Annotated in this window: 49 protein-coding genes and 1 pseudogene; 23 read left to right on the forward strand and 27 right to left on the reverse strand. The window is 73.8% G+C overall.

Annotation, left to right across the window (positions count from 1 at the left end; all coding sequences use genetic code 11):
- The 3 genes and pseudogenes from IE170_RS32785 to IE170_RS20430 form a co-directional block, all read left to right on the forward strand.
- Positions 1-593, forward strand: a pseudogene (locus IE170_RS32785) (hypothetical protein); the annotation flags it as partial.
- A gap of 783 nt (positions 594-1,376) precedes the next feature.
- Entirely contained in the window at positions 1,377-1,934 is a 558-nt protein-coding gene (locus IE170_RS20425) for a DUF4383 domain-containing protein (protein ID WP_189810914.1), read from the forward strand.
- Positions 1,935-1,971: 37 nt separating this feature from the next.
- Positions 1,972-2,181 carry an FmdB family zinc ribbon protein gene (locus tag IE170_RS20430; protein ID WP_189810851.1) on the forward strand — a complete coding sequence of 70 codons (210 nt, stop codon included), beginning with the start codon at positions 1,972-1,974 and terminating at the stop codon, positions 2,179-2,181.
- A gap of 42 nt (positions 2,182-2,223) precedes the next feature.
- On the opposite strand, the gene IE170_RS20435 is transcribed toward IE170_RS20430, so the two are convergent.
- The 4 genes from IE170_RS20435 to IE170_RS20450 form a co-directional block, all read right to left on the reverse strand.
- The gene (locus IE170_RS20435; RefSeq protein WP_189810852.1) at positions 2,224-2,883 is read right to left on the reverse strand and encodes an O-methyltransferase; all 660 of its coding nucleotides are present in this window, start codon (positions 2,881-2,883) and stop codon (positions 2,224-2,226) included.
- Positions 2,880-3,710 carry an HAD family hydrolase gene (locus tag IE170_RS20440; RefSeq protein WP_189810853.1) on the reverse strand — a complete coding sequence of 277 codons (831 nt, stop codon included), beginning with the start codon at positions 3,708-3,710 and terminating at the stop codon, positions 2,880-2,882. Before IE170_RS20440 ends, IE170_RS20435 begins: the two co-directional genes overlap by 4 nt.
- Positions 3,707-6,268: a phosphoribosyltransferase gene (locus IE170_RS20445; RefSeq protein ID WP_189810915.1), complete on the reverse strand. Its 2,562-nt coding sequence runs from the start codon at positions 6,266-6,268 to the stop codon at positions 3,707-3,709. The genes IE170_RS20440 and IE170_RS20445 overlap by 4 nt, the downstream gene beginning before the upstream one ends.
- 106 nt (positions 6,269-6,374) lie before the next feature.
- On the reverse strand, positions 6,375-7,553 hold the full coding sequence (locus IE170_RS20450; protein ID WP_189810854.1) for an HpcH/HpaI aldolase/citrate lyase family protein: 1,179 nt from the start codon (positions 7,551-7,553) through the stop codon (positions 6,375-6,377).
- A 194-nt stretch (positions 7,554-7,747) separates the two neighbouring features.
- Between IE170_RS20450 and IE170_RS20455 the strand changes: the two genes are divergently transcribed.
- The gene (locus tag IE170_RS20455) at positions 7,748-8,542 is read left to right on the forward strand and encodes a TerD family protein (protein ID WP_189810855.1); all 795 of its coding nucleotides are present in this window, start codon (positions 7,748-7,750) and stop codon (positions 8,540-8,542) included.
- 66 nt (positions 8,543-8,608) lie between these two features.
- Here IE170_RS20455 and IE170_RS20460 read toward each other — a convergent pair whose 3' ends face one another.
- The 6 genes from IE170_RS20460 to IE170_RS20485 all read right to left on the reverse strand — a co-directional run bounded on the left by IE170_RS20460 (position 8,609) and on the right by IE170_RS20485 (position 13,163).
- Positions 8,609-9,343: a Tellurium resistance gene (locus tag IE170_RS20460; RefSeq protein WP_189810856.1), complete on the reverse strand. Its 735-nt coding sequence runs from the start codon at positions 9,341-9,343 to the stop codon at positions 8,609-8,611.
- A 165-nt stretch (positions 9,344-9,508) separates the two neighbouring features.
- Positions 9,509-10,621, reverse strand: coding sequence for a DUF475 domain-containing protein (locus IE170_RS20465; protein WP_189810857.1), 1,113 nt, complete (start codon positions 10,619-10,621; stop codon positions 9,509-9,511).
- Between the two features lie 26 nt (positions 10,622-10,647).
- Entirely contained in the window at positions 10,648-11,223 is a 576-nt protein-coding gene (locus IE170_RS20470; RefSeq protein WP_189810858.1) for a TerD family protein, read from the reverse strand.
- A 154-nt stretch (positions 11,224-11,377) separates the two neighbouring features.
- Positions 11,378-11,953, reverse strand: a complete 576-nt coding sequence (locus IE170_RS20475; RefSeq protein ID WP_125543789.1) for a TerD family protein — start codon at positions 11,951-11,953, stop codon at positions 11,378-11,380.
- A 171-nt stretch (positions 11,954-12,124) separates the two neighbouring features.
- On the reverse strand, positions 12,125-12,583 hold the full coding sequence (locus IE170_RS20480; protein ID WP_189810859.1) for a peroxiredoxin: 459 nt from the start codon (positions 12,581-12,583) through the stop codon (positions 12,125-12,127).
- Between the two features lie 151 nt (positions 12,584-12,734).
- The gene (locus tag IE170_RS20485; protein ID WP_189810860.1) at positions 12,735-13,163 is read right to left on the reverse strand and encodes a DUF3052 domain-containing protein; all 429 of its coding nucleotides are present in this window, start codon (positions 13,161-13,163) and stop codon (positions 12,735-12,737) included.
- 438 nt (positions 13,164-13,601) lie between these two features.
- Between IE170_RS20485 and aceE the strand changes: the two genes are divergently transcribed.
- A complete protein-coding gene (aceE, locus tag IE170_RS20490) occupies positions 13,602-16,334 on the forward strand; it encodes a pyruvate dehydrogenase (acetyl-transferring), homodimeric type (RefSeq protein ID WP_189810861.1) in 2,733 nt (910 codons plus the stop codon).
- A gap of 138 nt (positions 16,335-16,472) precedes the next feature.
- The gene (locus IE170_RS20495; protein ID WP_189810862.1) at positions 16,473-17,285 is read left to right on the forward strand and encodes a potassium channel family protein; all 813 of its coding nucleotides are present in this window, start codon (positions 16,473-16,475) and stop codon (positions 17,283-17,285) included.
- Here IE170_RS20495 and IE170_RS20500 read toward each other — a convergent pair.
- Together IE170_RS20500 and IE170_RS20505 are read right to left on the reverse strand one after the other, a co-directional pair.
- On the reverse strand, positions 17,266-17,745 hold the full coding sequence (locus IE170_RS20500) for a peptidase inhibitor family I36 protein (protein WP_189810863.1): 480 nt from the start codon (positions 17,743-17,745) through the stop codon (positions 17,266-17,268). The genes IE170_RS20495 and IE170_RS20500 overlap by 20 nt on opposite strands.
- Positions 17,746-17,934: 189 nt before the next feature.
- Complete coding sequence (locus IE170_RS20505; protein WP_229885003.1) at positions 17,935-19,422, reverse strand: MFS transporter; 1,488 nt, start codon at positions 19,420-19,422, stop codon at positions 17,935-17,937.
- Between the two features lie 286 nt (positions 19,423-19,708).
- Here IE170_RS20505 and IE170_RS20510 point away from each other — a divergent pair, with 286 nt between their 5' ends.
- The 3 genes from IE170_RS20510 to IE170_RS20520 all read left to right on the forward strand — a co-directional run bounded on the left by IE170_RS20510 (position 19,709) and on the right by IE170_RS20520 (position 22,660).
- Positions 19,709-20,353 (forward strand): TetR/AcrR family transcriptional regulator, encoded by a 645-nt coding sequence (locus IE170_RS20510; protein WP_189810865.1) that lies wholly within the window; start codon positions 19,709-19,711, stop codon positions 20,351-20,353.
- 132 nt (positions 20,354-20,485) lie between these two features.
- Positions 20,486-21,724, forward strand: a complete 1,239-nt coding sequence (locus IE170_RS20515; RefSeq protein WP_189810866.1) for an alpha/beta hydrolase — start codon at positions 20,486-20,488, stop codon at positions 21,722-21,724.
- Between the two features lie 75 nt (positions 21,725-21,799).
- A complete protein-coding gene (locus IE170_RS20520) occupies positions 21,800-22,660 on the forward strand; it encodes a DUF4429 domain-containing protein (RefSeq protein ID WP_189810867.1) in 861 nt (286 codons plus the stop codon).
- Between the two features lie 107 nt (positions 22,661-22,767).
- Here the strand turns inward: IE170_RS20520 and IE170_RS20525 are convergent, their stop codons facing one another.
- Positions 22,768-23,784 carry an aldo/keto reductase gene (locus IE170_RS20525; protein ID WP_189810868.1) on the reverse strand — a complete coding sequence of 339 codons (1,017 nt, stop codon included), beginning with the start codon at positions 23,782-23,784 and terminating at the stop codon, positions 22,768-22,770.
- Positions 23,781-24,179, reverse strand: a complete 399-nt coding sequence (locus IE170_RS20530) for a MerR family transcriptional regulator (RefSeq protein WP_223856043.1) — start codon at positions 24,177-24,179, stop codon at positions 23,781-23,783. The genes IE170_RS20525 and IE170_RS20530 overlap by 4 nt, the downstream gene beginning before the upstream one ends.
- Before the next feature lie 70 nt (positions 24,180-24,249).
- Between IE170_RS20530 and IE170_RS20535 the strand changes: the two genes are divergently transcribed.
- Positions 24,250-25,077 (forward strand): serine hydrolase domain-containing protein, encoded by an 828-nt coding sequence (locus IE170_RS20535; RefSeq protein WP_189810917.1) that lies wholly within the window; start codon positions 24,250-24,252, stop codon positions 25,075-25,077.
- Between the two features lie 12 nt (positions 25,078-25,089).
- Here the strand turns inward: IE170_RS20535 and IE170_RS20540 are convergent, their stop codons facing one another.
- Complete coding sequence (locus IE170_RS20540; protein WP_189810869.1) at positions 25,090-25,746, reverse strand: pirin family protein; 657 nt, start codon at positions 25,744-25,746, stop codon at positions 25,090-25,092.
- Between the two features lie 70 nt (positions 25,747-25,816).
- On the opposite strand from IE170_RS20540, the gene IE170_RS20545 reads away from it, so the two are divergent.
- The 5 genes from IE170_RS20545 to fabF all read left to right on the forward strand — a co-directional run bounded on the left by IE170_RS20545 (position 25,817) and on the right by fabF (position 30,702).
- Positions 25,817-27,022, forward strand: coding sequence for a PucR family transcriptional regulator (locus tag IE170_RS20545; RefSeq protein WP_189810870.1), 1,206 nt, complete (start codon positions 25,817-25,819; stop codon positions 27,020-27,022).
- Positions 27,023-27,111: 89 nt separating this feature from the next.
- Entirely contained in the window at positions 27,112-28,029 is a 918-nt protein-coding gene (locus IE170_RS20550) for an ACP S-malonyltransferase (RefSeq protein ID WP_189810871.1), read from the forward strand.
- A gap of 19 nt (positions 28,030-28,048) precedes the next feature.
- Positions 28,049-29,053, forward strand: coding sequence for a ketoacyl-ACP synthase III (locus tag IE170_RS20555; RefSeq protein ID WP_189810872.1), 1,005 nt, complete (start codon positions 28,049-28,051; stop codon positions 29,051-29,053).
- Between the two features lie 55 nt (positions 29,054-29,108).
- Positions 29,109-29,357 (forward strand): acyl carrier protein, encoded by a 249-nt coding sequence (locus tag IE170_RS20560; RefSeq protein ID WP_114057440.1) that lies wholly within the window; start codon positions 29,109-29,111, stop codon positions 29,355-29,357.
- 79 nt (positions 29,358-29,436) lie between these two features.
- Entirely contained in the window at positions 29,437-30,702 is a 1,266-nt protein-coding gene (gene fabF, locus IE170_RS20565) for a beta-ketoacyl-ACP synthase II (RefSeq protein WP_189810873.1), read from the forward strand.
- A gap of 69 nt (positions 30,703-30,771) precedes the next feature.
- On the opposite strand, the gene IE170_RS20570 is transcribed toward fabF, so the two are convergent.
- Positions 30,772-31,266 carry a DUF3145 domain-containing protein gene (locus IE170_RS20570; RefSeq protein ID WP_189810874.1) on the reverse strand — a complete coding sequence of 165 codons (495 nt, stop codon included), beginning with the start codon at positions 31,264-31,266 and terminating at the stop codon, positions 30,772-30,774.
- Between the two features lie 251 nt (positions 31,267-31,517).
- On the opposite strand from IE170_RS20570, the gene IE170_RS20575 reads away from it, so the two are divergent.
- The gene (locus IE170_RS20575) at positions 31,518-32,417 is read left to right on the forward strand and encodes an SGNH/GDSL hydrolase family protein (RefSeq protein ID WP_189810875.1); all 900 of its coding nucleotides are present in this window, start codon (positions 31,518-31,520) and stop codon (positions 32,415-32,417) included.
- A gap of 61 nt (positions 32,418-32,478) precedes the next feature.
- Here the strand turns inward: IE170_RS20575 and IE170_RS20580 are convergent, their stop codons facing one another.
- On the reverse strand, positions 32,479-33,129 hold the full coding sequence (locus IE170_RS20580) for a hypothetical protein (RefSeq protein WP_189810876.1): 651 nt from the start codon (positions 33,127-33,129) through the stop codon (positions 32,479-32,481).
- Positions 33,130-33,267: 138 nt separating this feature from the next.
- Here IE170_RS20580 and IE170_RS20585 point away from each other — a divergent pair, with 138 nt between their 5' ends.
- Positions 33,268-33,981 (forward strand): carbon-nitrogen hydrolase family protein, encoded by a 714-nt coding sequence (locus IE170_RS20585; protein WP_189810877.1) that lies wholly within the window; start codon positions 33,268-33,270, stop codon positions 33,979-33,981.
- Positions 33,982-33,992: 11 nt separating this feature from the next.
- Here IE170_RS20585 and IE170_RS20590 read toward each other — a convergent pair whose 3' ends face one another.
- From IE170_RS20590 to IE170_RS20600, 3 genes are all read right to left on the reverse strand, one after another.
- On the reverse strand, positions 33,993-35,585 hold the full coding sequence (locus IE170_RS20590; RefSeq protein WP_189810878.1) for a DUF2142 domain-containing protein: 1,593 nt from the start codon (positions 35,583-35,585) through the stop codon (positions 33,993-33,995).
- Positions 35,586-35,598: 13 nt separating this feature from the next.
- Positions 35,599-37,302: a hypothetical protein gene (locus IE170_RS20595; RefSeq protein WP_189810879.1), complete on the reverse strand. Its 1,704-nt coding sequence runs from the start codon at positions 37,300-37,302 to the stop codon at positions 35,599-35,601.
- Between the two features lie 278 nt (positions 37,303-37,580).
- The gene (locus tag IE170_RS20600; RefSeq protein ID WP_308428421.1) at positions 37,581-38,183 is read right to left on the reverse strand and encodes a DUF1707 and DUF4190 domain-containing protein; all 603 of its coding nucleotides are present in this window, start codon (positions 38,181-38,183) and stop codon (positions 37,581-37,583) included.
- 131 nt (positions 38,184-38,314) lie between these two features.
- Here IE170_RS20600 and IE170_RS20605 point away from each other — a divergent pair, with 131 nt between their 5' ends.
- A complete protein-coding gene (locus IE170_RS20605; RefSeq protein WP_189810880.1) occupies positions 38,315-39,034 on the forward strand; it encodes a PaaI family thioesterase in 720 nt (239 codons plus the stop codon).
- A gap of 89 nt (positions 39,035-39,123) precedes the next feature.
- Here IE170_RS20605 and IE170_RS20610 read toward each other — a convergent pair whose 3' ends face one another.
- Entirely contained in the window at positions 39,124-39,471 is a 348-nt protein-coding gene (locus IE170_RS20610; RefSeq protein WP_189810881.1) for a winged helix-turn-helix transcriptional regulator, read from the reverse strand.
- 95 nt (positions 39,472-39,566) lie between these two features.
- Between IE170_RS20610 and IE170_RS20615 the strand changes: the two genes are divergently transcribed.
- Complete coding sequence (locus IE170_RS20615; RefSeq protein ID WP_189810882.1) at positions 39,567-40,451, forward strand: NAD(P)-dependent oxidoreductase; 885 nt, start codon at positions 39,567-39,569, stop codon at positions 40,449-40,451.
- A gap of 3 nt (positions 40,452-40,454) precedes the next feature.
- Here the strand turns inward: IE170_RS20615 and IE170_RS20620 are convergent, their stop codons facing one another.
- From IE170_RS20620 to IE170_RS20630, 3 genes are all read right to left on the reverse strand, one after another.
- Positions 40,455-41,423 carry an EI24 domain-containing protein gene (locus IE170_RS20620; RefSeq protein WP_189810883.1) on the reverse strand — a complete coding sequence of 323 codons (969 nt, stop codon included), beginning with the start codon at positions 41,421-41,423 and terminating at the stop codon, positions 40,455-40,457.
- A gap of 68 nt (positions 41,424-41,491) precedes the next feature.
- Positions 41,492-41,914, reverse strand: a complete 423-nt coding sequence (locus IE170_RS20625; RefSeq protein ID WP_189810884.1) for an organic hydroperoxide resistance protein — start codon at positions 41,912-41,914, stop codon at positions 41,492-41,494.
- 64 nt (positions 41,915-41,978) lie between these two features.
- On the reverse strand, positions 41,979-42,998 hold the full coding sequence (locus tag IE170_RS20630) for an NADP-dependent oxidoreductase (RefSeq protein WP_189810885.1): 1,020 nt from the start codon (positions 42,996-42,998) through the stop codon (positions 41,979-41,981).
- Positions 42,999-43,092: 94 nt separating this feature from the next.
- On the opposite strand from IE170_RS20630, the gene IE170_RS20635 reads away from it, so the two are divergent.
- On the forward strand, positions 43,093-43,515 hold the full coding sequence (locus IE170_RS20635; RefSeq protein WP_189810886.1) for a MarR family winged helix-turn-helix transcriptional regulator: 423 nt from the start codon (positions 43,093-43,095) through the stop codon (positions 43,513-43,515).
- Between the two features lie 41 nt (positions 43,516-43,556).
- Here the strand turns inward: IE170_RS20635 and IE170_RS20640 are convergent, their stop codons facing one another.
- Positions 43,557-44,324 carry an SCO2400 family protein gene (locus tag IE170_RS20640; RefSeq protein ID WP_189810887.1) on the reverse strand — a complete coding sequence of 256 codons (768 nt, stop codon included), beginning with the start codon at positions 44,322-44,324 and terminating at the stop codon, positions 43,557-43,559.
- Positions 44,325-44,402: 78 nt separating this feature from the next.
- On the opposite strand from IE170_RS20640, the gene IE170_RS20645 reads away from it, so the two are divergent.
- Positions 44,403-45,011 (forward strand): hypothetical protein, encoded by a 609-nt coding sequence (locus tag IE170_RS20645; protein ID WP_189810888.1) that lies wholly within the window; start codon positions 44,403-44,405, stop codon positions 45,009-45,011.
- Positions 45,012-45,030: 19 nt separating this feature from the next.
- Here the strand turns inward: IE170_RS20645 and IE170_RS20650 are convergent, their stop codons facing one another.
- Positions 45,031-45,720: an esterase/lipase family protein gene (locus IE170_RS20650; RefSeq protein ID WP_189810889.1), complete on the reverse strand. Its 690-nt coding sequence runs from the start codon at positions 45,718-45,720 to the stop codon at positions 45,031-45,033.
- Positions 45,721-45,941: 221 nt separating this feature from the next.
- On the opposite strand from IE170_RS20650, the gene IE170_RS20655 reads away from it, so the two are divergent.
- On the forward strand, positions 45,942-46,979 hold the full coding sequence (locus IE170_RS20655) for a rod shape-determining protein (RefSeq protein ID WP_189810890.1): 1,038 nt from the start codon (positions 45,942-45,944) through the stop codon (positions 46,977-46,979).
- 117 nt (positions 46,980-47,096) lie between these two features.
- On the opposite strand, the gene IE170_RS20660 is transcribed toward IE170_RS20655, so the two are convergent.
- The gene (locus IE170_RS20660) at positions 47,097-47,537 is read right to left on the reverse strand and encodes an Lrp/AsnC family transcriptional regulator (RefSeq protein ID WP_189810891.1); all 441 of its coding nucleotides are present in this window, start codon (positions 47,535-47,537) and stop codon (positions 47,097-47,099) included.
- A 70-nt stretch (positions 47,538-47,607) separates the two neighbouring features.
- Here IE170_RS20660 and IE170_RS20665 point away from each other — a divergent pair, with 70 nt between their 5' ends.
- Positions 47,608-48,573, forward strand: coding sequence for a LysE family transporter (locus tag IE170_RS20665; protein ID WP_189810892.1), 966 nt, complete (start codon positions 47,608-47,610; stop codon positions 48,571-48,573).
- Positions 48,574-48,862: the final 289 nt, after the last annotated feature.

Consider the following 48,862-nt stretch of genomic DNA (forward strand, 5'->3'; position numbering starts at 1 on the left):
AGCGGGCGGCGGAGATCGACCGGCGGCTGGTCAGCCTGCGGACGCGGGCCCAGGCGCTGCGCAACCGGGCGGACCGGGTCGACCCGGTGCTGAGTGAGCTGCGCCGGAGGTTTTCGGCGGCGTGCTGGCAGGACCTGCAGCAGGTGCCGGAGCAGGCGGTGCAGGACGTGGGGCGGGCCGAGCAGGAGCTGGCCAAGGCGGCGCTGGCCCGCGAGGAGCAGCGGTGGGGTGATGTCGCCGCGCTGATCGAGGCGGTACGGGCCGCCCTGGACTCGACCGACGAGGCCGTGTCTGCTGCGCAGGACCGGCTCAGCCGGCTGGAGGCGGTGGCCCGGGATCCGCAGGCGGAGGTGCAGCGGACGCGGTTCGCGATCCGGGACGCGCAGCGACTGGCGATGGAGGGCCGCAGCGTGCCGGATCCCCGGCATGCGGGTCCGCTGGACCAGTCGGTGGCCCGGGTCGACCGTGCGGTGGCGTCCCTGGAGGGCCGGCACCCCGACTACTGGCACTTCCTGCAGGAGATGGAGGAGGTCCGAGCGGCGGTCGGCCGCGTGGTCGCCGACATGCGGGGCCGCCGCGGCGCCGACGGATGAACGGGCTCGGCTGCTGAGCGCAGGGGCAGGCGCTCCCGGGCCCGCCCGGGTGCAGGCCGTTGCCAAGCCCGCGGCAGTCGGCTGCCGGGCGCAGCGGGCGGGCCCTCATGGGTCCGGGGCCGCCACCAAATGCCGATCAGTGCCGCCGATCCGGAGGACGGGCCGCTTCCGGATCTCGGCCGCAGGTCCCCGCAGAGCCCGCGGGCCGTCGGCTGCTGTGCGCAGGGCCGTCGGCGGGTCGGTCGGGCGGTGAGGCGGGCCGCGGTCCGGGCGGCGGCGTGCCCGGCGGCCGCAGTCCGGGCGGCGGCGTGCCCGGCGGCCGCGGTCCGGGCGGCGGCGTGCCCGGCGGCCGCAGTCCGGGCGGCGGCGTGCGGCGGCGTGCCGGGCGTGGCTGGGTGGCGGTACGGGGGGGGCATGCATGTGGCGGTTCGGGGGTGGGTGCCTCCGCGGCGGGTGTCGGGGGCATCCGGGGGTGTCCTGACCCGGGGCCCTGTTCGGGTGGGGTTGTCCGTGTGGGGGTCGCGGCGGATGCTGGAGGTGCTGGTCGGAGCAGAGGAGGGCGCCATGGCTGCCCATGCGTTTCGCAAGCCCCGCGAGGAGCATGCCGTGCGCGAGCGCCGGCGCGGACGTCGTGTGCACCGGACGGCGCCCCCGCCTCCCCCTGTGCCGCACGAGGTCTATGCCCCGCACGCGGCGTACGGGTGTCATGAGGCGCACGAGAACTACGCGCCCTACACGCCCCACGAGGACGCCGGCCGGCGGGCGCACAGGGTCGGGCACAGGCTGCTGCACCGGCTGACGCACCCGGTCGAGGCGCAGCTCGATGCGCATCTGCCCGCCGACCACAAGCTCATCACCGTGTACCGGGTCGGTGCCGGGCTGACCGGGCTGTTGCTGGTGGTGTTCGGGGTGCTGGGGTTGATCGACCGCATCGGCTTCTTCGACACCGGTGGCGACACCGTCCTCTCCCTCAACACCAACGGCGCGCTCAGCGTCCTGTCGATCTGTGTCGGGCTGCTGCTGTTCGCCGGGATGGTGATCGGCGGGAACTTCGCGTCGACGCTGAACATCACGCTCGGGCTGGCGTTCATCGCGAGCGGGTTCGTGAACCTGGCGCTGCTGGACACCGAGCTGAACTTCCTCGCCTTCAAGATCCAGAACGTGCTCTTCAGCTTCGTCGTCGGCGTGATGCTGATGTGGTTCGGGATGTACGGGCGGGTGGGCAGCGCCCTGCCCCACGACAATCCGTACTGGCGGGCCCGCCACCCCGAACAGGCCGCCCGGGAGGATCGGGCCCGGGAGCGGGCGCGGGCCCGGCTCCAGGCCCGCCACGGGCTGTAGCCTCCCGCCGGCTGCGCCGCCTCGGTAGCCTTGGCGCATGCCCCGTTACGAATTCCGCTGCCGGACCTGCGACGACACCTTCCTGGTGAGCCGTCCCATGGCCGAGTCGTCCGCTCCCGCCGACTGCCCCGCCGGCCACTCCGACACCGTCAAGCTGCTCTCCGCCGTCGCCGTGGGCGGGACCGGCAGCGCCCCCGCGCCGTCGGGCGGTGGCGGGGGCTGCTGCGGCGGCGGGGGTTGCTGCTGACCCGGCCCGGGCCACCCGGGACCGGCCCGGCCCCCGCGTCGGTCAGCGCTTGCGCGACAGCGTCAGGCCGTCGGAGATCGCCAGCAGGACGGACTCCATGCGCGGGTCGGCGGCGACGTGGTCGTTGAAGGCGCGCACGGCCGCCGCCGCGCCCGTCGCCGCCTCGTCCACGACCCTTCCGTGGAAGAGGGTGTTGTCGGTGACGACGAGCCCGCCCGTCCGCATCCGCGGGACGAGTTCCTCCCAGTACGCGATCTGGCTCTCCTTGTCGGCGTCGACGTACGCGAGGTCGATGTGCGGCTCCTGCGGCATCGCCCGGAGCGTCTCGAGCGCGGGGGCGATCCGCAGGTGGATGCGGTCGGCGACGCCGGCCTCCGCCCAGGCCTCGCGCCCGTACGCCGTCCACTCCTCGGAGACGTCGCAGGCGATGATCGCGCCGTCCTCCGGGAGGGCCTGCGCCATGGCGAGGGTGGAGAAGCCGGTGAAGGTGCCGATCTCCACCACGTGCCGGGCGCCGGTCAGCCGGACCAGGAACGCCAGCAGCGGCCCCTGCTCCTCCGCGGACTGCATGCCGGCGACGTCGGGGAACTCGGCGTAGGTCCGCTCCACCAGCTTCGCGGCGACGGGGTCGAGCGGCGGGTTGTGGTCGAGCATGTACCGGTACAGCTCGTCCGTGATCTTGGTGCTGTTTCCCTTGGTCATGGGGCCAGTGTTGCGGCTCCGGCCGCCTTCCGCGTGAACGCCCGCACGATTTCCTCGCCGGCCGCGACTCCGCGCTCCGCCAGCGCCGTCACCGTCGGAGCGGTCCAGCCGCAGTCGGCCAGTTCCCCGTGGCCGGGCCGCCAGGCGGCGTCCGCCGCGAGCAGCAGGTCGGCGTCCAGCAGGGAGTCCCCCGCGGCGAGGGTGGTGGTCGCGCCGGTGCGGCGGGCCACTTCGCGCATCGCGGCGCTCTTCGTCAGCGGCCGCGGCACCGCGTACACCTTGCGGCCCTGGAGGGAGACGGTCCAGCCGCGGTCCTCGGCCCAATCGGCCAGGGACTTGATCCATTCGTCGGGGACCCGTTCGCGCTCGACGACGAGGTACGCGAAGAGGTCCTCCGCGACGCGGGCCTTGCGCAGCCAGGCCGGGTCGGCGGCCGCCAGCAGGTGCCCGTGCACCTCCTCCAGCGGCGCGCACTCCTCGGCGAGGCGGGCCGCGACCTGACGCCGCCAGTCCCGGTCCGGTACGCCGTCCACCAGCAGCTGGCCGCCGTTCGCGCAGATCGCGTACCGGGCCGGGCGGCCGGGAAAGCGGATGCGCTGGTACTGCTTGCGCGTGCGGGTGGTGGTCGGGACGAACACCACCGCGGGGTCGGCGGTCAGTTCGGCGAGCAGCGCGGCCGCCGCCTCGGTCATGAAGGACAGCGGGCGGCTCTCGTGGACCTCGACGCACAGCAGCCGCGGGGCCGCCGCGTCGGGCATGGTGAGGGCGAGCGCCGCCGTCGAGTAGATGAGGGTGCGGTCGAGGTCGCTGGCTACCAGGACGGTCACTTGGAGGCCACAGCCTTTCCGTCGGCGCCGGTGGCGCCGCGCGTGTATCGGGGGTGGATGAGTCCCACGCACGTGTAGGGCAGCCCGTCGACCTCTTCCACCTCTACGCCGCGCTGCTCGGCGAGCAGCCGTACGTGCGCCAGGTCCGCTCCGGCGCCGCGCCGGGCCAGGATCTTCCAGGGCACGCGCCGCAGCAGCACGCGGGTGGTCTCGCCGACTCCGGGCTTGACCAGGTTCACGTCGTGGATGCCGTACTCCTCGCTGATCCGCTCCACGGCCGCCCAGCCCTCCCAGGTCGGAGTGCGGTCGGCCGCCAGGAGCTCCTTGACGTCGGCGGCGACGGTGTCGGCCACCTCGTCGAAGCGGGCGGCGACGGTGTCGACGAAGTCGGCGGACACGTCGGCTCCGGCGAGCTCGCGGTAGAACTTCGCGCCGTGGAAGTCGCCGGGCCCGACGAGGTCGTCCCGCAGCACGGTACGGGACACCAGGCCCGAGACGGTGGAGTTGAGGCAGGCGGAGGGGATGAGGAAGTCCTCGCGGGTGCCGTACGTGGACACGCACGAGCCGGGGTCGGCGAGGACGACGACGTCCCCGTCGAACTCCGCGGCGCCGGGGCCCTCCTGCTCGCGGTAGGCGCGCAGTGCGGCGGCCAGTTCGCGGGTGATGGCGCCCTTGCCGGTCCAGCCGTCGACGAACACCACGTCGGCCGGGTCGTGCCGGGCGGCCAGCCAGCGCAGCGCGTTGGCGTCGATGCCGCGGCCGCGGACGATGGAGACGGCGTAGTGCGGCAGGTCGAGCCCGTGCCGGGCGGCGGCCCAGCGGCGCATCAGTACGCCGACGGGCGTCCCGGCGCGGGCCAGGGACACCAGGACCGGGGAGGGGGAGCGCTCGGCGAGGACGGTCTCGGTGACGGTGCCGACGGCCCGGGCGATGCGGGCGGCGGAGCCGGCGAGCGCGTCGCGGTACAGCTCCTGGTACTGCGGCGACGGCTGGTACTCGACGGGCAGGGACTCGGCGTAGTGGGCGCCGCCCGCCTGGATGGCCTCCTCGCGCTCCTCCGTCGGGGCCTCCAGGGCGACGCCGGAGAGGTCCTGGAGGAGCCAGCCGACGTCCTCGGGGGCGTACGAGGAGAAGGCGGGGCCGCGCAGCGGCTCGGGCATGGTCGGCTCCTGCCGGTCGGCGGCGGTGACGGGTGCGGCGGCGGTGGCGGCGGTGGCGGGCACGGCCGCGACTGCCGGGCGGCGGGCGGGGACGACGGCGAGCAGGACGCGGCCGGTGTGCGGGGCCAGGCGGGCGAGGAGCCCGTCGGGGGCGTGCAGGGCGGCGGTGTCGCCGTGGCTGTCGACGACGGCGACGACGGTGTCGAAGCCGGCGCCGGCGACGTTGTAGGCGTAGCGGTCGCCGGGCCCGTCGGCCGGGGCGTCGTGGGCGGGGAAGACGAGCCGGGTGCGGATCGCGTAGCCGGGGTCGTCGACGGCGAGTACGGGCGAGCGGGTCGTGGTGGAGAAGCGGACCTCGCGGGCGGCGCCGGACTCCTCCAGGGCGCGGGCGAGGCGCAGCGGCGCGTACATCAGCTCCTCGCTGCCGAGGACGAGGACGCGGCCGGGCTCCGGGCCGAGGGCGTCGGCAAGCTGCCCGGTGAGCCGCGGGAGGGACGCCTCCAGCAGGGTGCGGTGGGCGGGCGTGAAGCCGTGGCGGCCGCCGTCGGGCAGGACGGCGGGCCAGTCGAGGCGGACGCGTAGGGCGGCCCCGGCGCCGGGGCGTGAGGCGGCGGACCCGGCCGCGGCACCCGCCGCACCCGCACCACCCGCCGCCGCACACGCGCCCTGCTGCTCGTACTCCGCGACGAGCGCCTGCCCGCGCGCCAGCACGCCCTCGGGCAGGTGCACCGTTCCGGAGGCGAGGGCCAGCAGGTCCACGCGGGCGCCGATCTCGGCGGCGAACGCGGCGAGGCGCTCGCGGTCGGCCGGGGAGCGGACGTCGACGAGGGCGACGACGACGTAGTGCGTGCGCGGGTTGCGGGAGTGCAGGTCGCGGATGGTGTTGAGGACCGTGTTGCCGGTGGAGAACTCGTCGTCGACGAGGACGAGCGGCCCGCTGCCGGCGAGCAGCTGCGGGTCCTCGGGCAGCAGCAGGTGGGAGGTGGCGTGCGAGTGGCTCTCCTCGAAGCCTCCGGCCGCGGCCAGGCCGGGTACGGGGCGGCGGGTGGAGTGCAGGTAGGGGGCGGCGCCGAGGCCGTCGGCGACGCAGTGGCCGAGGCCGGTGGCGGTTTCGGCGTAGCCGAGGACGACCGCGGTGGCGGGGTCCTCGCCGGAGGCGTCGAGGAGGGCGCGGACCCGCTCGCCGAGGCCGTGCCCGGCGGCGTAGACGGCCTGCGGGGACTGGGGGACGTGCTTGCCGAGGACGTTCGAGACGAGCAGGTGGGCCCGTTTGGGGTTGCGCCGCAGGGCGAGGCCCAGGAGTTCGTCCAGCCGTGGCGCCCCGGGGTCGCCGGAGGCTCCTTCCAGGCGTACGCCCAGCCGGTCCGCCACCCAGGTTCCCGACCACACCGCGTCGATCGTCTTGCCCTTCTCCGTGGCCGGGGCGGTCACTGCCGCCGGCCTTGCCTGCCGGTGCGCGCCGGTTGCGCGCGCCGGGTCCGCCCGTCCGTCCGCCACTACCGGCTCACACCTGGAGTCCGGCGGTGAGCAGGTCGACGAAGCCGACGTTCTCCTTCGCCACCCCGAAGGCCTCGGCGCGCTGCAGGGTGCGCTCGGCCCAGGCCCGGTGGGGCTTCACCTCGTTCATCTTGTTCGTGTACGCGGAGCGCATGACGCCGCCGCCGCCGCGCTCGGGGCGCAGGATGTCCTGGGCGTCGCTGAACTCCTCGTGGGAGACGACGGACAGGGCGTGCACGGGGGTGGTGTGGGCGGGGTGGATGCAGGTCTTGCCGAGGAGGCCGTTGGCGCGGTCGAGTTCGATCTCGCGGAGCAGGCCGTCCAGGTCGTGTTCGATGAGGGCGGTGCGCAGTTCCTCGACGCCTTCCTCCAGGAAGGGGCTGCGGCGCAGCTGCGGCTTGAAGAGGCGCTGCTGGCGGCGGAAGTACTCCCAGACGGGGCCGGTGACGGTGAAGCCGGTGCCGTCGGCGCGGCTGAGGACGTTGACGACGTCGGCGATGACCCCGGCGACGATCTGGATGTCGTACGCGGTCATGTCGGGGGTGCGGCGCAGCCCGTACGCGGAGCAGAAGTCGGTGACGCCGAGGCGGAGGGCGAGGACGCGGTCGCGGTGGCGGCCGACGGTGCGGGAGATGCCGGCGAGGGCTTCGGCGCGGGTTTCGAGGTGGAGGAGGTCGGGGGTCTCCAGGACGGGCATCGCGTACAGCCGGGGGAGACCGGTCTGCTCCTCGGCGGCGGTGACGGCGTCGAGGAAGGCGGTGCCGCGACTCTCGGTGAACTTGGGGAGTACGAATCCGGCCAGGAGGTGCGCGGAGGGGCCGAGGCGGCGGGCGAGGTCGGGGATCTGCTCGGGGGTGCGGACGCGGATGAAGAGCAGCGGCGGCTCGGTGCCGTCCGCGGCGCCGAAGGCGTCGAGGTCGGCGAACTGGCGGACGAGGTTGTCCTCTGCGTCGGCGACGTCGCCGTCGCTGATGGAATCCTCCAGGCAGAGGACCATGGAGACGACGCCGCGGCCGGCCTGCTTGCGGATGTCGGCGGCGAGCTTGGGGCGGGTGGCCGGGCTGTAGAGGGTGGCGCCGAGGGCGGCCGCGAGCAGGCGGGCGGGGGAGGCGGCGGTGAACTCGGCCGGCTCCTGGTGGAAGAGGTTCTCGCGAACCGCGGGCGATACGTGCCCAAAGTGACGCATGTGCTCTCCCGTACTGGCTCGGCGGCCCAACTGGCGTGGCCGGTAATAGTACGTACGAACGGCAGCCCGGAGTTCCTCGAGCACATGAAGTTCAGGTAACCCTCTTGCACGATGCCCACCGGTTCCGGCGGGGACACGGGCGCTGCGGGGGGCCGCGTTGTTCCGTGCGGCCCCGGGAGGGCAGGATGACGGGCATGACGCACGCGATGCAGAAGGGCTCGAACATCCCGGTGACCTCGGTGGCGGTCCGGGCGGTGCTGCGCTGGACCGGCGGCGCCGACGTCCCGGACGTGGACGCCTCCGCCCTGCTGGTGGGCCCGGACGGCCGGGTGCGGTCGGACGAGGACTTCGTCTTCTACAACCAGCCCCGCCACCCCTCGGGGTCGGTGTGGCGCCTGGGCAAGAAGCAGATCGGTGATGCGGTCACCGACGCCGTGCAGGCGGACCTGCGGGCGGTGCCGTCCGCGGTGGACCGGGTCCTGGTGGTCGCCTCCGCCGAGGACGTGCCGTTCGAGCGGGTCCGCGACCTGCGGATCCTGTTGTACGACGCCACGGCGAGCGGCGGCGGCGAGCCGGTGGCCTACTTCGACGTGCAGCCCGAGACGGGCGCGGAGACGGCCCTGATCTGCGGCGAGCTGTACCGGCGCGGCGAGGCGTGGAAGTTCCGCGCCCTGGGCGAGGGCTACTCGGACGGCCTGGTGGGGCTGGCGACGGACCACGGGATCTCGGTCGACGAGAACGCCGCCGAGGGCCCGGCGGACGGCGCGCCCGCGAGTGCCGGGGCCACCGCGGGGGCGGGCGCCGCGGACCCGGACCGGACGGCCGCGATGGCGCCGCCGACGCCGCTGCCGCAGCAGCCGGCCCCGCCGACGCAGGCGCCGCCGGCCGCCCCGCCCGCGTACGGGTACCCGCAGCCGGTGTCCCCCGGTCCGGGCGCCGACCCGGCGTTCCGGCTGCCGGTGCAGGGCCCGCAGTTCATGCGCCGCTGACGCCGCCCGCCGGGCCGGGGACCCCGGACCGGCGTCCCCGGTCCGGCCCGCAGTCCCGCGGGCCGGTCAGGCCTTCGTCTTGTAGCCGCGCCCCCACTGCAGGCCCCACCCGTAGAGCCGGTCAAGCTCGGACTGGAAGCCGTACACGAACTTCACCTCGCGGCGGACGATCAGCTCCCCCTTGGCGTGCTCGATCGAGACGACCGCGCAGGAGCGGGCCTCCGGCTGCCGCTCGTCCAGCGGGATCTCGATCCGCGGCCCCGTCACCGGGTAGAGGGTGACCAGGGCGTTCGTCCGGTCGAAGGCGGGCGTCTGGTCGTAGATGTAGACGAAGACGAGCAGCCGTTTGAAGTCGTCGGCGTGGTCGAGGTTGACGTAGACCGTCTCCCCGGAGGGCGCCCCGAACCGGTCGTCGCCGCTGAGCTTGACGTACGGCGGGTCGTTGAGGTCGCCGAGCAGGTTGCCGAGGGGCTGGACGACGCCCCGGGTGCCGTCGGCGAGCTCGTACAGGCAGCCGATGTCGAGGTCGACGTTGACCATGCCCTGCGTGTGCGCCTGCACCATGTCCGGCTTGAACAGCTTGAACGGGTGCCTCAGCAGCCCGGCGCCCAGGCCGCCGCGGCCGCCGATGTCGGAGGAGCGCATCCGCCAGGAGAGGTTCACGCGCAGGTTGCCGTGGACCGCGCCCTGTTTGGTCAGCGACACCGTCGGGCGCCTCCGGGTCAGCTCGATCGCCGACGCGGTGCCGCCCGCGTCGAAGTCGAGGGCCCGGCTCCCCCTGATGCCGTCGAAGAATCCCATCCCCCTGTCCCCCCTTTGTTCCCGGGATCCCCTGATCCCCTCGGTCTCGTGCGGTCGCGTCCGCGCCGCCCGCGCGGGGGCGCGGTCATGCGGACGGGGCGGCCCGCCGGGCCCGTGGACCCGGCGGGCCGCCCCGCAGTTGAGCGTTCCGCATTACCGCCGCGGTCATGCGTCGACGGTGGCGCCCTCCAGCTGCAGCCGCTTGTTGCGGCGGACCGAGGACCAGAAGGAGGCGGCGATCAGGATGACGCCGATGGTGCCGGTGATGAGCTCGCTGATCTCGTGCTCGATGGTGACGAGCAGGATGACGGCGAGGGCGCCGATCGCGTAGTGCGCGCCGTGCTCCAGGTAGACGTAGTCGTCGAGGGTGCCCTGGCGGACCAGGTAGACCGTCAGCGACCGGACGTACATGGCGCCGATGCCGAGGCCGAGCGCCATCCAGAAGATGTGGTTGGTGATGGCGAAGGCGCCGATGACGCCGTCGAAGGAGAACGACGCGTCCAGGACCTCGAGGTAGAGGAAGAGGAAGAACGCGGCCTTGCCGGCGAGGCCGACGGCGGAGACGGGCTTGCCCGCGGCCTTGGCCTTCTCCTCCTCCTCGTGCTCGCGCTCCTCTTCCTCCTCCAGCTTGTTCTCGAAGTAGGAGGACAGGCCGCCGACGATGAGGTACGTGATCAGGCCGGCGACGCCGGCGAGCAGGACGGTGGCGGACTTGTCGGCGTGGCCGGCGCTGGTGTGCGCGTTCGTGGCGAAGGTCATCGCCGAGACCAGGAGCGCGATCAGGGCGACGCACACGGAGAGCATGTCGACCTTGCCGAGCTTGGCCAGGGGCCGTTCCAGCCAGGCCAGCCACTTGTGCTCGCGCTCCTCGAAGATGAAGTCGAGGAAGATCATCAGCAGGAACATCCCGCCGAACGCGGCGATCGCCGGATGGGCGTCGGTGACGAGCGCCTCGTACTGCGCGGGGTTCTCCAGGGCGAGCTCGACCGCTTCGATCGGGCCGACCTTGGCGCTGATCGCGACGATGGCCACGGGGAACACCAGCCGCATGCCGAAGACCGCGATCAGGATGCCGATGGTGAGGAAGATCTTCTGCCAGAAGGCATTCATCTTCTTCAGGATTCCGGCGTTGACGACCGCATTGTCGAAGGACAGCGAGATTTCGAGGATCGACAGGATCAGCACGACCCCGAACGCCTCCCACCCCCACTGCCAAGCGGCGAAGGCAAGGCCGAGCGCCGTGATGGCGAACGACCAGCCGAAGGTTTTCAGAACCACTGGCACCCCATGATCTTGTACGGCTTTTACGAAACGTTGACCCCGAAGTCTAGAGCGATGCCCCTCAGGCCCGATGCGTACCCCTGGCCCACCGCCCTGAACTTCCACTCGCCCCCGTACCGGTAGACCTCGCCGAAGATCATCGCGGTTTCGTTGGAGGCGTCCTCGGTGAGGTCGTAGCGCGCGAGCTCCTGGCCGTCGGAGTCGTTCACGACGCGGATGAAGGCGTTGGTGACCTGGCCGAAGGTCTGGCGGCGGGCGTCCGCCTCGTGGATCGACACCGGGAAGACGATCTTGTCGACCTCGGCGGGCACCTTGGTCAGGTCGACGAGGATCGACTCGTCGTCGCCGTCGCCCTCGCCGGTGAGGTTGTCGCCGGTGTGCTCGACGGAGCCCTCGGGGCTCTTGAGGTTGTTGTAGAAGACGAAGTACCGGTCCCCCAGGACCCGGCCGTCGCGGCACAGCAGCGCGCTGGCGTCGAGGTCGAAGTCGGCCCCTGTCGTCGAGCGCGCGTCCCAGCCCAGCCCGACCAGGACCCGGGTGAGGTTCGGTGCGGCCTTGGACAGGGAGACGTTGCCCCCCTTGGCGAGTGTGACGCCCATGTTGAAGTCCTCCCCGGACGACGTGGTGGTCGCGGCGCCCCCGGGGTGCTCCGGCGGGCCGGCGGTGGATCGGTGCCAAGCGCGTCCGGCGCCGTACACGCGGTGTGCACGACGCCGGACGGGTGGGACTGCCGGCGGGCCGGCAGCCCGGGGCTCAGACGTTGACGCCGAAGTCCTGCGCGATGCCTCGCAGGCCCGAGGCGTAGCCCTGGCCGATGGCGCGGAACTTCCACTCCGCGCCGTTGCGGTAGAGCTCGCCGAAGACCATGGCCGTCTCGGTCGAGGCGTCCTCGGAGAGGTCGTAGCGGGCGAGCTCGGTGTTGTCGGCCTGGTTCACGACGCGGATGTAGGCGTTGCGGACCTGGCCGAAGCTCTGCTGGCGGCTCTCCGCCTCGTAGATCGAGACCGGGAAGACGATCTTGGCGACGTCGGCCGGGACGGCCGCCAGGTTCACCTTGATCGCCTCGTCGTCGCCCTCGCCCTCGCCGGTGAGGTTGTCGCCGGTGTGCTCGACGGAGCCGTCCGGGCTCTTCAGGTTGTTGAAGAACACGAAGTTGGCGTCGCTGGCGACCTTGCCCTGGTCGTTGGTCAGGATCGCGCTGGCGTCGAGGTCGAAGTCGACACCGGTGGTGGTGCGGGCATCCCAGCCCAGACCGACGAGCACGGCCGTCAGGTTCGGTGCGGCCTTGGTCAGCGAGACGTTGCCGCCCTTGCTGAGGCTGACTCCCACGGGTCCTCCAATGGGTTCATGAGTGCGGGGTCGGTGCCCCTGTCGTGCGGTGGGGCCCTCCCGGCGGCGGGCCGGCAGGGCTACCCGATCAACGTGTCGATCCTAGTGACCGGTTCCCACCCGGACGAGGTTTCACGCGGAACCCGGTCGGCCGGGGGGCCCGGGGCCGGCTCAGAGGCTGTCGAGGGCCTTGATGTACTCGTTCAGGTCACGCGCGTCGGGCAGCCCGTTGACGACGGTCCAGCGCACGACGCCGTCCTTGTCGATGATGAACGTGCCGCGCAGCGCGCAGCCCTTGTCCTCGTCGAAGACGCCGTAGGCGCGGGAGGCCTCGCCGTGCGGCCAGAAGTCGGAGAGCAGCGGGTAGTCGAGGCCCTCCTGCTCGGCGAAGACGCGCAGGGTCGGCACGGAGTCGTTGGAGACGGCCAGGAGCTGGACGTCGTCGTTCTGGAAGCGGGGCAGCTGGTCGCGCAGCTCGCACAGCTCGCCGGTGCAGACGCCGGTGAAGGCGAACGGGTAGAAGAGCAGCACGACGGCCTTCTCCCCGCGGAAGTCGGAGAGCCGCACCGTGGCGCCGTGGTTGTCCTTGAGCTCGAAGTCCGGAGCCTTGTTGCCGACCTCGATGGCCATCTGTCGCATCCCTTCGTTCCCGCATCCCTGCTCTGGGCTGTTCGGGTGGCCCCAGCCTAATGTGCCGCCGCCGCAGGGGATCCGGCCCGGAACGCACACACCCCGCCGACGGGGTCGGCGGGGTGTGTCTCCGCTGGCTGCGGCGCGTGGCTCAGCGCTTGGACTTGGCGGCCTTCGGGGTCACCAGCTTGCTGGCGGCCCACTCCTTGCCGACGCTGACGGGCCGCGTCTGCGACAGGCCGGCCGTCTCGGCGGCCTCGCTGATGTCGCTGGCCTCGACGTAGCCGGGGCGGCCCGTCTTCGGGGTCAGCAGCAGGATCAGCGCGGCGTCCTCGACCAGCTCGGTGGCGTCGACGAGGGCGTCGGTCAGGTCGCCGTCCTCGTCGCGGAACCACAGCAGCACCGCATCGGCCACGTCGTCGTAGTCCTCGTCGACGAGGTCGTTGCCGATCAGTTCCTCGATCTCCTCGCGGAACTCCTGATCGACGTCGTCGTCGTAGCCGATCTCCTGGACCACCTGTTCGGACTGGAAACCCAGCCGGGCGGCCAGGCTCTCCGCGTGGTCCGCGGTCGCGCTCACGGGGTGCCTCCTGCTCATGTTCGGTGAATGTCTTCGGGCCGCGCGCGTGCGCGCAGCATTGGGCGTAGTCCACACGGGCGCGGCGGATCGCGCAAGTACCCGGCCGCGGAGACCGTCGAAACGGTGACGATTGCGGCCGTCTCGCCGCAACTTTCAGCCTTCCCGCGTGTCCCTGTGGTGATTCATCCCACACCATTCCAGCTCATTCGGCATCACACGCTGACTTTCCCACCTGTTTGAGGGGCGAACACCCTGGCGAACCGCTTGCCGGCCCGGGGCGGAGGCCGGGGCCCGGGCCGGAGCCCGGCGCGGCACGTCTTCGGCAATCCCCGGGACTCCAGGGATTACCCAGTGGTAGAGATGACGATTCCGACCGAGCGTAAGACCATGGGAGGCGGCGAAACCAAGGCACGACTCCCCTGACAGCGAAGGAACAGCGTGGCTTCCGCATCCGATCGCAATCCGATCATCATTGGCGGCCTGCCGAGCCAGGTACCGGACTTCGATCCGGAGGAGACGCAGGAGTGGCTCGACTCCCTCGACGCCGCCGTGGACGAACGCGGTCGCGAACGCGCCCGCTATCTGATGCTGCGGCTGATCGAGCGGGCCCGCGAGCGGCGCGTGGCCGTGCCCGAGATGCGCAGCAGCGACTACGTCAACACGATCGCCACCAAGGACGAGCCGTTCTTCCCCGGCAACGAGGAGATCGAGCGCAAGGTCCTGAACGCCACCCGCTGGAACGCGGCCGTCATGGTCTCGCGCGCCCAGCGGCCCGGCATCGGCGTGGGCGGGCACATCGCCACCTTCGCCTCCTCGGCCTCCCTCTACGACGTCGGCTTCAACCACTTCTTCCGCGGCAAGGACGAGGGCGACGGCGGCGACCAGATCTTCTTCCAGGGCCACGCCTCCCCCGGCGTGTACGCCCGCGCCTACCTGCTGGACCGCCTCTCCGAGCAGCAGCTCGACGCGTTCCGCCAGGAGAAGTCGAAGGCCCCGTACGGCCTGTCCAGCTACCCGCACCCGCGGCTGATGCCGGACTTCTGGGAGTTCCCGACGGTCTCGATGGGCCTCGGGCCGATCGGGGCGATCTACCAGGCCCGGATGAACCGGTACATGGAGGCGCGCGGGATCGCGGACACCTCCAGGTCACACGTATGGGCGTACCTCGGCGACGGCGAGATGGACGAGCCGGAGTCGCTGGGCCAGCTCTCGCTGGCGGCGCGCGAGGGCCTGGACAACCTGACGTTCGTCGTCAACTGCAACCTGCAGCGGCTCGACGGCCCGGTCCGCGGCAACGGCAAGGTCATCCAGGAACTGGAGTCGATCTTCCGCGGGGCGGGCTGGAACGTCATCAAGCTGATCTGGGACCGCTCCTGGGACCCGCTGCTGGCGCAGGACCGGGACGGCATCCTCGTCAACAAGATGAACTCGACGCCCGACGGGCAGTTCCAGACGTACGCCACGGAGACCGGCTCGTACATCCGCGAGCACTTCTTCGGAGACGACCAGCGGTTGCGCGCGATGGTCGCGGACATGTCCGACGACCAGATCCTCCACCTGGGCCGCGGCGGCCACGACCACCGGAAGATCTACGCGGCGTACGCGGCGGCGCGCGCCCACAAGGGCCAGCCGACGGTGATCCTGGCCAAGACGGTCAAGGGCTGGACCCTCGGCCCGAACTTCGAGGGCCGCAACGCGACGCACCAGATGAAGAAGCTGACGGTCGACGACCTCAAGCGCTTCCGCGACCGCCTGCACATCCCGATCACCGACGCGCAGCTGGAGAGCGGCGCGCCGCCGTACTACCACCCGGGCCGCAACTCGCCGGAGATCCAGTACATGCACGACCGCCGCAAGGCGCTGGGCGGCTACGTCCCGACGCGGGTGGTGCGGGCGAAGCCGCTGCAGCTGCCGGACGACAAGGCGTACGCGGCGGTCAAGAAGGGCTCCGGCCAGCAGTCGATCGCGACGACGATGGCCTTCGTCCGCCTGCTGAAGGACCTGATGCGGGACAAGGAGATCGGCCGGCGCTTCGTGCTGATCGCCCCCGACGAGTACCGCACCTTCGGCATGGACTCGTTCTTCCCGAGCGCCAAGATCTACAACCCGCTGGGGCAGCAGTACGAGTCCGTCGACCGCGAGCTGCTGCTGGCGTACAAGGAGTCCCCGACCGGGCAGATGCTGCACGACGGCATCTCGGAGGCGGGCTGCACGGCCTCGCTGATCGCGGCCGGCTCGGCGTACGCGACGCACGGCGAGCCGCTGATCCCGGTGTACGTCTTCTACTCGATGTTCGGCTTCCAGCGCACGGGCGACCAGTTCTGGCAGATGGCCGACCAGCTCGCGCGCGGCTTCGTGCTCGGCGCCACGGCGGGCCGGACCACGCTGACGGGTGAGGGCCTGCAGCACGCCGACGGCCACTCCCAGCTGCTGGCGTCGACCAACCCGGGGTGCGTGGCATACGACCCGGCGTACGGGTACGAGATCGCGCACATCGTCCGGGACGGGCTGCGCCGCATGTACGGCCCGGAGGCGGAGGACGTCTTCTACTACCTGACGGTCTACAACGAGCCGATCCAGCACCCGGCCGAGCCGGACGGCGTGGACGTCGAGGGCATCCTCAAGGGCATCCACAGGGTGGCGGCGGGGACCTCCGGCGCCATCCCGGCGCAGATCATGGCGTCGGGCGTGGCGGTGCCGTGGGCGGTCGAGGCGCAGCGGATCCTGGCCGAGGAGTGGAACGTCAGGGCGGACGTCTGGTCGGCGACCTCCTGGAACGAGCTGCGCCGCGACGCCGTCGAGGCGGAGGAGCACAACCTGCTGCACCCGGAGGAGGAGCAGCGCGTCCCGTACGTGACGCGGAAGCTCTCGGGGGCGCAGGGGCCGTTCGTCGCGGTGTCGGACTGGATGCGGGCGGTGCCGGACCAGATCGCCCGGTGGGTGCCCGGTGCGTACACCTCGCTGGGTGCGGACGGCTTCGGCTTCGCGGACACGCGGGGTGCGGCGCGCCGCTTCTTCCACATCGACGCGGAGTCGGTGGTGCTGGCGGTGCTGACGGAGCTGGCGAAGGAGGGCCGGATCGACCGGTCGGCGCTGAAGCAGGCGGTGGACCGCTACCGGCTGCTGGACGTGGCGGCGGCCGACCCGGGCCCGGCGGGCGGCGACGCCTAGCGGACGCGGGGCAGCAGGTTCGGCGGCGGGCCGGGGTGCGGAGTGCGCCCCGGCCCGCCGCCGTGTCCGGGTGTGCCGCGGTCCGGTCCGGCGCCGGTCCGGTCCGGCCCGGCCCGGGGGTTCCTTACGATGCTGCACATGAAGGAAGCCTCCCGCCGGCTGCGATGGGAGCGGCGGACGCAGGCTCCGCTGCTCGTCCTCGCCGTGGCGTTCGCCGTCGCCTATGCCGTCCCGATCGTCCTCCCGGACGCGGGACCGCGCGTGCAGCGGGCGTGCACGCTGGCCGAGTGGCTGGTGTGGGGCGCCTTCGCCTCCGACTACCTGGTGCGGCTCGGGCTGTCGCGGGCCAGGCGGTCGTTCGTGCGCACCCACTGGCTCGACCTGGTCGCGGTGGTGCTGCCGATGGTCCAGCCGCTTCGGCTGCTGCGGCTGGTGGCCACCCTGATCCTGGTGGGGCGGCGGGCCAGGATGGCTCCGCAGATCCGGCTGACCACCTACGTGGCGGGTGCGGTGGTCGGCCTGCTGATGTTCGGTTCGCTCGCGGTACTGAGCGTGGAGCGGGACGCCCCGGGCGGCAACATCCGGAACCTGGGCGACGCCGTGTGGTGGAGCTTCACGACGATGACCACGGTCGGGTACGGGGACCACTCCCCCACCACCGGCCTGGGCCGGGTGCTCGCGGTGGGTCTGATGCTGTCGGGGATCGCGCTGCTGGGTGTGGTCACCGCCAACATCGCCGCCTGGTTCATCTCCCGGTTCGAGCGGGACGACCGCGTGGAGCGGGAGCAGACAGCCGCGATCGCCGATCTGGCCGCGGAGGTGCGGGCGCTGCGCGCCGAGGTGGCCCTGCTGCGCGGGGCCGCCCCGGACGCGCCGGCCGCGCTGGCGGTCCCCGCGCCCGCGGCGGCCCCGGCGGCGGGAAGCGCGGCGTCTACCGCTCCCACACCTTGAAGGCCCGTACGAGGTAGCCGGACTGGGGCAGTTGGACGCCGTCGCCGGGATACGTCTGGAACTCCCCGGTCTCGGCGCACTCGGCGGACTGGTACGTCGTCACGGGCCGCCCGGTGCGGTTGACGAGCGACTGGGCGCTGGCCCCGGCGGGCAGGGCGGTGCAGCTGTTGATGTCGAGGGTGCTCAGCTCGTACGCGTGCCGGGTGCCCTTGAAGTCCGGCTTGGCCCAGAGGCAGAGCTGGCCCGCCGCGCAGGGCACCGCCCGGGTGGGCGGCGGTCCGGCGGCCGGCCCGGCCTGGGCGGCGCGGGCGGTGCCGGGGAGGAGCGCGGTGAGCGCGAGGGCGGCCGCGGCGAAGGCGGTGACGGTACGGACGCCGGGGGCGCGGACGGCGGCGGCGCGGGCGGTGGCGGCGCGGGCGGTGGCGGTGGAAACGGCACCTGCGGGTGAACTCGTACGCATGACGGATCGGCTCCTTCGTGGACGGAGCGCTCCCGGACCGCTTCCGGGAGCGCTGCGCGTCCACGCTGACCTGCGGCGACGGCCGGGCGGAAGGGGCCGCGGGCGGGTCCACACTGATAGGGGCAAGCCCCGCCGGAAGGGTCCGGCGGGGCTGTGCGGTGCACGGTGTTGACGCGCGGCCGGGCCGGCTCAGACGTGGGCGGCGCCCGCGCCCGCGGCGGCGTTCTCCCCGCGCTTGGTGAAGCAGGCGACGACGGCCGCGGCGACCGCGACGACGCCGGCGGCGGTGAAGGCCGTGCTCATCCCGGACACGAAGGTGTCGTGCGCGACCCCGGTGATCGTCTCGGCGACCTGCGCGGGGACGCCCTCGGGGACGGGGGCGAGGCCGACCTGGACGCCCTTCTCGGCGAGCTCCTGCTGTTCCGGGGTGAGCGGCGGCAGCTGCGCGGCGGCCCACTTGTCCCCGAAGGTGTCACTGACGGTGCCGGCCATGACGGCGCCGAGGACGGCCGTGCCGAGGCTGCCGCCGACCTGCATGGCGGCCTGCTGGAGTCCGCCCGCCACGCCTGAGAGCTCCAGCGGGGCGTTGCCGACGATGACCTCGGTGGCGCCGACCATGACGGGGGCGAGGCCGAGGCCGAGGAGGGCGAACCAGAGCGACATCTCCAGGGTGCCGGTGCCGGTGGTGAGGCCGGCCATCCCGAAGCAGGCGGCGGCGGTCGCGACCATGCCGGCGACGAGCGGGATGCGCGGGCCGACCGCGGTGATCGCGGCGCCGGCGAGCGGGGAGCCGATGATCATCATGCCGGTCAGCGGGAGCAGGTGCAGGCCGCTGTCGACGGGGCTCATGCCGTGGACGTTCTGCAGGTAGAAGGTGACGAAGAACAGGCCGCCCATGAAGGCGAACGCCATCAGCACCATCAGCACGGTGCCCGCGGACAGCGGCAGCGAGCGGAACATCCCGAGCGGGATCAGCGGCTCGTCGGCCTGGGACTCCCACACGGCGAAGGCGGTGAAGAAGGCGAGGGAGACGAGGAGGAAGAGGAGCGTCCACAGGTCGCCCCAGCCCCACTCGGAGGCTTTGATCAGCGCCCAGACCAGCGAGAACATCGCGACCGACAGCATCAGGATGCCGGGGACGTCGAAGGAGCGCGGGGCGTTCGCGGCGCGGTGGTCGAGCAGGATGACCAGGCCGAAGGCCAGGGCGATGACGCCGACGGGGATGTTGACGTAGAAGACGGACTGCCAGTTGACGTTCTCGACGAGGAGGCCGCCGACGATGGGGCCGGCGGCGGTCGAGGCGCCGATGACCATGCCCCAGATGCCGATGGCCATGTTGAGCTTCTCGGCGGGGAACGTGGCGCGCAGCAGACCGAGCGCGGCGGGCATCAGCAGGGCGCCGAAGACGCCCTGGGCGACGCGGAAGCCGATCACGGCCTCGACGGTGGTGGAGAGGCCGATCGCGGCGGACGCGCCGGCGAAGCCGACGATGCCGATCAGGAAGGTCTGCCGGTGTCCGAAGCGGTCGCCGAGCTTGCCGGCGGTGATGAGGGAGACGGCGAGGGCGAGCAGGTAGCCGTTGGTGATCCACTGGACGTCGGCGAGGGAGGCGCCGAGGTCCTGCTGGATCGCGGGGTTGGCGACGGCGACGACGGTGCCGTCCAGGGTGACCATCATGACGCCGATCGCCACGGCGAAGAGGGTCAGCCACGGGTGGCCGCGCAGTGCGTTGCCGACCGGCCCCCCGCCCGGCTCCTTGACGGGTATGCGGTCGCCGCGGTCGCCGACGGTGGTCTGATGAGTCATGCCGCCACACTATTGACAGCGACTGACACTTCACAAACGGGTTAACGAGGCAGTCGCTGTCACGTCGGTCACAGGTACCCTGACCGCTCACTCAGCGTCAGATCAGACGTCAGACCAGGGGCCGGCCGACCCGTCCCGGAAAGGACTCCCCGCGGTGATGACCGACGAGCGGCCCGCCCCCGCGACCGGCCTGCGCGAGCGCAAGAAGCAGCGCACCCGGGACGCGCTGCTGCGCGCCGCCCTCCTCCTCTTCATCGCGCAGGGGTACGAGCAGACGACCGTCGACGAGATCACCGACTCCGTCGACGTCTCCCAGCGCACCTTCTTCCGCTACTTCGCCAACAAGGAGGAGGTCGCCTTCGCCGCGCAGGACATCATCGACTCCCACTTCCTCGCCGCCCTGCGGGCCCGCCCGGCCGGCGAGGGGCCCCTCACGGCGCTGCGCGGCGCGCTCCGCGACTCCTGGAGCAGCCTTGAAGAGGCCCTGTCCGAGGTGGTGCCCGTCGACCTCTACGTGCGCACCTACCGGCTCATCGAGTCGACGCCGGCGCTGCTCGCCGCGCACCTGCGCCGCTCGGCCGAGGTCGAGGAGCGGATCGCCCGGCTGATCGCGGAGCGTGAGGGCCTGGACGTGGACGCCGACCCCCGCCCGCGGGTGGCCGTGGCGGCGTTCTCCGGCGTGATGAGGGTCACCGGGCGGCTGTGGGGGCAGGGCGACGACTCCGGCATCGCCGCGATCCGCGACCTGACCGAGGCTTACCTCGACCACATCGGCCCAGCTCTGGCGCCCGACTGGCGCTGATCACGCCCGGGACGCCCAAGCCCGACGGGCCGTCAGTTCCGTGCCGCACGGCAGCGGGTGGGCCTCCCCGGCGCCGTGAGCCCCGTCACCCCGCGCATTCCGGCCCGCCGCGGTCTCCTACGCTGGTGCCAGATGAACGTGAACGTGCCCGGCTCCGCCCGCCTCTCCCCCGGTACCGACCCGCGCCCCGCCGCCCTGCGCGTCCTGCTGGCGCTGGGGGTCGTCTTCCTCATGCTGGCCACCACGGGCTGGACCGCCGTGCACCGGCCGGACGCCGGCACCTCGCTGCGGGCCGCCGGCCTCGCCGCCTGGTCGGCGACGCGCATCGGGGGCCGCACCGTGCCCCCCGCCGACGCACCCGTCCGGACCGTCGCCCGCTTCTTCGCGGGCCTCGACGCCAGTGCCCGCACCCACCTCGCGGACGCCCACCCGTTCGTCGTCGGCAACCTGGCAGGCGCCCCCGCGGAGCTGCGCTACCGCGCGAACGCGCAGGCGCTCCTCCTCGCCGAGCAGGTGGAGCTCGCCCGCAGCCGGGACGTCTCCCTCACGCCCGCCGACCGCACCGCGGCCGGCCGGCGCGCCCACCGCTTCGCCTCGCTGGCCGAGCCGGGCCGGCAGGTCCTCGCCTTCGACCCCACCGGCGGCGGCCGGGTCGCGGAGGTCTTCGGCAACCTCGACCGCGCCGAGCGGATCTCCGTCATCGTCCCCGGCGTCGACACCGACGCGGTCACCTTCGAGCGCACCCAGCGCCGCCTCACCTCCCCCGTGGGCATGGCCGAATCCCTGTACGCGGCCCAGCGCGCGGCCGCCCCCGGTGCCAGGACCGCGGTCATCGCCTGGGCCGACTACACCGCGCCCGCCGGCGTCGGCGTGGACGCCGCGACGGGGCGCATGGCCGTCGACGGCGCCGCGCGCCTGGAGGCCCTGGCCGCGTCGCTGCCGGGGGACGCGACGGTCGCGCTGTTCTGCCACAGCTACGGCTCCGTCGTCTGCGGGGTCGCCGCCCACGCGCTGCCGGAGCGGGTGACGGACGTGGTGGCTGCGGGCAGCCCCGGCATGCGCGCCGGCTCGGTGGCCGAGCTGCGCACGTCGGCCCGGGTGTGGGCGATGCGGGACGCCGGGGACTGGATCGCGGACGTGCCGCACCTGGAGGTCGGCGGGCTGGGCCACGGCGCCGACCCGGTCTCCCCCGAGTTCGGTGCGCGGCTGCTGTCCTCGGCCGGGGCCCGCCTGCACACCGGCTATTTCGAGCCAGGCACCGGTTCCCTGGACAACTTCGCCAAAATCGGAACCGGCGCACTCGGTTCTGTTGCCTGCGCCACCGGCGACGATGCCTGCCGCCGCGGAATTTCCGGGACAGACGCGGACTGACACGCGTAGAGCCCCGAAAATCGGGCCCTGCGCCGAGGGGGACGCGCAAGGGTCCCTCCCCTTACCATGTGCCGCATGGGTGACGTACTGGCCGGAAATCATGCCGTCTGGGAGTTCGACTCGGACTCGGTGCTCATCCGCTTCGCACGGGGGATGCGAACGCCGAGGCTCTGGCAGGCCCTCGGGGCGCGGCGGATCCCCTTCGAGGCGCTCGCCGCGGTGGAACTCTCCTCCCGCGGGGGCGGCAGACGCGATGCGGTGGTGCTGCGCGCCATACCGAGGCCGGGCGCAGACCCCCTGGTGGAAGCCGCCGCGGGGCAGCTGCGGGAGGTGTGCGACCCGTACCGGCTGGTCGTGCCGGCGGACCGGGGCGCGGAGGCGGCCGCGTTCGCCGAGGCGCTGCGCGAGCGGATCGGACCCGGCGGCGACGAGCCGGCCGGGCGGTTCCTGGTGCCCGCCGCGGAGCCGCCGCTGCAGCTGAAGGCGTACGACGCCCGCGTCTCCTTCGACGGCCTGCGGGTCACCTTCCAGTGGTCGCGCACCGGCGCCACGGGCACCAAGTGGAAGGCCGGCGACCAGAGTTACGCGCTCTCCGAACTGGCCGGCGTCGAATGGCGCTCGCCGGAGGGGCCCGGCGGACACCTGCGGCTGCTGCGCCGCGACACCGACGGCGACCCGCGGCCGGACCACGACCTGGCCAGCGCCGTCTTCGGGACGGGCTACGGATCGGTGCAGGAGTCGCTGCCCTTCGCGGCGGCCGTCCTGGCCGCGCTGCGCACCCGCACCCCGGTGGCGGCCGTCCCGGCCCCGCGGTCGGCGGAGCGCCTGGACCGCCTCGGCGAGCTGCACAGCGCCGGCCTGCTGACGGACGCCGAGTACACGGCCCTGTGCGACCGCTTCACGGCGGCCGACGGCCGGCTCGCCACCGAGGCGTAGCCGCCACGGCCCCCCTCGGCCCCGGCCGGTGCCGGAAGGCGCGGCGCCCCGTCGCGGACGCCCGCCCCCGCCTCCCCGGCCCGCAGCCACGCGGCCCGGCAGCGCCGTCACGCCTCGCGGGCCGCCGACGTGAAGGCCATGTTCGGGTAGCGGTCCCCCGCAACCCCGGCCGCGAGCGGCTCCAGCGCGGCCAGCTCCTGCTCCGCCAGCGTGATCCGGGTCGCCGCGGTGTTCTCGGCGAGCCGCTCCGGCTTGCGGGTGCCCGGGATCGGCACCACCGGCAGGCCGTGCACCTGCGCCCGCTGCTGCGCCCAGGCCAGCGCGATCTGCGCCGGCGTCGCCCCGTGCGCCTTCGCAATCTCCCGCACCGGCTCCAGCAGCGCCGTGTTGGCCTTGGCGTTGTCGCCGGTGAAGCGGGGCTGCTGGGCGCGGAAGTCGCCCTCGGACAGCTCCTCGGCGGAGGCGAACGTACCGGTCAGGAATCCGCGGCCGAGGGGGGAGTACGGCACGAAGGCCACCCCGAGCTCCGCCGCAGCGGGCACCGCGCTGCGCTCCACGTCGCGGCTGAAGAGCGACCACTCCGACTGGACCGCCGCGATCGGGTGGACCGCGTACGCCTCCCGCAGCTCCGCGCCCGTGACCTCGCTGAGGCCGAGGTGGCGGACCTTGCCCTCCTGGACCAGCTGCGCCATCTCGCCGACCGACTCGGCGAACGGCACCGCCGGGTCGTAGCGGTGCATGTAGTAGAGGTCGATCACGTCGGTGCCGAGCCGGCGCAGGCTGTCCTCGACGGCCTGGCGGATGTAGGCCCGGTCGTTGCGGATGCCCCGGTGGCGCGGGTCGTCGCTGCGGACGAGCCCGAACTTGGTGGCGAGGGTGATCTCCTCGCGGTGGGCCGCCACGAACGGGGCGAGGAACTCCTCGTTCCGGCCGCGCCCGTAGGCGTCGGCGGTGTCGATCAGGGTGACGCCGGCGGCGAGGGCCGCCTCCAGCGTGGCGCGGGCCGCCGCCTCGTCCGTCTCCCCGTAGAACTCGCTCATGCCCATGCAGCCGAGGCCCTGGATGCCGACCAGGGGGCCGCCCTTGCCGAGTTCTACCTGCTCGATGGTGGTGTTCTGCGTCATTGCCGTGCGGCCTTCCCCGTGTAGAGATCGATCTTGAAGTCCAGTACGGCGAGCGCGTCGTTCAGCTCCGAGATCCGCGCCCGCACCTCGTTCCTCGTCCGCTCCAGCAACTCCCGCCGCTGGTCGACGGTGTGCTCCCCTTCGCGGACCAGCTCCGCATACCTGACCATGTCCGCCACCGACATCCCGGTGGTGCGCAGCTTGCCCACGAAGGCCAGCCACTGCAGGTCGCCGTCGCTGAAGCGCCGCTGCCCCGAGTGGGAGCGGTCCACCTGCCGCATGAGGCCGATGCGCTCGTACCAGCGCAGCGTGTGCTGGGACAGACCGGTGCGCGCCTCGACCTCGCTGATCGTGTACCGCGGCGGCATCTGCGTCTGCGTCTGCGTCAGGCTCATGGCGACCACGCTAGGACCCTTGAGTGCACTCCAAGCAAGTAGGCTCGGCGGCATGGAGAGCGTGGAGAGGCTGGAAAGCCTCCAGATCATCGAGAACTGGCCGGTTCCCGCCGCCGCCGCGGCGGTGGTGCGTGCCGACGGCGGCGTGGCGGGCTCCCACGGGCCGGTCGACCGCCGCTTCGCGCTGGCGTCCGTGACCAAGCCGCTCGCCGCGTACGCCGCGCTCGTCGCGTACGAGGAGGGGGCGGTCGAGCTGGACGAGCCGGCCGGCCCGGAGGGGTCGACGGTCCGTCACCTGCTCGCGCACACCAGCGGTCTCGCCTTCGACGAGCACCGCGTCATGGCCCCTCCGGGGACGCGCCGGCTGTACTCGAACGCCGGCTTCGAGGTACTCGGCGACCACATCGCGAAGGCCACCGGCATCCCGTTCGCCGAGTACGTGCACCAGGCCGTCTTCGAGCCGCTCGGCATGGCGTCGACCACGCTGGAGGGCTCGCCCGCGAAGGACGGCGTGTCCACCGTGTCCGACCTGGTCCGCTTCGCCGCGGAGCTCCAGGCGCCGCGCCTGCTGGACGTGCGGACGGTCGCCGAGGCGACGACGGTGGTCCACCCGGGCCTCAAGGGCGTGCTCCCCGGGTACGGCCACCAGTCCCCCAACGACTTCGGGCTGGGCGTGGAGATCCGCGGGCGGAAGTCCCCGCACTGGACGGGCGCCGGCTCCTCGCCCCGTACGTTCGGCCACTTCGGGCAGGCGGGCACGTTCCTGTGGGTGGACCCGGAGGCCCGGGCTGCGTGCGTGGCCCTGGCGGACCGCGCGTTCGGCCCGTGGGCCGTCGAGGCGTGGCCCCCGTTCACGGACGCCGTCCTCGCCGAGCTGTCGGGCCGGCCCGCCCGCTGACCTCCGCTTCCGCTACGCCGGCAGCTCCCAGATCAGCAGCTCGCCCGGGGATCCGGCGACTGCCTCCAGGCCCTCCTCGCCGGTGATCCGGGCCGAGTCGCCGGGCCCGAGCTCGGCCCCGTCCAGGCGCAGGTCGCCGCGGACGACGTGCAGGTAGACCCGGGGCGCCGCGGGGACGGGGACGTGCTCGCCGGCGGCCGGCCGCCGCACGTGCAGGCGGGCGCCGGCGGCGGGGACCTCGTACGGGGTGCCGTCGGGAAGGCCGCGGACCAGCCGGTACGAGGGCTCGCCGCCGGGCTCCAGCGGCGCGAGCCAGGTCTGCACGAAGCACAGCGGGGAGGTGCCGTCGTTGCGTTCCACGTGCCGGGCGCCCGATCCGGCGCCGAAGTGCTGGACGTCGCCGGGCCGTACCTCGGTGGCCTCACCGGTGCTGCCCTTGTGGGTCAGCTCGCCCCCGACGACCCAGGTGACGATCTCCGTGTGGCTGTGGGGGTGCTCCTCGAAGCCGGCGCCGGGCGCGAGGTGCTCCTCGTTGCAGGCCAGGACCGGGCCGAAGCGGAGGTTGTCGGGGTCGTAGAACCGGCCGAAGGAGAACGCGTGCCGGGTCGTGATCCCGCTGTCCGGGTCGCCGCCCGGGTACCGGTCGGCGCCTCGGCGTACATCAATCATGGACCCACCGTAGACCCTGGGCGTGAGGGCGCTCTCGGCGCAGGCGCCCCGATAAGGCACTCTTGTCCCCGTGCCCCATCCCGAACGTGAGCATTCCCCCGCGCATCCCGCTCCCGCCCATCCGCATCACGCGACGCTGCGGCGGCTGGAGAAGTCCTCCGGCCGGCTCGCCGCGAACGCGATCGCCCGGATGGACGAGACCCTGCCGTGGTACCGGGCGATGCCCCCGGAGAACCGGTCCTGGATCGGCCTGGTGGCCCAGGCCGGCATCGCCGCGTTCACGGAGTGGTTCCGGCACCCCGACACCCCGCAGGCGATCTCGACCGACGTGTTCGGGACGGCGCCGCGGGAGCTGACCCGGGCCATCACCCTGCGCCAGACGGTGGAGATGGTCCGTACGACGATCGAGGTGATGGAGGCCGCGATCGAGGAGGTCGCGGCGCCGGGCGACGAGTCGATCCTGCGGGAGGCGCTGCTCGTCTACGCGCGGGAGATCGCCTTCGCGACGGCCCAGGTGTACGCGCAGGCCGCCGAGGCGCGCGGGGCGTGGGACGCCCGCCTGGAGTCGCTCGTGGTCAACGCGGTGCTGTCGGGCGAGGCGGACGAGGGTGCGCTGTCGCGGGCCGCGGCGCTCGGCTGGAACTCTCCGGAGCACGTGTGCGTGGTGCTCGGCACGGCGCCCGACGGGGACAGCGAGCTGACGGTCGAGGCGATCCGGCGGGCGGCCCGCCACCACAAGCTGCAGGTGCTGACCGGGGTGCTCGGCGACCGGCTCGTCGTCATCGCGGGCGGCAGCGACAACCCGCTCCAGGTCGCGAAGTCGCTGATCGGGCCGTTCGCGGCGGGCCCGGTGGTGGCCGGCCCGGTGGTGGCGGACCTGCTGAACGCGACGAAGTCCGCGCAGGCCGCGGCGGCCGGGCTGAAGGCGTGCACGGCGTGGCAGGACGCGCCCCGGCCGGTGCTGGCGGACGATCTGCTGCCGGAGCGCGCGATCGCCTCGGATCCGTCGGCGCGCGAACAGCTGGTGGAGGAGATCTACAGACCGCTGGAGGAGGCGGGGTCGGCGCTCCTGGAGACGCTGAGCGTGTACCTGGAGCAGGCGAGCAGTCTGGAGGGGGCGGCGCGGATGCTGTTCGTGCACCCCAACACGGTGCGCTACCGGCTCCGACGTGTGACCGACGTCACCGGCTGGTCACCCTCCGATGTCCGCTCGGCGTTCACCCTGCGGATCGCGCTGATCCTCGGGCGCTTGGCCGACGGGGATCAGCAGCCCTAGGCTTTTGTCGGACATCAACAATTACCCTGACGGTTCTTGGTCCCTGTCCCCACGGGCGGCGGGGACCACCCACAAGAGAGAGTGTGAGGGTGCTCGTACTCGTCGCTCCCGGCCAAGGCGCACAGACGCCCGGCTTCCTGACTCCCTGGCTCGAACTGCCCGGCGCCGCCGACCGCGTCGCCGCGTGGTCGGACGCCATCGGGCTCGACCTCGCCCACTACGGCACGAAGGCCGACGCGGACGAGATCCGCGACACCGCTGTGGCGCAGCCGCTGCTGGTGGCCGCCGGCCTGCTGTCCGCCGCCGAGCTGGGCTCGCGTTCGGCGTTCGGCGCCGTGGCGGGCCACAGCGTCGGTGAGATCACGGCCGCCGCGTACGCGGGCGTGCTGTCGGACGCGGACGCCCTGGCGTTCGTACGGACCCGCGGCCTGGCCATGGCCGAGGCGTCCGCGGTCGCCCCGACGGGCATGGCCGCCGTGCTCGGCGGGGACCGCGACACCGTCGTCGCGCACCTGGACAAGCTCGGCCTGACGCCCGCGAACATCAACGGCGCCGGCCAGATCGTGGCCGCCGGCACCGAGGCCCAGATCGAGGCCCTGGTCGCCGAGAAGCCCGAGGGCTCGATGAAGGTCGTCCCCCTGCGGGTCGCGGGCGCCTTCCACACGCACCACATGGCCCCCGCGGTCGCCACGCTGGAGGAGGCCGCCAAGGCCCTCACCCCGGCCGACCCGGAGCTGACGTACGTCTCGAACAAGGACGGCCTGACCGTCGCCACGGGTGCCGACGTCGTCGCCCGCCTGGTCGGCCAGGTCGCGAACCCGGTCCGCTGGGACCTGTGCATGGAGGCGTTCGCCGAGCTGGGCGTCACCGGGATCATCGAGCTGTGCCCGGGCGGCACCCTGACGGGTCTGGCCAAGCGTGCGCTCAAGGGTGTGCCCACGGTGGCCCTGAAGACGCCGGACGACCTCGCCAAGGCCGCCGAGCTCGTCGCCGGGCACGGGGCCTGAGAGAAGGAGCCCACACAGCATGTCGAAGATCAAGCCTGCCAAGGGCTCCCCGTACGCCCGCATCCTCGGCGTCGGCGGCTACCGTCCGAGCCGGGTCGTCTCCAACGACGTCATCCTGGAGAAGATCGACTCCTCGGACGAGTGGATCCGCTCCCGCTCCGGCATCGCGACCCGGCACTGGGCCTCGGCCGAGGAGACGGTCGCCGCGATGTCGGTGGAGGCCGCCGGCAAGGCGCTCGCCGACGCAGGCGTCACGCCGGAGCAGATCGGCGCCGTCATCGTCTCGACGGTCTCGCACTTCCGCCAGACCCCGGCCATCGCGACGGAGATCGCCCACCGGGTCGGCGCGGTCAAGCCGGCCGCGTTCGACATCTCCGCGGGCTGCGCCGGCTTCGGCTACGGCCTGACCCTGGCCAAGGGCCTCGTCGTCGAGGGGTCGGCCGAGTACGTGCTGGTCATCGGCGTCGAGCGGCTCTCGGACCTGACCGACCTCGAGGACCGCGCGACGGCCTTCCTGTTCGGCGACGGCGCCGGCGCCGTGGTCGTCGGCCCCTCGGACGTGCCGGCCATAGGCCCCACGGTGTGGGGCTCCGAGGGCGACAAGTCCGAGACGATCAAGCAGACCGTGCCGTGGGACGAGTACCTCGGCAAGGACGCCGGCGAGAAGTTCCCCGCCATCACGCAGGAGGGCCAGGCGGTGTTCCGCTGGGCCGTCTTCGAGATGGCCAAGGTGGCCCAGCAGGCGCTCGACGCCGCCGGGATCACCGCGGATGACCTGGACGTCTTCATTCCGCACCAGGCGAACATGCGGATCATCGACTCGATGGTGAAGACCCTCAAGCTGCCGGAGCACGTCACGGTCGCCCGTGACGTGGAGACCACCGGCAACACGTCGGCCGCCTCGATCCCGCTCGCGATGGAGCGGCTCCTGGCGACCGGCGCGGCGAAGAGCGGTGACACCGCGCTCGTCATCGGCTTCGGGGCGGGTCTCGTGTACGCCGCCACGGTCGTTACCCTCCCCTAGGGCCCGGGACACCCTCCCGCCCCGTTTCACCCAGTAGCTAGAGAAGGAGCGCCACATGGCCGCCACGCAGGAAGAGATCGTCGAGGGTCTCGCGGAGATCGTGAACGAGATCGCCGGCATCCCGGTCGAGGACGTCGAGATCGACAAGTCCTTCACCGACGACCTGGACGTCGACTCGCTCTCCATGGTCGAGGTCGTCGTCGCCGCCGAAGAGCGCTTCGACGTCAAGATCCCGGACGAGGACGTCAAGAACCTGAAGACGGTCGGCGACGCCGCCGACTACATCCTGAAGCACCAGGGCTGAGCCCCGACGAGCGTTTGTCGCCACCCGGCGGTGGCGCCGTGACATTCAGCACCCTCTGAGACGTGGAGAAAGAATTCCTGTGAGCCCGACCAATCGCACCGTGGTCGTCACCGGTATCGGCGCAACCACTCCGCTGGGTGGCGACAGCGCTTCGACCTGGGAAGGCATGCTCGCCGGCCGTTCCGGCGTGAAGCCCCTGGAGGGCGAGCGCTTCGCCGACCTCCCGGTCCGCATCGCCGCCCCGGTCGCCGTGGACCCGAGCGAGGTCCTGCCGCGGCCTCTGGCCCGCAAGCTGGACCGCTCGGCCCAGTTCGCCGTCATCGCGGCCCGCGAGGCGTGGGCCGACGCCGGCTACACCGCCCCGGCGGGCGAGGACGGCTCCGTCGCCCCGGACCGCCTGGGCGCCGTGATCGCCTCCGGCATCGGCGGCGTCACCACCTTGCTCGACCAGTACGACGTCCTGAAGGACAAGGGTGTGCGCCGGGTCTCCCCGCACACCGTTCCCATGCTCATGCCGAACGGCCCCTCGGCCAACGTCGGCCTGGAGGTCAACGCCCAGGCGGGCGTGCACACCCCGGTCAGCGCCTGCGCCTCCGGCGCCGAGGCCATCGGCTACGCCGTGGAGATGATCCGCAGCGGCCGCGCCGACGTGGTCGTCGCCGGCGGCACCGAGGCGGCGATCCACCCGCTGCCGATCGCCGCGTTCGCCAACATGATGGCGATGTCGAAGAACAACGAGAACCCTGAGCAGGCCTCCCGCCCGTACGACAAGGGCCGCGACGGCTTCGTGCTGGGTGAGGGCGCCGGCGTCGTCATCCTGGAGTCCGCCGAGCACGCCGCCTCGCGCGGCGCCCGCGTCTACTGCGAGGTGCTGGGCCAGGGCCTGTCCGCGGACAGCCACCACATCGCGCAGCCCGAGCCGACCGGCCGCGGTGTCGCCGCCGCCGTGCAGAACCTGCTCGACAACACGGGCCTGGACCCGGCCGAGCTGGTCCACGTCAACGCCCACGCCACGTCGACTCCGCAGGGCGACACGGCCGAGATCAAGGCGCTGCGCAAGGTCCTCGGCGACGACCTCGACCACATCGCGGTTTCCGCGACCAAGTCGATGACGGGCCACCTGCTGGGCGGCGCCGGCGGCATCGAGACGGTCGCGACCGTGCTCGCGCTGTACCACCGGATCGCCCCGCCGACGATCAACCTCGACGACCTGGACGAGGACATCGACGCGGACATCGTCCGCGGCGAGGCGCGCAAGCTGCCGGTCGACGGCCCGATCGCCGCGATCAACAACTCGTTCGGCTTCGGCGGCCACAACGTGACGCTGGCGTTCCGCAGCGTTTGATCCCGCAGCCTCCGAGAAGGGGCCCCGCCCGGCGCGTGCCGTGCGGGGCCCCTTCTCGTACGGGCGGCCTCAGACAACCTGGTGGAGCCAGCGCACGGGTGCGCCCTCGCCGGCGTGGCGGAAGGGCTCCAACTCGTCGTCCCAGGGCTTGCCGAGCAGTGCGGCGATCTCCGCCTCCAGGTCGCTCTCGCCGCGCGCGGAGCGGGCCAGGGCGGCGCGCAACCGGTCCTCGGGGACGAGGATGTCGCCGTGCAGGCCGGTCACGGCGTGGAAGATGCCGAGGTCGGGGGTGGAGCTGTAGCGCTCGCCCTCGGCGGTGGCGCAGGGCTCCGCCGTGACCTCGAAGCGGAGCAGGTGCCAGCCGCGCAGGGCGGAGGCGAGTCTGGAGGCCGTCCCCGGCTCGGCCACGAAGGAGAACTCGGATCTCCAGGTGCCCGGGGAGGCGGGCTGCCGGATCCAGTCCAGGTTCACCCGCACTCCGAGCACGCCCCCCACGGCCCATTCCACGTGCGGGCAGAGCGCGCGCGGCGCGGAATGCACGTACAGAACTCCACGTGTCGTCACCGGGACCTCCAGGGTGGGACGAGGTCGGGAATAATCTCCTGAAAACGGACAGAACGTGACGCGATGTAATTTAGCGGACATCAACCGACATTGCGCTGCGGGACCTGCGGCCGAAACGCCACGGGGGAAAAGCTACCGTGCGGCGGGGGCCGCGGTGTGACGTACGGTCGGTCAGTAACCGCCCCGTACACAGCTTTCACTCAGCAGGACGCCCCCGCGACGGCGGGCGGCGAGGAGGAGGGATCCGCCCGATGCGCACCACCGCCCACCGCAGCCGGGCGCGCCGCGCCCTCGCCGGTACGACCGCGGCCGCGGCGCTCGCGGCGGCGCTGACCGGGTGTCAGGCGGAGGACGGCGGCAAGGCGGGCGAGCGCGGCGCGCAGGCGGAGGCCCGCCCGCGCTGGAACACCGCCCCCGCCTCGGTCGCCGCCGTCGGCGACTCCATCACCCGCGGCTTCGACGCGTGTTCGGTCCTCGCGGACTGCCCCGAGGCCTCCTGGGCCACCGGCAGCGACCCGGCCGTCCGCTCGCTGGCCGCGCGGCTGCTCGGCGAGGGGGCGCTGGCGACCCGCAGCTGGAACCACTCCGCCACCGGCTCCCGCATGTCGGACCTGGCGGGCCAGCTCACCGCGGCCGCCGAGCACAAGCCCGGCCTGGTCACGGTCATGGTCGGCGCGAACGACGCCTGCCGGGCGACGGCCGCCTCCATGACGCCGACGGCCGACTTCCGCGAGGGATTCGAGAAGGCCCTCGCCGCGCTGCGGGCCGGCTCGCCCGCCTCGCAGGTCTACGTATCCAGCATCCCGGACCTCCAGCGGCTGTGGCAGCAGGGCAAGGACCTGCCGGTGGTCCGGCAGGTGTGGCGGCTGGGGATCTGCCCGTCGATGCTCGCGGACCCGCTGTCCTCGGCGGCCGAGGCGACGGCCCGGCGGGAGCAGGTCCGGGCGCGGGTGGTCGAGTACAACGAGGTGCTCCGCGAGGTGTGCGGAAAGGATCCGCTGTGCCGCTACGACGGCGGGGCGGTCTTCCGGTACCCCTTCGCGGCCGAGCAGTTGAGCCGGTGGGACTGGTTCCACCCGGGCAAGGCGGGCCAGGCGCGGCTCGCCGAACTGGCCCACGGACAGGTGACGTCGGCCGAGCCGCCGCGCTGACGGCGGGCAGCGGGTGGGGGGTGGCGGACGGTGGTTTCCGGCCACCGGGCCGCCCGAGGGGTCAGGGCCGGCCCAGCAGCGGGTCGTGGACGGTGCACGGCGGGCGGCGGAAGGCCGGCGGCACCCGGTAGACGGTCCGGTCGCGCAGCCGCCCCGTCCACGGGTCCTGCTCCGAGGGGCGCCTGACGAGGAGGTGGCGGCTGCTCCCCGCCGCCAGGTGCGTGCGGTACTCCCCCAGCAGCGGGTCAAAGTCGCCGAGGAAATCCCGTATCTGCTCCTCGACCAGGCAGAACGGGCATTCCGGCCCCGGCAGGAGCCGGAACTGGCGCCCCTCCGGCCGGGAGTCGTCCGCGAAGGCGGTCAGCGCCACCGCCCCGGTGAAGAGCACGCACACGCCCATCACCTGCGGACCGGAGGCCTCCGCGACCTGGCGCACCAGCCCCCGGAACTCGGGCGGGCCGACGACCCGGAGCCGGGCCACGGCGTCGCGCGCCGCCCCGACCAGGTGGTACACCGCGGCCGCCAGGGACACGACCGCGACCACGGGAACGCCCCACGGCGGCCCGGCCACGGCGACCACCCACAGCAGGCCCGCGTTCAGGACGGCCAGGACGAGCACCGCCACCCGCAGCCCGACACCGCTGCTGCGCACCACGCGGTAGGACACCGCCAGGAAGGCCCCGGTCAGCACCGGGTGGATCCAGTCGGGCATCGGCCGGCCTCCGTCAACTCCGAAGCGCACACGGACCGTTACAGCATCGCGGGGCCGCGCGCGCACGTCGACCCCCGGTGCCGTGTGCGCCCGGCCCCGGCCGCGGGGCGCCGGGCGTGCTCCGGCATGCTGTCGCCCATGAGAATCGCCGCAGCACAGCTGACCTGCGTTCCCGCGGACGTCGCCGCGAACACGGCCCGCGCGGCCGCCCTCGCGGAGCGGGCCCGGGAAGCGGGCGCCGAGCTCGTCGTGTTCCCCGAGCTCGCCCTCACCGGCTACGAGACGCAGGCCCTGGCGGCCGACCCCTCCCTGTGGCTGGCCGGCCCGGACGACGCCCGCCTGGACGCCCTGCGCGCCACGGGCACCGCCGTCGCGGTCAATGCCGCCGTCCGCACGGACGGCCCGCTGCCCGCCATCGCGACCCTGGTCTACGGCGCGGACGGCGCGCACGTGGCGGCGTACGCCAAGCAGCACCTGTACGGGCACGAGCGCGGCGTCTTCGCGGCCGGCGGGCAAGACGGGCACGTCGAGCTGGGCGGGGTCCGCTTCTCGATCGGCATCTGCTTCGACAACCACTTCCCGCAACTCGCCGAGCGCGCGGCGGCCGCCGGCTGCCGGGTGCACCTGGCCTCGTCCCTGTACGGCACCGGGGACGGCGCCGCCGAGCGGGCGGCGATCCACCCGCGCATCGCGCAGGAGCACGGCCTGTACGTCGTCCTCGCCAACCACGTCGGCCCGGCCGGCCCGTGGACCGGCTGCGGGCGCGCCGCCGTGTGGGCGCCCGGCGGCGCGCTGCTGGCCGAGGCGGACGACCGCACGCCGTCGTTCGCCCTGGCCGACGTGCCCGCCTGAGCGGAACCCGGCTAGCCCGCGACCGGGACCCGTTCGCGCTGCCCGGGCCGCGGCCCGCCGCCCTGCTCGGGGACGCGGCCGCGGGCGGCTGGCTCGGGGTCCCGTACGAGGGCGAGCAGCACGATCACGAACGCCGCGGCCGTGTGCACCCCGACCCACAGCACCCAGCCGCCGGGCGGCGCCCAGTGCGCGGCGTACGGGATCCACGGCCCGGCGGTGCCGACGGCGAAGCGCCGCAGCGTCCAGAAGAACGCGGCCGCGTCGGCGACGGCCAGGGCCGCGACGGCGAAGCCGGTCAGCCGGCGCCAAGGGAACCCGCCCTCGGGGGCCCGGCGGGCGGCGATGACCACGGCCATCAGCGGCAGGCCCACGGCGAAGGGCAGCAGGTAGCGGCCCTGCCAGATCATGCCGAGCTTCTCGGCCTGCGAGGCCTGGCCCGCCACCGGCACGACGACGACCGCCGCCAGCATGCCGAGCAGTGCGAGGACCTCCAGGGGGCGCCCGTACAGCAGGCCGAGCGCGGTCAGCACGGCGAGGACGCCGAGCCAGGCCAGCCAGGTGAAGGCGGGGGCGGGGGTGTCCAGCCAGCCGAAGTAGCCGAGCATCTGGTGGACGTACTCCATGGTGTTGCCGAGGGTCTGCCGGACCGCTTCCTTCCACGTCAGCGATTCCGGCACGGCGATCACCGAGTGGTCGGGGTGGGCGGCCGCCCAGAGCATCGCGCCGGCCGTGGACGCGCCGAGCAGCGCCGACCACAGCCACGTCGCCTTGCGGCGCAGCAGCGCCCGCAGCACGCCGCGCTCCTGGAGGAAGAGCGCGAAGAACACCGCTCCGGCGAACCAGATCAGCCCCAGCGGGCGGATGTTGACGAGGACGGCGCCGCCGATGCCGATCCGGGCCAGGCGCCGGTTCAGCAGGTGCGGGTCGGGGGAGGCCATGACGGCCAGGAGGGCCGTCCACACCAGCATGCCGGCGGCGATCTCGCCGCCGCTGGGGTTGACCATGCCCGTCATGTACAGCGACATCGGGGTGGCCGCGGCGAACACGCCCAGCAGGACCGCGCCGCGCCGCCGGCGCCACTCGGCGGCCGTCACGACGGCGCTCGCGAGCAGGGCGGAGCACAGCGCCGCCGACAGCAGCCGCATCAGGTACAGCGCGGCCTTGCCGTCGGCGAACAGGCTCGGCCAGCCCGTCGCCAGGTAGTAGGCGGGGTGGTAGCGGCCCGCGGCGGTCGTGGCCTGGGCGGTCTGCCCCGTGCCCTTCAGCGGCGGAGCGCAGGACGCCGGCTTCTCCTGGTCCCAGGAGTAGCACTCGTGCTGCGTGGGCAGCTGCCGGTACCAGTCGGGGAGGCGGACGGCGGTCTCCGAGAACTTGCCCTCGATGCCGCCGACGACGTGCGGGACCATCACCTCGGGGCCGTTGATCTGGCCCCGGGCGACGGCCGCCGCGCGGATGAGGTGCGCGTGCTCGTCGGGCGAACCGCCGAGCGGGGTGGCCGCCGACCAGGAGGCGGCGAGCGTGAAGAACAGCGCGAAGGAGACGGCCCAGAGCCGCTTGGGGCTCCGGGCCGCACGGTCGGCCAGCCGCGTCAGTGCGGAGATCATCGCTTCCCTCGGGTCATCGGACGTAGGTCAGCCAGGTCTGGTCGCCGTCCTCGGAGCACTCGCCCTTCGGGGCGAAGCGGGGGCACTCGCCGTCCTGCTGCCGGATGGTGTGCGACACGTACGGCAGGATGCGGTACGTCCCGTCCTGGGCGGGCATGTAGCGGTCGGCCATCGACGAGGAGACCGTGCCGAGCAGCAGCAGGAGCGCGCACAGGGTGCCGATGACGGCGCCCTCGCGGCCGGGGAGCCCGGCGGCGGCGGGCCGCGGGGCGGAGGCGGCGGCCGGGTCGGCTCCGCCGGCGCCGGCGGAGCGCCGTTCTGCGAGCCGCAGCGACACCAGGTGGGCCACCAGGGCGCACAGGATCAGACCGCAGTAGAGCAGCTGGTTGTTGGTGCGCGTGTACAGCTGGACGGTCTGCGTCTCGTACATGTGCGAGGCGATGTACATGCGCATCACCCACGCGCTGAGGAACATGGCGGCGATGGTCACGACCATCGGCTTGCGCAGGCCCAGCCAGATCGCCGCGCCCAGGCAGACGAAGGTCACCAGCGCGAACAGCCCGACGCCGCCGTACTCGCCGGGCGGCGGCCAGTCGCCGACCTTGCCGGGCATGTCGGTGCGCCACATCAGGTAGTAGGCCGGGTCGGTGAAGTTGTCGAACCGGAAGTTGTAGTCCTTGGTGGTCTGCCCCTCAGTCAGCATGACCGCCAGATAGCGCCCGGCCACCACCAGGAAGGCGCCCAGCGCGGCGCCCATGAACGCGGCGCCCTTGAGCCGGCCGGTCTTCCACGGGAAGTACAGCAGCGCGGCGAAGAAGACTCCGCCCGCGCTCCAGAGGAACCAGCCCGAGTACGTGAGGAACAGCACGCCCAGCAGCGCGCCGAAGCCGGCGCCCTTCAGCAGCAGCGGCCGCCAGCCCTGGGTGCCGCTGCGGCGCAGCGAGACGACCATGGCGACGAGGACCGGCACGAGCAGCACCAGCACGGTCTGGCTGTACGGCTTGTACGCGTCGATCAGCGCGAACGCGGGCACGACGCCGAAGGCCAGCGCCCTGACCGGGCTCAGCAGGAGGCGCCACGCCAGGTAGACGAGGGGGCCGAACGCGGCCGCCCCGAGGATCTGCAGGTCCTTGAAGGCGTAGGCGGTGTTCCCGCCGTGGAACCACTCGGCGTAGTAGCCGAGCGTGTACAGCGGCAGCGGCGGGTAGACCGGCGAGCCCGACGGGCGGCCGTCGGCGACGGCGTGGGCCCATTCGACGATGCGGCCGCTGTCGCCGTTGAGGCCGAACATCGGCCACGGCGTGCCGAGGAGGGAGACGACGGCGCCGGCCGCGACGAAGCCGCCGGCGAGGCCGGCGATGCCGGCGGAGGCCAGCCGGGCGGCCAGGTCGAAGTGGCGGCCGCGGCGCAGCCGCATCGCGAGGACGACGGCGGCGACGAGGACCAGGCCGAGCAGCGCGAACCGCAGCTGGAGCGCAGCCAGGCCGCTGACCTGGGCGATCCTGTTCAGCGGATCGAGCTTGAAGCCGCGGGCGAGCAGGGGCAGCACGAGGGCCGCGGCGAAGGCGACGGCCGCTTCCAGCAGCAGGAGGGCGCCGCGGGAGCGGAGGGCGCGCCGCGGCGTCGGCGCGGGCGCATCAGCGGCGGCGGGCGCGGGCGACGGCACGTGCGGGTCGTGCGGGCGCACGGACGCCGGCCCCTCGGTACTGACTGTCACTGACGGTGTCCCTACTGCTCGGTCGGTGCGGCCGTGAGCGGCCCGGCGGCCGGCCGTCGTTGCGAGGCGCGCCACTGCCCGGCTCCGGGCCCGGGCGTCCGGTGCTCCGGGCTCGGGCGGCGGACCGGGGACGGCAGGGGACAGCCTCGGCTTGTGCTGCCGTGCATCTTATCTGTCCGCCTCGGAGGGCCGCGGGGGCCTCGGAGGCAGCCGTACGGGCCGCTGCCGGCGGGAGCCGGCAGCGGCTGGACCGGCACGGCAGGCGGCGGGCGGGCGGGTCAGGCGCCGGCTGCGAGCAGGATGAGCAGCACCCAGCCGCCCATGGCGAGCCACCCGAGGACGAGCCCGACGGTCGCCATCCCGGCGCCCTCCTCGCCCCGCGCCCGGACCTGCGCCTTCGCGATGTGGCCGGTGATCACCGCCCCCGGCGCGGAGACCCCGAAGGTCGGCAGGCTCATCACCCCCATGACGAGTGACGCGATGGCCAGCCCGTTGACCCGCCGCTCCGGCGGCGGCATCACCAGGGGTGCGGGGTGCGAGGCGAAGGCGGGCGGCAGCGCGGCCGGAAGGGCGCCGAAGGGCCCCTGCATGGGTCCCGCCGGGAGGTCCGCGACCAGGCGGGCCAGCTCTCCGTACGTCTGGGCCCGGGCGGCTGCATCGAAGCGCTGCCCGTACTCCTCGTGGGAGAGGCGGCCCTCGGCGAAAGCGGCCTTCAGCACGTCGACGGTACGGTCGCGGTCGGTGTGGGAGGCCCGCATCGCCGACGCGGGGAAGGGCCCGGTCGCGGGGACGGGGGCCGGCGCCGGCTGCCAGGCCGCGGGCGGGCCGTACTTCTGCGGGGGCACCGGGTACTGCTGCCCCCACGGCTGCTGCTGGGCCATCCGGCCACCTCCGAGACCACCTGCTGTGCGCGCCGTGCGGCGCGCGTCGCTCCAGAATGGAGGACGATCGGGCCGCGGCAAAGGTTGCCGCCCCTCCCACGGGGCCCGCCCCGTGTGATGAGGTGTCGCGCATGACCGACTTCGAGACGATCACGGTTCCGGCCCGCCTCTGCGGCTACCCGGGGGTGGCCTTCGGCGGATACGTCGCCGGGGTGCTGGCCGCGCGGGCCGCCGCGAAGGCCGTACGGGTGGACTTCCGCCGGCCCGTGCCCACCGACTCCCCCGTGCGGCTCGCCCCCACCGCGGCGGGCGGCGCCGAGCTGACCGGCGGCGACGCGCTGCTGGCCGCGGCTGCCCCCGCAGAGCCGGCCGTCGAGGCGGCGCCCGCCCCGTCGTGGGAGCAGGCGTCGGCGGCGGCCGACGCCTATCGGGCCGCCCCGCCGGACGGCATGGTCGACTGCTTCGGCTGCGGCCTCCACCGCACTCCGGACACCGGGCTCCGCCTCCACTGCGGCCGGATCCCCGGCACCCCCCTCGTCGCCGCGGCCTGGACACCGGGGCCGGGAGTCGGCGACGCCGGGGGGATGCTGCCGCCGGAGCTGGTGTGGGGCGCCCTGGACTGCCCCGGCAACGCCGCGGGCCGCCTCCTGGACGACCGCCGCGCCGGCGCGGTCACGGCCTCCCTGACCGCACGGCTGCTGCGCCCGGTCCCGATCGGCTCGCGGCTGGTCTCGTACGCCTGGATGCTGGGCAGCGAGGGCCGCAAGTACCGCGTGGGCACGGCCCTGGCCACCGCGGACGGCGACCTGTGCGCCCTGGCCGAGGCCCTCTGGGTGGAACCGCGCGCCTAGAACCAGGTCGCGGACCGCTCCGTTCCCCCCGCCCCGCGGCAGGGCCGCGGGGCGGTCAGGCCGTGGCGGCGGTCAGGCCGTGGCGGCGGTCAGGCCGTGGCGGCGCCGGCGGCCGGGAGGAGGTTGAGGGCGCCCCATTCGCCCAGGGGCTCCAAGGCCGCGTTCAACCGGCGTCCCCGCGGGGTCAGGGAGTACTCCACCCGCGGCGGGACCTCGTCGTAGGCCTGCCGGTGGACGAGGCCGTCGGCCTCCAGCTCGCGCAGCTGCGCCGCGAGGACCTTCTCCGACACCCCCGGGACCAGCCGCCGCAGCTCGCCGAAGCGGCGCGGCCGCTGCTCCAGCTCCCACAGCAGCGACACCTTCCACTTCCCGTCGATCACGGACATCGCCGCGGCGATGCCGCAGTGGTCCGCGCCCGGCCTGCGCGTCCCCGCCATCGCACACCCCTCCCACCTGTTCGCTCACCCCAGGGTAACCACCCACCTGGAAGTGCGTACTTGAGTGTCCGTCAGCCCGCAACGAGGCTGGTCGCATGACCGCAACGACTTCTGCACAGCGCCCCCTCACCCTCCTCGGCCTCGGCGACATGGGCACCGCCCTGGCCCGTACCTGGCTGGCCGCCGGCCACCCTCTGACCGTCTGGAACCGCACCCCCGCCAAGGCGGAGGCCCTCGCCGCCGAGGGTGCGGCCGTCGCCGCGACCGCCGCGGAGGCCGTCGCCGCGAACGGCCTCGTCGTGGTGTGCCTCCTCGACGACGCCAGCGTCGGCGCGGCCCTCGACGGCATCGACCTGGCCGGCAAGGACGTCGTCAACCTCACCACCGGCCGGCCCTCCGAGGGCCGGGCCCGCGCGGCGTGGGCCGCCGAGCGCGGAGCCCGCTTCGTCGACGCCGGGATCATGGCGACCCCGGTGATGATCGGGAACCCGGGTGCGTACGTCCTCTACAGCGGCTCGCGCGCCCTGATCGACGCGCACCGGTCGACGCTGGAGGTCCCGGCCGCCGTCCGCTACGTCGGCGAGGACCCCGGCCACGCCGCCCTGTACGACGTGGCCCTGCTGAGCGCCATGTACGGCATGTTCGGCGGCATCTCGCACGCCTTCGCGCTGATCGAGGGCGAGGACATCGCCCCGAAGGAGCTGGCCCCGCTGCTGTCGGAGTGGCTCGGTGCGATGGGCTTCTTCGTCGGCAACGCTGCCGAGCGCCTGACCTCGCGGGACTTCACCACCGGGGTGGTCTCGAACCTCGCGATGCAGGTCGCCGCGACCGGGACGCTGCTGCGGACCGCCGAGGAGCAGGGGGTGAGCACGGAGCTGATCCTGCCCTACGTGGACCTGATGCGCCGCCGCCTCGCCGCCGCCGGGGGCGCGCACGCCGGCGAGGACACGGCGGGCGCGATCACCCTGCTGAAGCGGTAGGGGCTACTGCCGGTACGGGTCGTGCGGGGCCGGCGGGTCCTGCCGGTACGGGTTGGCCTGCGGCGCCGGGGCCTGCCCGTACGGGTTCCCCTGCGGCGGGGCCGGGTGCTGCGGGTACGGCTGCGCGTACGGGTTCGGGGCCTGCGGCGCCGGCTGCCCGGCGGGAGTCCCGCCCGCGACGCCCGCGGCGCCCGCGGAGTCTCCGGCGGACTCCGCGCCCTCGGCGCCCTCGGCGCCCTCGCCGCGCAGCTCGCGCGCCATCAGCGTGGCCCCGGCCACCGCGCCCGGCATCAGGAACACCGCCACCACCGGCACCAGGAACAGCAGCACCAGCGGGACGCCGAAGCCCAGGGCCATGGCGCGCCGGCCGCGGAGCAGTGCGAGCCGCTCCTTGAACTCGACGCGGCGCCGCTGGAGGGCGACCGCGGTGAGCTCCTCGGCGAGGAAGAAGCCGGACACGCAGAACCCGATCACCGGGATCACGGTCTGCCCGATCACGGGGATGAATCCGAGCGCGAAGAGCAGGATCCCGAAGAGCGCGACGCGCAGCAGCACCTTCACGCTGTCCCGGGCGGAGATCCACAGCTCGCGCGCCAGCGGCAGCCCGGACTCGGGGGCGTCGCCGTCGATGCTGCGGTCGACCTCCTCCGAGAGGGACTCGTAGAAGGGCTGGCCGATGAGCAGCGTCACGGCGGTGAAGGTGATCACCGCGAGGAACAGGCCGAGCGCGAAGACGAGGCCGGTGAGGAAGCCGCGGAAGAGGCCGAGCCAGGGCGAGCCCCAGTCGTCGGCGAACGGCGTCGCCCAGGCCGCCAGGCCGTCGGCGCCGTAGCCGAGGCCGACGAGCGCGCCGGCGTACAGCACCAGCGTGACGAGGCCGGGCAGCAGGCCGAAGCCCAGCCAGCGGCCGTGACGGAACACCCACTTCTGTCCGGCCAGCAGATGGCCGAATCCCCCCGCAAGATCGCGCATGGGGTCCAGCTTACGGCGAAGGCCGTCCCCCGGTGCCGGGGGACGGCCCTCTGCGAGCGGGAGCCGGGTCAGACGGCGAGCTCGACGGTGATGTTGCCGGCGGTGGCCTTGGAGTACGGGCAGACCTGGTGGGCCTTCTCGATGAGCTCCTTGGCCTTGGCCTCGTCGACGTTCGGGATCACGGCGGAGATCTTCACGATCAGGCCGAAGCCGTCGTCGTTCTTGCCGATGCCGACCTCCGCGGTGACGGTGGCGCCGGAGACGTCGGCGTTCTCGTTGCGGGCGACGACGCCGAGGGCGCCCTGGAAGCAGGCGCTGTACCCGGCGGCGAACAGCTGCTCCGGGTTGGTGCCGGCGCCGTTGCCGCCGAGCTCCTTCGGCGGGTTCACCACGACGTCGAGCCGGCCGTCGTTCGTGGCGACGCGGCCGTCACGGCCGTTCTCCGCGGTGGCGACGGCGGTGTAGAGGACATCGGACTGCTGGATGGTCATGCGGTTCGATCCTTCTGGTCATCGCCGCGACTCGCGCCCACGATCGCGACGGCTTGGGAGGAGCCTAACCGGTGAAGGAAACGATCATCTTCCCGGTGTTCTCGCCGCGCAGCATTCCGAGGAAGGCCTCGGTGGCGTTCTCGATGCCCTCGACGACCGTCTCGTCGGCCACGAGCCGCCCGGAGCGCAGCCAGCCGGCGACGTCCTCGACGAACTGCGGCTGGAGTGCGGCGTGGTCGCCGACGAGGACGCCCTGGAGGCGCAGGCGCTTGCCGATGGCGAGGGCGAGGTTGCGCGGGCCGGGGGCCGGCTCGGTGTCGTTGTACTGGGCGATCGCCCCGCAGAGGGTGGCGCGGCCGTGGACGTTCAGGGAGGAGATCGCGGCTTCGAGGTGGTCGCCGCCGACGTTGTCGAAGTAGACGTCGATGCCCTCGGGGGCTGCCTCCTTCAGCTGCTTCGCGACGGGGCCGTTCTTGTAGTTGAAGGCGGCGTCGAAGCCGTACTTGTCCTTGAGCATCTCGACCTTGGAGTCGGAGCCGGCGGAGCCGATCACACGGGCGGCGCCCCTGATCTTGGCGAACTGGCCGACGAGGCTGCCGACGGCGCCGGCCGCGCCGGAGACGAAGACGGAGTCGCCCTCCTTGAAGGAGGCCACCTCGAAGAGGCCCGCGTAGGCGGTGAGGCCGGGCATGCCGAGGACGCCGAGGTAGGCGGAGAGCGGGGCGAGGGAGGCGTCGACCTTGGTGGCGTGTGCGGCGTCCACGTCGGCGTACTCGCGCCAGCCGAGTCCGTGCAGGACGTGGTCGCCGGCCTCGAAGCCCTCGGCCGCGGAGGCGACGACCTCGCCGACGGCGCCGCCGTCCATCGGGTGGTCGAGGCGGAAGGGCGGCACGTAGGACTTCACGTCGTTCATCCGGCCGCGCATGTACGGGTCCACGGACATGTGGAGGTTGCGTACCAGGATCCGGCCGGGGGCAGGAGCGGCGACGGGGGCCTCGCGCAGCGCGAAGTCCTCGGCGACGGGCCAGCCCTGGGGGCGGCGGATCAGGTGCCACTCGCGGCTGGCGGCGGGGATCTGGGACATGGGGGCGCACCTCCGGACGGGAAATATTTCAGGACGTGAAACAACCATGCGCCTCGATATTTCATGTTGTCAAGTAAATGGGTAGGCTGGTCCCATGCCCAGTCGTCGTGTGGATCCCCTGACCGTCGAGGTCGTCGAGCTCATCGGCACCGTCGTGGCCCGCTACCACGAGGAGTACGAGCAGGCCGCCGCCAGCCACCGGCTTACCGGCGCGCAGGCGCGCGTCCTGCACCTGCTGTCCGTCGAGCCGACTCCGATGCGCCGGATCGCGCAGAAGCTCAAGTGCGAGCCGTCCAACATCACCGGCATCGTCGACCGGCTGGAGTCCCGCGGCCTCGTCGAGCGCCGACCCGACCCGGCCGACCGGCGGGTCAAGCTGGCCGCGGCGACGGAGGAGGGCCTGCGGACCGCGGACCGGCTGCGCGACTCGCTCGGCTTCGCGCGCGAGCCGCTGGCCGGACTGTCGGAGGAGGAGCGGACGACCCTGCGGGACCTGCTCCGGCGCATGCTGGGCTGAGCCCGGGGCGCCTCAGCCGCAGGCCGCACCCCAGGCGCCGGTCAGCAGAAGAACCACAGCACGCAGGTCTTCGGCGGCTTCGTCGGCGACGGGCTCGGGCTCGGCGCCCCCGTCGGCGGCTGCGCGGTGCCGGAGGTGCTCGGCGACGGCTGCCCCGATCCACCCGGCTTTACGGAGGGCCCCTTGCCGGACCCGTCGGGCGCCCCGGAGGCTCCCGAGGCGGAGGCGGACGCCCCGGATCCGGGCTGCGCGGAGCCCGACGCGGTGCCCGCGGGCCCGCCCGGCTGCGAAGCCCCCGCCGAGGCCTTCGCTCCCCCGGCGGCCTTGGCCGGCTTCGGCGTGGCGGGATCGACCGGCCCACCGGAGCGGCTCGGCAGCGGCGCCGGATCACCGGGACCGTCCTCGTCGGTCAGCACCACGTTGGCGGCGCGGTCCGCGCTCTCCCCGTCGGCGATCATGCGGGCCACCGCCACCGATCCGCCGACCGCGAGCGACAGCCCGAGCCCGACGCTCAGCAGCATCCGCCGGCGCCGGCGGTTCTCGGCCCGGCGGCGGGCACCGGCCCGGCGCTCGTACGGCCCGGCCAGCTCCACCAGCGAGTCGGCGAACGGATCCGCCGCCTCCGGCCCGCCGGCGTCCGTCCGGGCGGCCCCGTGCGGCCCGGCCGCGGCGGGATGCGGCGCGGCGGCCCCGTACGGGGGTGCGGGGGCGGCGGGGGCCGCCGGGGGCAGGTACTCGGCCGGGGTTCCGCACCCGGCGCACGCCAGTGCGCCGTTGAGGTGCCTCCGGCAGGCGTGGCAGTAGTCCATGGCGCCTCGACGCTACGCGGTCGCATGCAACAACCGCATCGCGAGTTCGTGGAGGTCCTGTGTGGAATCGTTGACTCCATGACAAATCCTCCTGCCGCGGGCCGGGCCGGCGCGGGCGGCGTGCCCTTCGGTCCGGCCGCCTTCCAGCTCGTCCTGCTGCGCCGCATGGCGGACTTCCGGCCCGAGCTGGCGGAGGAGGCCCGGCGGCGGCTCGGCGCCACGGCCGCCGACCAGCGGGAGGCCAACCGGCGCTGGCAGGCGATGGTCCGCTCCCCCCGCGCCCGCGGCGCCCTGGCCCGCTACCGGTCGGTGCTCGGGCCGCCGGAGTCGGCCGCCCCGCGCACCGTCGGCGACCTGCGGTGCGAGGCCCTCCAGTGGGCGCTGCCGCTCTGGCCGGACCTGCGCTTCGAGGTACTGGCCGCGCCGGACGGGGCGGTGTGGAACGAATGGCTCGTGCGCGCGCCGGGAGCGGCCGGGCCCGCACTGCGGATGCCGGAGGACCTGCGGCCGTGGTCGGCGACCGTGGACGAGGTGGCGCGCGCCTTCGCGCCGGTCCGGCCCCTGGAGGGCAGCGCCCCGACGCGCTGGCGGCTGGCGTTCACGGCCGCGGGCCGCAGCTGCGTCGCGGAGTTCACGTACGGCCTGCTCCAGCGGGTCCTCGCCGACGGGGTGGAACTCGACATGTGAGGCGGCGCCGGGCCGGGTGTCATCCCGTCAGGAAGGCCCGCACACCGGCCGCCGTGGCAGGGTCGCCCAGCAGGGCGTTGTGCCGCAGGCAGCCGACCGGCGTGTTGGCCGCCCCGTCCAGGGGGACGCTGGAGTCGGGGTCCACCGTCTCGTCGCAGTCCGACCAGAAGGTCGCGTACCGCACGGCGCCCGGCGTCTCGTCGCCCGCGGCCAGGTTCCGCACGACGTACGAGCCGGGCGTCATGTCGCGGCAGGCCTGGTCCCACAGGGCGCAGGCCCAGGCGGTGGCGGTGCCCCGGTTGGGGCCGGCCAGCGAGACCCAGCGGTCCACGGCCCCCTCGCCGCCGCCGAACTTGACGTACCAGCGGCTGACGAGCGATCCGAAGGAGTGCGAGACGACGTCGACGCGGTCGGCGCCGGTCTGCCGGCGCACCTCGCCGACGTACGCGGCGAGCCGCCCGGCCAGCACCTCGTTGACGGACCGGTGGGTGTCGTAGCCGAAGGAGAACAGCTCGGAGTCCGCGTACCCGGCGGCCCGCAGGTGCGCGCGCAGCGGACCCCACACGCCGGGGTCGGCGTTGTAGCCGTGGACGAACACCACGGGGCGGTGCACGGTCGGCGCCGGGGCGGCGGCGCGGGCCGGGACGGGCGCGAGGAGGGCGGCGCAGAGCACCGCGACCGCCGCCGTGCCGTGGCGGGGCGTCAGCATCGGGTCCCCTTTACCTCGTTACGCGCCGGTAGCGCGGACGGTGCGCGCATCGTCGTGCCTGTCGGTACGGAAATCCACCCCCGTGCAGCACCCGGCAAGCCGTCGGCCGCTCCCCGGCCGGAGCACTTCAACGGGCGACATGCACCTTTCACCCGAGAAGATATGAAATGCAACCGGCATCCGCCGGGCTTCTTGCGCCAGCGCTCTCGGGAGGACCTGCCGTGACCGTCAGTCTTGAGCAGTTGCGCCGCTGCCACGTCGCCGTCGACCTCGGGGCGGCCCGGACCCGCGTCTACGTCAAGGGCGCCGGCCTCGTCGTCGACGAGCCCAGCGCCGCCGCCGTCAACACCCGCACCGGCGCGCTCATCGCGGTCGGCACGTTCGCCGAGCGGATGACCGGCCGCACCCCGGACTACATCCGCGTCGTCCGCCCCGTCTCCGGCGGCACCGTCGTCGACATCGAGATGGCCCAGCGGATGCTGCGCCACCTCCTCGGCGAGAAGCTCCGCCGCGCCCTGCGCCGCAAGCCGCGGCTGCGCGCCGCCGCCTGCACCCCGCACGACGCCGACCCGCTCGCGCAGCGGGCCGCGGTGGAGACGATGGTCGGGCTCGGCGCCCGGCGCGTCGAACTCGTCGACACCCTGATCGCGGCGGCCGTCGGCTGCGGCCTGCCCGTGGAGCAGCCGACCGCGACGATGATCATGGTGTGCGGGGCCGCGGCCACGCAGGTCGCCGTCCTCTCCCTCGGCTCGATCGTCACCGCGCAGCGGATCCCCGTCGGCGGCGAGGCCATCGACCACGCCGTGGTCCAGCACCTGCGCCACGCGCACGAGCTGATGCTGCCCAGCCAGGCCGTCCGCCCGCTCCAGCTGGCCCTGCACGGCAACGGTCTCACCCCCGACGGCCCCGCCTCCACCCTGATCCACGGCCGGGACGTCGCCACCGGACTGGCCCGCTCCGTCAACGTCGACACCGCCGCCGTCCGCGACGCCATCCACACCCCGCTCACCGCCGTCCTCGACGGCATCGGCAAGGTCCTCCGCGACTGCCCGCCCGATCTGGTCGCCGACCTGACCGACCGCGGGATCATGATGGTGGGCGGCAGCGCGCTCCTCCCCGGCCTGGACCAGATGCTCCGCGACGCCACCGGCATGCCCGTGGCCATCGCCGAACGCCCGGACGTGTGCGCGGTGCTGGGCCTGGGCGCCATGCTGGAGGGCAAGGTCGCCCCGATGGTCCTCAATCCCCTGGCCGGCTGAGACCCGCCGTTCCCCCCGGAAAGCCGCAGCGCCCTGAGCCGCCCCCTCCGGGCGCTGCGGCACGGGCCCTGGTCCGGCGGATCAGGGTCGGCCCCGGCCGGGATCCGCCGGCAGGCCCTACCCGGCCCCGGGGCGGGTGGCGGCGCGGAGGGCCAGACGGGTGCTGGACTGGGCGACGCCCGCCTCGCGCTTCAGCCTCCGCAGCAGCGCGTCGAGGGCCGCCGGGTCGGCCGCGCGGGCCCGTACGAGGTAGTCGTAGTCCCCCGTCACGTGCACCACCTCCGTGATCCCGGGCAGCCCGGCGACCCGCTGCTCGAACTCCTCGTTCGTGGTGTCCTGCCGCAGCGTGAGGTCGATGAAGACCACCAGCCCGCCGCGCGTGTCGGCGGCCGGGTCGACGATGACGGTGAAACCGCGGATCACCCCGTCGCGCCGCATCCGGCGCACCCGGTCCGCCGCGGCGTTGGCGCTGAGGCCGACGCGGACGCCGAGGTCCCGGTACGAGATCCGCGCATCCTGCTGCAGGATGCCGAGGATTTCCCTGTCGAGGCGGTCCATGCCGCGATTCTCGCAGCGCAGGCCGATATTCGCTGCCGCTGCCGGCACCGGCCGCCCCACGCTTCCCCGCATGACGGAACTACTGAGTCCCGCGCTGGCGGGAACGGTCGCCGGCCTGGGCGTTGCGATGCCGATGGGGGCGATGAGCGTCCTCCTGCTCCAGGAGGCGGTGCGCGACCGCCGCACGGCCGTCGCCGCGGCGTCCGGCGTCGCCGCGGTCGACCTCGGCTACGCGGCGCTCGCCACCGCGCTGGGCCCCTGGGTCGCCTCCCACGTCGCGCCGGTCGAGGCGTGGATCAGGCTGGCCGCGGCAGCGGTACTGCTGGCCATCGCCGCGCACGGCCTGACCGGGGCGGCGCGCATACGGCAGCCGGCGCCTACCGCGGCCGGCGGGGCGGCCGGGGCCGGAGTTGGAGCGGGCGGGGCCGGCGGGACCGGTGGGGTCGGCGGGCACGCCCGTACCGGCAAAACTGGTGGGACCAGCGAAACTGGCCGGACTGGCGGGGCCGGTCAGCCCGGTGGGGCCAGCGGGGTCGGTGGGGCCGGTGGGCGCGACTGCACCGACGGGGCCGGTGGCACCGGCCCGAATCGGACCACCGACTGCACCGGCGGGGCCGGTGGCACCGGTGGCACCGGCCCGAATCGGACCATCGGGCCTGGCGGGGTCCATGCGACCAGTCGGGCCGGCAGGGCCGGTAGGACCCGCGGCACCGGTGAGGCGGCCCCCGGGGCGTGGCGCGGCCGGGGGGCGGTCTTCGCCCGGTACGTCGCCCTCACCGCCGTGAACCCCACCACCGCCCTGTACTTCGCCGCCCTGACGACCGCCCAGGGGGCCGCCCTGAGCAGCGGCGCCGCCGCGACCGCCTTCCTCACCGGGGTCGCCGCGGCGTCCTTGCTGTGGCAGCAGACGCTCGTCGTGCTCGGCTCCCTCGCCGGCCGGCGGATCTCCCCGACCGCCCGGATCTGGACGTTCCGCCTCGGCTACGGCCTGGTCGCCGCGTACGCCCTGAAGATCGCCCTCCCTCTCCCCTGGTAGGCCGCCCGCGGTCCTGCCCGGCCCGGGCGGGACGCCCGCACGGGGCCCGCCCGACCGGACCGGACCCCGTCCGCCGCCCCGCCACCGGCAGCCGCGTCCGCGCGAGGCGGCCGCTCAGGCCGGCGCGCTGCGCAGCCGCAGCCGCCTGCTGCCCGTGGGCCACCCGCAGGGGCCGTCCCGCAGCGACCGGACCGGGCCCCGACCACCGCCCGGCCACCGGCAGCCGCGCCCGCCCGGCGCATCCGCGCACCCCGGCCAACGCACAGTCCCGCCGCCACCCGCCGACCGC

This window comes from Streptomyces toxytricini (assembly GCF_014649915.1).
Classification (GTDB): Bacteria; Actinomycetota; Actinomycetes; order Streptomycetales; family Streptomycetaceae; genus Streptomyces; species Streptomyces toxytricini.

Bases quoted from the DNA above. Each gene is read 5' to 3' on its own strand.
- IE170_RS20430 (WP_189810851.1), top strand. From the start codon at position 1,972: ATGCCCCGTTACGAATTCCGCTGCCGGACCTGCGACGACACCTTCCTG.
- IE170_RS20435 (WP_189810852.1), bottom strand. From the start codon at position 2,883: ATGACCAAGGGAAACAGCACCAAGATCACGGACGAGCTGTACCGGTAC.
- IE170_RS20450 (WP_189810854.1), bottom strand. From the start codon at position 7,553: ATGCGTCACTTTGGGCACGTATCGCCCGCGGTTCGCGAGAACCTCTTC.
- IE170_RS20455 (WP_189810855.1), top strand. From the start codon at position 7,748: ATGACGCACGCGATGCAGAAGGGCTCGAACATCCCGGTGACCTCGGTG.
- IE170_RS20460 (WP_189810856.1), bottom strand. From the start codon at position 9,343: ATGGGATTCTTCGACGGCATCAGGGGGAGCCGGGCCCTCGACTTCGAC.
- IE170_RS20470 (WP_189810858.1), bottom strand. From the start codon at position 11,223: ATGGGCGTCACACTCGCCAAGGGGGGCAACGTCTCCCTGTCCAAGGCC.
- IE170_RS20480 (WP_189810859.1), bottom strand. From the start codon at position 12,583: ATGGCCATCGAGGTCGGCAACAAGGCTCCGGACTTCGAGCTCAAGGAC.
- IE170_RS20495 (WP_189810862.1), top strand. From the start codon at position 16,473: ATGAAGGAAGCCTCCCGCCGGCTGCGATGGGAGCGGCGGACGCAGGCT.
- IE170_RS20500 (WP_189810863.1), bottom strand. From the start codon at position 17,745: ATGCGTACGAGTTCACCCGCAGGTGCCGTTTCCACCGCCACCGCCCGC.
- IE170_RS20505 (WP_229885003.1), bottom strand. From the start codon at position 19,422: ATGATGGTCACCCTGGACGGCACCGTCGTCGCCGTCGCCAACCCCGCG.
- IE170_RS20510 (WP_189810865.1), top strand. From the start codon at position 19,709: ATGACCGACGAGCGGCCCGCCCCCGCGACCGGCCTGCGCGAGCGCAAG.
- IE170_RS20515 (WP_189810866.1), top strand. From the start codon at position 20,486: ATGAACGTGAACGTGCCCGGCTCCGCCCGCCTCTCCCCCGGTACCGAC.
- IE170_RS20520 (WP_189810867.1), top strand. From the start codon at position 21,800: ATGGGTGACGTACTGGCCGGAAATCATGCCGTCTGGGAGTTCGACTCG.
- IE170_RS20525 (WP_189810868.1), bottom strand. From the start codon at position 23,784: ATGACGCAGAACACCACCATCGAGCAGGTAGAACTCGGCAAGGGCGGC.
- IE170_RS20530 (WP_223856043.1), bottom strand. From the start codon at position 24,179: ATGAGCCTGACGCAGACGCAGACGCAGATGCCGCCGCGGTACACGATC.
- IE170_RS20540 (WP_189810869.1), bottom strand. From the start codon at position 25,746: ATGATTGATGTACGCCGAGGCGCCGACCGGTACCCGGGCGGCGACCCG.
- IE170_RS20555 (WP_189810872.1), top strand. From the start codon at position 28,049: ATGTCGAAGATCAAGCCTGCCAAGGGCTCCCCGTACGCCCGCATCCTC.
- IE170_RS20560 (WP_114057440.1), top strand. From the start codon at position 29,109: ATGGCCGCCACGCAGGAAGAGATCGTCGAGGGTCTCGCGGAGATCGTG.
- IE170_RS20575 (WP_189810875.1), top strand. From the start codon at position 31,518: ATGCGCACCACCGCCCACCGCAGCCGGGCGCGCCGCGCCCTCGCCGGT.
- IE170_RS20580 (WP_189810876.1), bottom strand. From the start codon at position 33,129: ATGCCCGACTGGATCCACCCGGTGCTGACCGGGGCCTTCCTGGCGGTG.
- IE170_RS20585 (WP_189810877.1), top strand. From the start codon at position 33,268: ATGAGAATCGCCGCAGCACAGCTGACCTGCGTTCCCGCGGACGTCGCC.
- IE170_RS20590 (WP_189810878.1), bottom strand. From the start codon at position 35,585: ATGATCTCCGCACTGACGCGGCTGGCCGACCGTGCGGCCCGGAGCCCC.
- IE170_RS20600 (WP_308428421.1), bottom strand. From the start codon at position 38,183: ATGGCCCAGCAGCAGCCGTGGGGGCAGCAGTACCCGGTGCCCCCGCAG.
- IE170_RS20605 (WP_189810880.1), top strand. From the start codon at position 38,315: ATGACCGACTTCGAGACGATCACGGTTCCGGCCCGCCTCTGCGGCTAC.
- IE170_RS20610 (WP_189810881.1), bottom strand. From the start codon at position 39,471: ATGGCGGGGACGCGCAGGCCGGGCGCGGACCACTGCGGCATCGCCGCG.
- IE170_RS20615 (WP_189810882.1), top strand. From the start codon at position 39,567: ATGACCGCAACGACTTCTGCACAGCGCCCCCTCACCCTCCTCGGCCTC.
- IE170_RS20620 (WP_189810883.1), bottom strand. From the start codon at position 41,423: ATGCGCGATCTTGCGGGGGGATTCGGCCATCTGCTGGCCGGACAGAAG.
- IE170_RS20625 (WP_189810884.1), bottom strand. From the start codon at position 41,914: ATGACCATCCAGCAGTCCGATGTCCTCTACACCGCCGTCGCCACCGCG.
- IE170_RS20630 (WP_189810885.1), bottom strand. From the start codon at position 42,998: ATGTCCCAGATCCCCGCCGCCAGCCGCGAGTGGCACCTGATCCGCCGC.
- IE170_RS20635 (WP_189810886.1), top strand. From the start codon at position 43,093: ATGCCCAGTCGTCGTGTGGATCCCCTGACCGTCGAGGTCGTCGAGCTC.
- IE170_RS20640 (WP_189810887.1), bottom strand. From the start codon at position 44,324: ATGGACTACTGCCACGCCTGCCGGAGGCACCTCAACGGCGCACTGGCG.
- IE170_RS20645 (WP_189810888.1), top strand. From the start codon at position 44,403: ATGACAAATCCTCCTGCCGCGGGCCGGGCCGGCGCGGGCGGCGTGCCC.
- IE170_RS20650 (WP_189810889.1), bottom strand. From the start codon at position 45,720: ATGCTGACGCCCCGCCACGGCACGGCGGCGGTCGCGGTGCTCTGCGCC.
- IE170_RS20660 (WP_189810891.1), bottom strand. From the start codon at position 47,537: ATGGACCGCCTCGACAGGGAAATCCTCGGCATCCTGCAGCAGGATGCG.
- IE170_RS20665 (WP_189810892.1), top strand. From the start codon at position 47,608: ATGACGGAACTACTGAGTCCCGCGCTGGCGGGAACGGTCGCCGGCCTG.